Here is a 55,826-nt window from a genome sequence, read left to right as displayed (position 1 = left end):
CTCGCCGCGCCGGGTCTGCTGCGCCCGGCCCGCCATCAGGAGCTCCACCTGCAGCGCGAGCGACTCCAGCGTCTTCACCGACACGCGCACCGTGCGGTCCGCCGTGCCGCCCCCCGTCTGCGAGGCCCCGGCCGCGGCCTGCACGCCCGAGCCCTCCGCCGACGAGGGCGCCGGCACCGAGCGCAGCGCCTCCACGGCGCGCTCCACCGCGCCCGCCCCGCCCGAGGCCTCCAGCGCGGCCCGCAGGTCCACCAGCGTGCCCGCCACGTCGGAGGCGGCCATGCCCGCGGCGTCGCCGCCGGGCTCCATGCGCGTGAAGGCCAGCGCCGCGGCCTCCGCCAGCGAGGCCACCTTCTCCGCCCCGGACTCCTCGGCCGTGCTCCTCAGCGCGCGCGCCCGCTCCACCGCCGTGCGCACCACCGCCGCGCGGTCCGGCACGTCCGGCGAGCACAGCGCCCCCAGCGCCGCTTCCAGCGACTCCAGCGCGTCCAGCCCCTTCGCCACGCCGCTCGCGCCGCCCGGGGGCGCCGTCACCGCGCCCTCGCGTCCCAGCGCCGACAGCACCGCGCCCAGCCCGTCCACCACGGGGGACTGGCCCGCATCGCCGCGGCCCATGGCCGTTTCGATGGCGGACAGGCCGCGCAGCATGGACTCCACCGCGGTGCGTGGCAGTCGCTCCTGCGGATTGAAGGTGGAGAGCCCGTCTTCAATCGCGTGCACCACCTGCTCGATGTCGTCCAGCCCCAGGCTGGCCGCCGAGCCCTTGAGGCTGTGCACCAGGCGCTTGAGGGACGGCAGCAGGTCCGGCTCACGCTCCTGCGCGGGGCCCTCCAGGCCCAGCACCTTCGACCCGATGGCCTGGATCTGCTCGCGCGTCTCCGCGGAGAACACCGGCCAGATGCTGCGCAAGAGCTGTGCGTCCATGGCGCGCCTCTATTCCCCCTCTGGCAGCGCGCCCGAGGGCCCCCCGAGCTGCTCCAGGTCCAGCACCGTCAACCGGTCCTGCGTGAGGAACAGGAAGGGCCCCGGCGGCGGCTGCGACAGCTCCGTCCTCGGCAGCTCCTTGCGCCCCTCCACACCTTCCGCCGCGAGCCCGAAGCACTCCTCGCCCAGTTCCACCACCACCACCTTGCCCAGGTCCGACATGCCGCCGCCCTCCAGCCCCAGCAACTGGCGCAGGTCCAGCACCGGCACCACGCGCGAGCGGCTCACCAGCGCGCCCAGCACGTGCCCCGGCGCCCCCGGCAGGGCCGCGATTCCGCGCGCCTCCAGCACGTGGTCCACGTGCTCGATGCGGACGGCGTAGCGCTCGCCTCCCACCTGGAAGGCCAGCACGGAGAGCACCTCCTGTCGCTCCTCGTGGCGCGACTCGGCCAGCGCCCGCGCGCGCGCGCCGAGCACCTCGCGCCGCCGCTCCGGGCTCACCTTCTGCGTGCCCTCGAGCAGGGCGTTCGCCTCGTCGAGCTGCCGCCGCAGCGCGGAATAGTCTATCTCCACCTTCGCGTCGTCGCCGGGCATGGGCCTAGTACCGGGTGGCGGGCAGCTTCAGGATGTCGCGCACCTTCGAGCGCAGGTCATCCACGGACACCGGCTTGTTGAGGAAGGCGCTGGCCCCCACCAGCTTGCCCTTCTGCCGGCTCGCGTCGTCCTTCAGCGAGGTGAGCATCATGAAGGGCGTGCCGTGGAGGCTCGGGTCCGCCCGCACCGCCGCGCAGAGGGCGAAGCCGTCCATCTCCGGCATCTGCACGTCGGAGATGATGAGGTCCGGCTTCAAGTCACGCGCCCGCGTGAGCCCCAGCGCGCCGTTGGGTGCGTCGAAGAACTCCAGGCCCCACCCCATCAGGTACACCTGGAGCAGGTTGGTGATGGTCTTCGTGTCCTCGACGATGAGCACCTTCATGGCTCGCCGTCCTGCCGCCACCGTATTCGTCATAACTGGTACCTACCCACCAGGTCCGAGAACCGCCTGGAAAGATTCGTCAGGTTGCCTGCCACCTGCTCGATGCGCCGGGTCTGCTCCACCGCGTCGCCCATGGCGGAGGTCAGCTCGCCCATGGCCGCGGAGATCTGCTCCACGCCAATGGTCTGCTGGCGCGTGTTGCCGGCAATCTGCCGCGCCGCGCCCGAAGACTCCCGGATGACCTCCGACAGGCCGAGGATGGTGTTGCCCGCGCCGCGCGCCAGCTCCATGGCCGCCTGCGCCCGCCGGCTGCCCTCCTCGGTGGCGCTGACGGCCGCGCGGGTGCCCTTCTGCACCTCGTTGAGCAGCCCGCGCACCTGGTCCGCGGCGATGCGTGACTGCTCGGCCAGCGTGCGCATCTCCGTGGCCACCACCGCGAAGCCGCGGCCGTGCTCGCCCGCCTTGGCCGCCTCGATGGAGGCGTTGAGCGCCAGCAGGTTCGACTGCTCGGCCACGTCCTTCACCGTGCTGATGATGTCGCCAATCTGCAGCGTGCGCTCGCTCAGGTCCGTAATCGACAGGGCGATGGCCTTCACCTGGTCGCCCAGCTTCTCCATGCCGGACACGCTCTCCGCGACGACCTTCTGGCCCTCCGTGCTGAGCGACTCCGACTTCTGCGTCTGGGAGATGACCGAGTCCGCGTACGCGGTGGCCTGCTTGGACGTCTGGGCAATCTCCGCCACCGTGGTGCTGGTCTCGTTGATGGCGGAGGCCTGCTGGTGCGCCATGGCCGACTGCTGGGTGGACGTGGACAGCACGCCCGCCGCCTCGCGCTCCATCTCCGCCGCGGCGCCGCGCAAGTCCTGGAGCAGGTGCGAGAGCGCCTCCGCCATGACGGCGAAGCTGCGCGCCACGTCGCCAATCTCGTCCCGGCCCCGGGTGTCGACCTCCTGGCGCAGGTTGCCCGCGGCGATGCCGGCGGCCGCGTGCGCCAGCCGCTCCAGCGGGACGACGAGCAGGCCCGACATCAGCCAGGACGCCAGCAGACAGCCCGCGAGGATGAGCACGCCAATCACCAGCGTGAAGCGCGTGGTGTCGCGCAGCGCGTCGGACAGCGCCTCTTCGTGGAGCGCCACCTGCACGCTGCCCACCCGCTGGGGCGTGGCGCCCGCCGTGGCGGACGCGGTGAGGATGGGCGTCGTGGACTCCACCACGTTCTGCCCGTTGACGAGCAGCCGGCGGTCCACCGGCGCGTCGCCCTCGGGCGCCGCCGTGTCCTCGCCCGCGAAGCGCTCCGCGGCCACCTCGGCCACCAGCTCGCCCCGCCCGTCGCGCACCAGCACGTAGGCCACGTCCGGCACGTGGCGCAGCACGCCGTGCGCCGAGGCCTGGAGCTTGCCCGGGTCGGTGCTCGTCACCAGCATGGGCGTGAGCGTCTTCGCCAGCTCCTCGCTCACCATGTGGGAGCGGCGGGACAGGTCATCACGCTGCGCGGCGCCCATCTGCACCCAGAACGCCAGGATGAGGATGCCGGCCACCAGCAGCCCCGTCATTCCAGTGACGGCGAGGATCTTGACCCTCAGGCTGAGCCGTCCCACCGCGCCCTGTCCCGGCAGTGTCAGCTTCGTCCCTTTGACGTCCACGTTGCCTCCCACCTACACGCGGGCGCGAGCCACCTCAGCGCGCGCCCTGCCATCCAACCTGCGTCCTCGGCACCAGGGCCTGTCGCAGGCCTCCGGCGGTCATCGTCTCCACCCCGCGCAGCGGCTGCTCGTCGTCCAGCCCGTCCAGCGCGCGCAGGGCATTCTGCCTCGCCCGCTCCGCGTCCTCGCGGCGGTCCATGCGCCCGTACAGCGCCACCAGCGTCGCGTGCCCGAGCGCCAGTTGCGGCTCCAGGTACAGCGCCTTGCGCACCGCCTCCACCGCCCCGTTCAGGTCGCCCCGCCCCTCCGCCACCATCGCCAGCAGCAGGTACGCCTCGGGCACCAGCCCCTTCGCCGCCTCGCGCGCCAGCACCTCGGCCTCCTCGAAGCGGCCCGCGCGAGCGGCGTCCAGCGCGCGCTCCAGCGGCTCCGGCGAGGCGGGCGCCGCCTCCACGCGCGCGACGGGCGGCGCGGGCGCGGGCTCCGGCGGGGGCAGCCTCGGCGCGGGCACGAGCCGCCGCGGCGGCATTGGCACGGGGCGGGGGCGCTCCAGCCGGGCGACGGCCGCGGCGGCGGGGCGCATCCCCCCCTGCGTCGGCACGCGCAGCGCCACGCTGCCCTCGGCGTCCACCGTCTCCAGGCCCAGGCCGTTGGCGAGGGGCACCTCGGCGGGCGACACGAAGAGCAGCCCGCCCGGGGCGAGCGCCTCGATGAAGCGCGTCAGCACCTCGCGCACCAGCTCCGGCGGGAAGTAGATGAGGACGTTGCGGCAGAAGATGGCGGCGAGCCCCTGCACGGGCGGCACGTCCACCGCGAGGTTGTGGCGCCGGAAGTCCACGGTGCGACGCACCAGCGGCACCACGGAGAGCTGATCGCCCCGTGCCACGAGGAAGCGCTTCTCCAGCTCCGGCTCGATCCTGCGCAGGGACCACGTCCCGTAGGCGCCCTCGCGCGCACGCTGCAGTGCCCGGCCGGACACGTCGGTGGCCAGCACGCGGAAGCGCCCCTCGGGCATGCCCGACGCCAGCAGCGCCATGGCGATGCTGTAGGGCTCCTCGCCGCTCGCGCAGCCCGCGCTCCACACGTGGAAGAAGGGGCCGGCGTGCGCCTGCGCCAGCCGCGCCAGGGCGCGCAGGTGCTCGGGGTGACGGAAGAAGTACGTCTCGCCGATGACGGCGTGCTCGATGAAGCTCTCCACCGCCGTGGACTCGCGCAGCAGGAGCTGTCGCAGGAAGGCGTCCGGCTCCAGCCCGCGCGACTCGGAGGCCCGCGTCAGCGCCGTCTCCAGCGAGCGGCGCAGGCTGCGCGCCAGCGTCAGGCCACAGGCCGCCCGGAGCACCTCCTCGACGCGGACGAGCGTCGCATCGTCGAGCACCGCCTCGCTCACGACCCCTCCGACCCCACCAGCACCGCCGAGGTGCGCAGCAGCGGGCGCACTCCCTCCGGCGTGCGGCACAGCCCCGCCATCAGCCCCGTGGCATCCCAGGGCAGGGCCTGCGTCCCATCGGGCGTCCCGTCCACCAGGACGGGCGCCTCCACCAGGTCCCTCACCCGGTCCACCAGCACCGCCACCGTGCGCGCGCCCTTGCAGATGACCAGGTGCGCGTCCATGTCCGGCACCCGGCGCACGCCCAAGAGCGCCGCCAGGTCCACCACCACCGCCGGGCTGCCCCGGTAGACGAACGTCCCCGCGATGTGCGGCGGCGCGCCCGGCAACGGCTCCATCTCCACCAGCCGCACCACCTCCTGCACCGAGTCCGCGGCCAGCAGCGCGCTGGTGCTCGCCGCGTCGATGGTGAGGTACATGCCCGGCAGGCGCAGCTCGCCCGCGAGCGACACGAGCTCCCGGCGCAGCAGGGCCTGCTCGGCCTCCAGCTCACTCAGCCGTTCCTGGACCGAGAGCCGGCGCACCTGGGCGTTCATGGGATGATTGGGGGTATCGGACATCTGCGCTTCCGGCGTGCTTCAGCCCTGAAGCGCCGGACGCAACACGCTAGTCCGGAGGGCAAAGAAGCGTCAAAGGGGGCCGCGCCCTCCATCCGCCCACACCGCCCTCCAGGGTTGGGCGGGGCTTCGCGAGCAACCAGACGTGCTCAAGAGGACATCGCAGGGCTGCGTCTCGTCGGGAATTTGTGGTTTGATGCCGAGTCGCCACACTCCTGGAGAATCCATGTTGCTTGCTGTCAGGGGCTACGAATGATCAAGGGCGACGCGTCGAACCCCGAGGCACCAGCTGGCACGGGCGCTGATCCGCTCATCGGACGGACCCTCAACGGCCGCTTCAGCATCCTGGAGCCGCTTGGCGTCGGAGGCATGGGCAAGGTGTACCGCGCCCTGCAGGCTCCGCTGGAGCGCGTGGTGGCGCTCAAGGTGCTCAACCCCAGCTTCCAGAGCAGCAAGGACCCGGGGTTCCAGAAGCGCTTCCTGCGTGAGGCCTCGCTCACCTCCAAGCTGCGCCACCCCAATACCGTCACCGTCATCGACTACGGGCAGACGGACGACGGCATCTACTACATCGCCATGGAGTACCTGGACGGCCGCACGCTGGCCCAGGTGCTCGGTCAGGCGGGGCCGCTGACATGGCAGCGCTCCATCTCCGTGGCGCAGCAGATCTGCCGCTCGCTGCGCGAGGCGCACAGCCTGGGCATCGTCCACCGGGACTTGAAGCCCGCCAACATCATGCTCCTGAACGAGTCGGATCAGGACCTGGTGAAGGTGCTGGACTTCGGCCTCGTGAAGTCGGTGGCGGCGCCGCAGGAGGGGCAGATCTCCCCGGAGATCACCCAGAACGGCACCTTCCTCGGCTCGCCGCAGTACATGGCGCCCGAGCAGGCGCGCAACGTCACCGACGCGCGCAGCGACGTGTACTCGCTGGGCATCGTCCTCTTCCAGATGCTGATGGGCCGCCCGCCGTTCATCGCGAGGGACCACATCGAGCTCATCTTCGCCCATTACAAGGAAGCCCCGCCCACCTTCCAGCAGGTGCGGCCGGACCTCCACGTGCCGCCGGAAATCGAGGCGGTGGTGCGGCGCTGCCTGGAGAAGGACCCGGCCAAGCGCTTCCAGACCATGGACGAGGTGCTGGAGGGGCTGCGCGACGCCAGCATGGCCGCGGGCGGCAACAGCGGCATCTTCAAGCGCCCGGGTGGCGCGACGACGACGGGCCCCTACCCGTCTCCGGCGCTGTTCGCGAGCTCGGGCAACACCGCGGAGTCCTCTGGCGACACGCTGGCGGTGGACATCAGCGTGGAGGTGCCCCAGGAGGTGAAGCGCGCGCGGCAGCGCACGCTGCTCACCGGAGGCCTGGTCGGCATCGTGGTGGCGGGCCTCATCGCCGGCGGCGCGGTGCTCTTCATGATGAAGGGCAAGGGTGACGAGCCGAAGCCGGAGCCGGTGGCCCAGGCGCCCGCCGCTCCGACCGCGCCCGCCGCCGCCGCGCAGGAGCCGGCCGCGGCGGTTGGCAACGGCAAGGTGCGCTTCAAGCTGATGAGCCAGCCGAGCGGCGCGCGCGTCTTCTACCGGGGCAAGGAGCGGGGCACCACGCCCTTCACCCTGGAGATTCCCCAGGGCCAGGACGGCTCCGTCACGGTGGAGCTGACCTTCGCGCTGGAGGGCTACCAGATGGAGACCGTCGTCGCGGGCGGCTCCGGCGAGGTGGTGCTGTCCCAGAAGCTGCAGAAGCGCCGGGGCGGTGGTGGCGGCCGCAACATGGAGGTGGCCTCGGCCTCCTCCGCCACGGACGAGGTGGAGGCCGCCGAGCCGGTGGCCACGCCCGGCGGCATGTCCGCCCCGGTGATGCTGGCCCCCTCGTCCCCGCCTCCTCCCGAGCCGGCGGCCGCGAGCGCGGTGGGCTCCACCGCGGCGGCCACTCCGGCCAAGGGCGTGGCCGGCGGCCTGGCGGTGCCGGTGCTGCCCACGGCGGCCCTGGCCTCCGCGCGGGGCGACGTGCTGCCCTACAGCGATGAGATGCCCCGCCTGGAGATGCTCGACCAGACGAAGGACATCATCTACACGCGCGAGGCGATGGCCGCGAAGGCCGAGGGCGCGATGATTGTCCGCTGCACCATCACCCAGAAGGGCCGCGTGGAGAGGTGCCGCACCATCAAGGCGGTGCCCTACATGGAGAAGCCGGTGCTGGAGGCGCTGCAGTCGCGCACCTACAAGCCCATCGTCTACCAGGGCCACCCGGTGAACGTGGACTACACCTTCACCATGCGGCTCGTGGCGCCCCGCCGCTAGACGCAGCACCCGCCGCGCCGAGAGGTCAGGGCCCCGTGGAGGGGACCACCGGCGGCGCGGGCGGTGCGACCGGGGTGCCGCCCGGGGGCACGCCCCAGCTCACCACCGGCCAGCCGCGCCTTCGGGCCTCGCGCTTGAGCCGGTGGTCCGGGTGCACGGCCACTGGCCGCCCCACCACCTCCATCACCGGCAGGTCCGAGTACGAGTCCGTGTAGAAGGCGCACGTGGACAGCGCCACGCCGGCCTCGCGCGCGTAGGCCTCGGCGACGGTGCGCTTGCCCTCGCCGAAGCAGATGACGCCCAGCGGCCGCCCGGTGTGCCGGCCCGCGTCGTCCACCTCGAAGCGGTTGCACAACACCGCGTCCAGTCCCAGCTCCCGCGCCACCAGCTCCGACAGGTAGCCCGAGGACGACGTGAGCAGCACCCGCCGGTCTCCCGCCCGGCGGTGCTCCTCCAGCGCCAGCAGGCCGCCGGGCCGGTAGAGGGGGCGCACCTGCTCCTCGTAGAAGACGGCGGTGCGCTCCTGGATGGGCCGGGCCTCCGAGCCCGCGAGCTGGGCGATGGCGCGCGCCACCGCGTCCTGCATGGAGACGAAGCCCAGGTGGTAGCGGGCAATCCACAGGCTGGCGCGCAGCGCCTGCAGGCGGGTGATGTGCCCCAGCTCCAGCTCGCGGCGCACCCACAGCGAGCCGGAGTTGGCCGCGATGAGCGTCTTGTCCAGGTCGAAGAAGGCGACGGCCACGTTCTGGACCTCTAACCCCGCCCGCGCGGGGCCGCAGCGCCGTCCCGCGTCCCCGGCCGCCCGGCCGCCCTGCGCCGCGCCAGCACCAGGGCGGCCAGCACCGCGCCCAGCGCCAGCGGACCGGGCGCCGCCGCGCAGCCGGTGCCGCGGCCCTCGGCCTGCAGCGTGAGGCCCGCGCCCGGACGGGAGGAGCACTGGTTGGGCGGCAGGCCGCGCGGGTAGATGGAGCAGAAGCCGGCGCCGGAGCCGGGGTCGATGACGCGCTTGCCCGTCTCCCCATCCGGCGCGGTGGCCTCCATGGTGGAGCCCGGGACGAAGACGTGGTCCAGCCCCACCACGTGGCCAATCTCGTGCGTCATGGTGTTCTGGAGGTCCGTGGCCACGCAGTCCGTCGCCGGCACGCCCTCGCACACCGGGGAGTCCACCGTGGTGAAGAGGAAGCCGACGCGGCCGCCGGGCCGCGAGCCGTTCAGCTCGATGTCCGCGTCCAGCACCCGGCCGTCACGGAAGCTGAAGGTGGAGGTGGTGAGGCCGATGGTGCCCTCGCCGTGCTCCCAGCACGCGTACACGTTACCGCACGTCTCCTCCGCCCAGCACGGGTCCTCCACGGGGACCACGTCCGGGCACGACTTCTCCCGGAAGGTGACGATGTTGTAGTTGTTATACGGTTGCCCCTGGTCGTAGCCCACCTTCACCGGCAGGCTCCAGTCCTCGCCGCGGCGGAAGTTGTAGTCGCTGCACGTCTTCGACTGCGTGCGCCAGGAGTCGAAGGAGGCCTCGATGGCGGCCACCTCGGTGTCGCCCGGGGTGCGCGCGCTGCCGGCCGCGTCCAGGTGGTAGACGTAGTCGCGCCCCGGCCACAGCAGGCACAACGGCCGTCCCGGCACCACGGTGCGCCGGAAGGGCGCGTCCTCGTCCTGCGCCAGCGCGGGAGCGGCCGAAAGCAGCGCGGCCGCGAGCACCAGGAGCGCCCTGCTCACCGGGAGGCCTCCTCGCGGCGGCGGCGGGCCAGCCACAGCGCCCACGCGGCCAGCGCGGGCAGGAGCGCGCCGGGGCCGGTAGCGGCGCAGCCGGTGCTCGCCCTGGGGCCCAGCTCCTGTTCGACCGCGGGGTGGAGGCAGGCCTGGCTCGCCTGCCCCCTGGGGTACACCGCGCAGACGAAGTCGTGCGAGCCGGTGTCGATGGTGCGCTTGGACACCTCACCCGGCGGAGCGCTCGGGTTCATGGTGGAGCCCGTCGCGCGCGTGTGGTCCAGGCCGATGAAGTGGCCAATCTCGTGCGTGGCCGTGTTCTGCACGTCCGTGGCCACGCAGTTGGTCGTCACCGGCGGGAAGCAGGTGTTCCCATCCGCGGTGGTGAACGCGAAGCGCGCCGCGTTGAAGGAGATGTCCGAGTCGTAGATGATGCCCGAGCGCTCGTCGTACGTGGTGAGGGTGATGGCGATGGTGTTGTCGTCGTCCTCCCAGCAGTCGAACTTGTTGGCGCAGGTGTCGTCGTCCCAGCACGCGTCCGTCGAGGCCACCACCGCGTTGCAGTCCCTGTCGCGGAAGAGCACCAGGTTGCGGTTGGCCCCCTCGCGCTTGTAGCCGACCTCGCGGTCCGCGACGCGGGGGCCTTCTTCCAGGGCGAGGTTGCCGCACTGGGCGAAGATGTCCTGCCAGCTCTGGAAGGAGCGGCGCATCGCATCGAACTCCGACTCCCCTGGCGTGGCCGGGTTGCCGTAGGTGCTCTGGTGCCAGGTGACGCGTGTGGCCGTCCAGTAGAGGCACTGGGTGCGCGTGTCGCCCGCGTCCACGCGGCTGCGCACGTACGGGTCCGTCTGGCCCAGCGCCAGGGCCAGCATCAAGGGTGCGAGCGGAATCACGGCGTCTGTCCCTTCGGCGCGGAGTCCACCGCGGCGCGCACGGCGGCCTTGAGCGCCTCCAGCGTCAGCGGCTGGAGCGCGCTCGCGGTGGGCTTGCGGGTGACGGGGTCCAGCAGCAGGGCCTCCGAGGGCTCCGGCACCGCGAGGGCCGTCTTCCCGTCGGCGTCGCGCTTCACCTGGTACTTGCCCTGGGCCATCGAGGACACGCGGAAGGCGCGCGCGCCGCGCTTCTCCAGGAACACCACCACCTCCTCGCCCGCGGCGAAGGAGGCCAGGCCGTGCACCACCTGCCCCACGTCGCCCACGCGGCCACCGGGCTGGGTGACGAGCACCGTTCCGCCCGGCTGCCCCTTGAGGGACTCCGTCACCTGGATTTCCACGTCGGTGACGATGCGCATCTTGTCCCCGCTCCAGCGGCTCTCCACCCGCCGGACGACGCCGTGGACGACGGCGTCCGCGCCGCGCGCGAGCTCGGGCAGCTCCACCTTGAGCTGGGTGGTGGCGCTCGCCGGAAGGGCGCCCAGGAAGGCCGCCAGCAGCAACGTGCGAAATACCTGACGAATCGACATACGTGTTCTCCCTGGCGCACGAGCTTACCCCAGCGGCCCGGGGCCGTACGGCTTCCGAAACGGCCGTGCGCGTTGACCCCCTACCCTCCTCCTGCTAATCCGCGCGCCCGTATGCCTTCCGCCCCTCGCGTCCGCTTCGCTCCCTCGCCTACCGGCTACCTCCACATCGGCGGTGCCCGCACGGCGCTGATGAACTACCTCCAGGCCCGGCGCCAGGGCGGCACCTTCATCCTCCGCGTCGAGGACACGGACCAGGGCCGCTCCACGCCCGAGTCGGTGCAGGCCATCCTCGACGGGCTCAACTGGCTGGGCCTGGAGTGGGACGAAGGCCCCGGCAAGGAGGGCCCCTACGCGCCCTACTTCCAGATGCAGCGGCTGGACACCTACCGCGAGCACGCGGACAAGCTCATCGCCGACGGCAAGGCCTACCGCTGCTACTGCACCCGCGAGGAGCTGGACGTGCAGCGCCAGGCCGCGGAGAAGACGGGCGGCGCCTTCAAGTACCCGGGCACCTGCCGCGAGCTGAAGGCCCCGCCGGCGGGCAAGCGCGCGGAGGACGCGGTCCTCCGCTTCAAGATGCCGTCGGGCGAGGGCTCCGTGTCCTTCGACGACAAGGCGCTGGGCGTCATCACCAAGCCGTACTCGGACCTGGATGACTGGGTCATGATGCGCGCGGACGGCATCCCCCTCTACAACTACGGCTGCGTCATCGACGACCACCTGATGGACATCACCCTGGTGGCGCGCGGGCAGGAGCACGTCAACTCCACCTTCCCGCAGCTGATGCTCTACAAGGCGCTGGGCTGGCAGCCGCCGGACTTCGCCCACCTGCCGCTCATCCTCGGGCCGGACCGCGAGAAGCTGTCCAAGCGCAAGCACCCGGAAGCGGACGTGATGTTGCACAAGCGCAACGGCATCCTCCCGGAGGCGCTGCTCAACTTCGTCATCCGCCTGGGCTGGAGCCACGGCAACGACGAGGTCATCTCCCGCGAGCAGATGCTCCAGTGGTTCGACTTCTCCGACGTGGGCACCACCTCCGGCGTGTGGAACCCGGAGAAGCTGCTGTGGCTCAACCAGCAGTGGATGAAGCTGCTCCCGGAGTCCGACATCGCCGAGCGGCTCCTGCCCTTCCTCGAGGCCAAGGGCGTCCACGCGAAGGGCGACGCGCGCCTGGAGCCGCTGGTGCGCGCCCTGCGCGAGCGCTCCAACACGCTGGAGGAGATGGCCACCACGGCGGCCAACGTCTACTTCCGCACCGGCGTCACCCTGGACGAGAAGGCCGCGGCCAAGCACCTCGCCGGTGAGTCGCTCAACCTGCTGCGCAAGGCGCGCGAGGCGCTCGCCGCCCTGCCCGAGTGGAAGGTGGAGGCGCTGGACGGCGTGGTGAAGACGGTGAGCGAGGCGGCGAGCGTGGGCATGGGCAAGATTGCGCAGCCCATCCGCGTGGCCGTCACCGGCAACACCACCAGCCCCGGCATCGGCGAGACGCTGCTCCTGGTGGGCCGTGACGAGGCCCTGCGCCGCATCGACGCGGCGCTCGCTCGCGGCTGAACGTCAGGACCTGGAATCGGTAGACGTCTGCGGAGGCGGAACCTAATCTTGGGCCCATGTTCATGACGCGAGCGCTTGACAGCCTGAAACGCCATTTCTATAAGGCGCGCCCGCTCGGGACGGCGCTGTTCGCCCTCTGGGCAACCGTGGCGGGCGCCGAGGTGGTCAGCGGCGCGCAGCTCCCGGACGGCTCGCAGAAGGTCGGCGAGAACCGCTACCGGGCGCCCAGGGACTTCGAGGCGACGGTCGACTACTACAAGAACGTGTATTCGACCTCGAACTACCCTCGCCGGCAGATCGTCAACCAGCCGGGCGTGAAGGCGGTCCACATCATCAATCCCTCGGGGAAGAACTTCGCGGGCTTGAACATTTACGAGGCGAACGACGAGGTTCGCATCTACATCGTCCCGACGCAGCAGGCAGCCAGGACGGTGAAGAAGCCGGAGAATCCGAAGCCGGCGAAGAAGAAGTAGCAGCAGGCAGGCAGCAGCAAACACCGCCTCTAAGTTGTTGCAGTCGAGAGGCGGTGTTGGTAGAGAAGCGCCGCAGTTGGTCCTTGGGGAATCGTCTAACGGCAGGACAGCAGACTCTGACTCTGCTTATCTAGGTTCGAATCCTAGTTCCCCAGCTCGCAGCACCCGGCAGTCCGAAGCAACCAGCAGCACGAAGGAATGGTTGACGAGGGCGGACGGAAAATGTAGGAAGCACCAGCAGTTAGCACCGGTTGAAACAGTGTCTGGCCCTGTCGTCTAGTGGTTAGGACGGAGCCCTCTCACGGCTCAAACTCGGGTTCGAATCCCGGCAGGGTCACTAAGACGCCCACCTTCTGAAAAGAAGGTGGGCGTTTTGCTTTTGCGGGCCACGGCGACGCGGCGCCCCCAGGCAGGGAGCGCCGCCCCGGGCCTTCAGGCCCGCGGCGGGGTGATGCTCTGGCGGAAGGCCGCGAGCGCGGTGGCGAGCCGGTCCTGCGCCCGCTCGACGCCCCGGCGCAGCAGCAGCATCCGCACCTTCTCCGGCAGCGCGCTGGCGCCGTGGGTGCTGCCGAAGCCCACCAGGTCCATGCGGAGGGTAATCGCCTCCAGCAGGTCTCCCAGGTCGGCCTGGGGGCTGGCCAGCAGCAGCACGTCCGGCGGCCGGCGCTGGAGCCGCTCGGCCAGCGTGCGCCACTGCGGGTCGCCCGTCTCCACGACGACGACGTCCACCTTCTGCAGCTCCGGCGCGTAGGGCGCCAGCTCCAGCGTCTCGAAGCCGTGCTCCTTCAGCACGGCCACCGCCTCGGCGCTGCCCACCACCGCCACCCGGCCGTTGAGGCCCACGCGCACCGCCTCTTCGTAGGCGCGCAGCTCCTCCTCCAGCGCCTCGTGGGCGGGCTCGGGCGCGTCCTGCCCGGCGGCCAGCAGCACGGCGGCCTCGCGGGCGACTTCGCGCGACTGCTCGCGCACGCGCCCGCCGGAGCTGCCGCGCTCCAGGGCGGCGCGCACCTTGGCGCGCAGCACGCGCAAGTCATCGAAGGGCTTGAGGATGTAGTCGCTGGCACCGGCCGCGAAGGCGGCGACGACGGACTCGGAGCTGGCGTAGGCGGTAATCATCAGCGCCTCCAGCGAGGGCTGCAGGCGCCGCGCCTCGGCGATGAGCTCCACCCCACCCATGCCGGGCAGGTTCTTGTCCGTCACCAGCACGTCGAAGCGCTGCTCCGCCAGCAGCGGCAGCGCCTCCTCGGCGCTCTGCGCCAGCGTCACCGCCAGGTCAGGCTCGCGCTCCAAGAGGCGCGCGCAGATGTCCAGGACGACGGGCTCGTCGTCCACCACCAACACCGTCGAAGCGAGTGTTCCCCCCTCGCCACCCTCGCCGTCCCCGGTCTCGAACGGGAGTTCCATATCCGCGGAGATTCTCACAGCTCCCTTCCAACTTCGAGGCTCCGCTTCGGGGCCCGCTATGCTGCCTGCGTGGCGAGCTTCGAGGACGCATTGCTGGACAACCGGGTGCCCTCCCTGCTGGGTGACGTGAGGCTGCGCTACGACGGCGGCCGCCTGGTGGGCGAGTCCCTGCCTCCCCCATGGGACAGGCGCATCCTGCCGGGATTGTGCGTGGGGGTGGCACTGGGGTGCACCGTGGGCGCGGCCGTCATGGTGGGGCTGGAGGGTGGCACGCTGCCCGTGGCGGCCGTCGCCCTGGCCCTGACGGCGGCGGTGCTGGTGGGACTGGCGCTGCGGCTGGAGTCGCGGCTGGGCCGGCGGCGCTTCGTGCTGCACTTCCGCTCGGAGTCCCTGCGCGTGGAGCACCTGGCGTGGACGCCCGGGGGCACGCGCGCGGAGCTGGTGCCCTTCGACGCGGTGAAGGCCGTGCACATGGTGGAGCGGCCGGGCCCGCGCTACGCGCTGGTGGTGGAGTACGTGCTGGAGGACGAGGCGCCGCGCCGCGCGGTGCTGGTGGAGGGCGTGCGTCCCGCCGAGGGCGAGACGCTGCACCGCGTGTGGCGCATGCTGAGCAACGCCTTCGGGCTCAGGGGTGCGGGGCTCGCCGGAGGGTGATTTCGATTTCCGTCCCCTCGCCCGGCGTGGAGGACAGGCGCAGGTTGCCGCCGAACTGCGTCACCAGCTCCTTGCAGATGGACAGCCCCAGCCCGGTGCCGATGCCCACCGGCTTGGTGGTGAAGAGCGGCTGGAAGACGCGCTCCTGCAGCTCCAGGGGGATGCCGCAGCCGTTGTCCGCCACGGTGAGCACCACCTCTTCGGGGCGCGCCGTCCACCGCACCTCGATGCGGCCCTGCCGGCCCGTGCCCGTCATGGCCTGCGACGCGTTGACGATGAGGTTGAGCACCACCTGGCACAGCTTCACCGGCCCGAAGGTGACGCGCACCGGCTCGCCGTTGCTCGTCAGCCGGGCCTTGTCCCGCACCTCCGCGCGCGCCAGCTTCACCGCGAAGGATACGACTTCCGCCACGTCCGCCGTCGCCTCGTGGTCCTCGCCGCGCGCCTGCGCGCGCAGGCCCAGCGCCACCTGCCGCAGGTGCTCGGCGCCGTCCGCCAGGTCCTTGATGAGCGCGGGCAAATCTTCCACCGTCTCCGCCACCTGCGCGTTCGGGTCCGTCTGCAGGTGCCGCGACACGTACTGGATGACGCTCGCGAGGTCTCTCTGCAGCGACACCACGTTCTGCGAGAGGTAGCCCACCGGCCCCATCAGCTCGTGGGCGATGCCCGCCGTCACCTGCCCCAGCGTGGCCAGACGCTCGGACTTGAGCATCCGCCCTTCCACCTCGCGGATGCGCAGCTCCAGCCGCGCAATCTTCAGCGCGTCGTCCAGCGCGGACTGCAGCTCCGCGCGGTCCCACGGCTTGACGAAGTAGCGCGTCACCTGGCCGCGGTTCACCGCGTCGATGACGGCCTGCATGTCCGCGTACGCCGTGACGAGCATGCGCTTGGCGTCGGGCGCAATCGTGCGCGCACGCTCCAGCAGCTCCACGCCCGTCATGCCCGGCATGCGCTGGTCGGAGAGGATGACGCCAATCTCGCCCCGCCGCTGCTCCAGCAGCGCCAGCGCCTCGTTGGGCGAGGAGCTGCGGAAGATGCGGAAGCGCTGCCCGAAGTTCGCGTCGAAGACCCGCAGGTTCAGGGCGTCGTCATCGACGTACAGCACCGCGGGGAGTTCAGACGGATTCATGACGCTCCTCCTGGCCGGGGTTCCCGAAGGGGGCCAGGCTGGTAGGGCCTAGGATAGCGCCTCCTCCCGCTTGCGTTCTCCGGGTGCGGCGCGCACCAGGCAGCATACGAGGAGACCCTGACACGTCATATCCCCCCAGGCCCTCTTCCCGCTCCGGGGAGTTCCCGAGGAAATCCTGCAGTGACAGTGAAGGCGGCGGCAATCGCGGGGATTGCGTGCCTGTCCGCCTCACTTCACGTGCAGCGTGGATCAGCGCGTGGACGTAACAGGAGGCTGTGAGTCGGAGGCCTCGTCTCCGGACAGCGTGCCCTCCAGCGCCACGGCCACCGCGTCCGCGGAGGCGAAGCGGCCGCGGGGAAGTCCTCCCAGCAGCGAGAGCACCGTGGGCGGGGCCTCGTTCTCCCGGGCCACCAGGGTCAGCTCCTCGGCGGTGAGCGGGAACACCGCGCCGAGGAGGGCCTCGTGCAGCGCTCGAGCAAGTGGCAGCGGCTGTCCCACGCGTGCCTCCAACTCCGACACACCCTGGGCAAGCCGTTCGCGTGTCATGTCGTCGTTCATTGGAGCGAAGTTAAGCAGCGAACGTGCCCGGCTGCCGTCCTTTTTTCCATGCCTGCCCAGCAGGCGGGGGAGCGAGCCGTCCCGCCTGCTCGCGGGTGGTCAGCCCGCCCGAGGCGTCCCACCGTTACCGCCACGGAGCACGGCGGATTCATTCCAACGAGGGAGGACAGCGCCATGGCGAAGAAGGACAAGCCGGACGAGAACAAGCGCAATGCGGGCGGCGAGAAGGGTTACGCCGAGCACATCGAGCATGTGCAGGCCACGCGGCCGGAGCCCTGGCCCGGAATCGAGGGCCGCTCCAAGGGGGAGGAGCATGAGCTGCCCACCGGCACCTCACGCGAGCAGCAGGCGAGCGTGACGGACGCCCAGCGCAAGCTCGAGGAGGACATGGAGGACTCGAAGGAGCCGACGCGCGAGTAGCCAGGCCGGCCCCGCCCCGCCTCCGTGCGCCCCGGTGAGGGAGCACGGGGCGGGCGCGCTGCCCGCGGCCTAGAAGAGCAGCCGCGTGGGGTGCTCCAGGAGGCCGCGCAGCTCGCGCAGGAACTCCGCGCCGATGGCGCCGTCGATGACGCGGTGGTCACACGACAGCGTGGCCGTCATCATCTTGCGCACCGCGAGTTGGCCGTTGATGACCACGGCCTTGTCGGCCACCGCGCCCACCGCGAGGATGGACGCCTGCGGCGGGTTGATGACGGCGACGAACTGGTCGATGCCGTACATGCCCAGGTTGCTGACGGTGATGGAGCCGCCGGTGTACTCGTCCGGCTTGAGGGCGCGCTTGCGGGCGCGCTCCGCCAACTCCCGCACCTCGGTGGCGATGGCCTGCAGGCCCTTCTGGTCCGCGTCGCGGAGGATGGGCGTAATCAGCCCCTCCTCCAGTGCCACGGCGATGCCCACGTCCACGGTGTTGAACTGGACCACCTGGTCGCCCTGGAGCGACACGTTGATGCGCGGGTAGCGGCGCACCGCCATGGCCACGGCCTTCACGATGAGGTCGTTGACGGAGACCTTGAGCTCCATCGCCTTCGCCTCTTCGCGGACCTTCACCGCGGCGTCCATGTCCACCTCGATGGTGAGGTAGAAGTGCGGGACGCCGGGCTTCACCTCCGTCATCCGCTGCGCGATGACCTTGCGCATGGACGTGAGGGGCACCACGGTCGGCTCGGGCCGGACACCCGCCGCCGGACGCGCGCCGGGCGCCGGGGCCTTCTTCGCCGCGGCCGCCGGAGCCGCCACGCCCTTCGCGAGCGCCTCCTCGATGTCGCGCTTCACGATGCGACCCGAGGGACCGGAGCCCTGCACCTGGTGGATGTCCAGGCCGCGCTCGCGGGCAATCTTCTTCGCCAGGGGGCTGGCGCGCAGGCGCCGTCCACCGGCCGGGGCCGGCTCCTCGCGGCGCAGCGGCACCACCTGGCCCCCGGCCGGAGCCTGGGGCGCGGCGGAAGCCGGAGCCGAGGGCGCGGACGCCGCCGGCTTCGGAGCCGGAGCGGCCGGGGCCGCCTTGGCACCCTTGCCGGTGAGGTACGCGATGGGCGCGCCCACGGCGGCCATCTGGTTCTCACCCACCACGATTTCGGCCAGCGTGCCGTCGTCGTAGGCCTCGATTTCGAGGTTGGACTTGTCCGTCTCCAGCTCAGCGATGGCGTCGCCGGAGGAGACCTTGTCGCCCACCTTCTTGAGCCACTTGACGATCTTCCCCTCCTTCATCGTCGGGGAGAGGCTCGGCATCGCCACGGCGATGCGATTGCCACCACCACCGCCACCACCGCCGCTGGCGGCGGGCGCGGAGGGAGGCGGCGGCGCGGCGGGGGCCTGGGGCGCCGGAGCCTTCGCGGCGGCCGGGGCCTCCGCGGGCCTGGCGGCGGGAGCGGCGGCGGCCTTGCCGGCCTCCACCTTCTCGCCCTTGGCGCCGAGGAACGCGATGGGCGCGCCCACGGCGGCCGTCTGGTCCTCGCCGACGACAATCTGCAGGAGGTAGCCGTCGTCGAAGGCTTCAATCTCGAGGTTGGACTTGTCCGTCTCCACCTCGGCGACAGCCTCGCCGGAGGAGACCTTGTCGCCCACCTTCTTGAGCCACTTGACGATCTTCCCCTCCTTCATCGTCGGGGAAAGGCTGGGCATCTGGATGGGAGTGGCCATACGCGTTCAGGCTCCCTCGCGGTACAGCACCTTCTTCACCGCGTCGATGATCTTGGGCGCGTCCGGCTGGGTCGCGTTCTCGAGATTCGCCGCGTAGGACATGTTCACGTCGAGCCCCGTCACGCGCGCCACCGGCGCGTCCAGGTCGTCGAACGCCTTCGACTGGATGATGTCCACCACCGAGGCGCCCACGCCCGCCAGGGCCCAGCCCTCCTCGACGATGACCACCCGGTTCGTCTTGCGCACGCTGGCGAGGATGGCTTCCTCGTCCAGGGGCCGCAGCGTGCGCAGGTCCAGCACCTCCGCGGAGATGCCCTCCTTCGCCAGCTGCTCGGCCGCCTCCATGCAGAAGTAGTACATGCGCGACCAGGTGATGATGGTGACGTCGGTGCCCTCGCGCTTGATGTCCGCCTTGCCCAGCGGCACCACGTGCTCGCCCTCGGGCACCTCACCCTTGAGGGCGTACAGGCGCTCGCCCTCGAACATGATGACCGGGTTCTCGTCCCGGATGGCCGCCTTGAGCATGCCCTTGGCGTCCGCGGGCGTCGCCGGGGCAATCACCTTCAGACCCGGGAAGTGCGCGTAGTTGGCCTCGAGCGCCTGGCTGTGCTGGCTGGACAGCCGGCCGCCGGCGCCACCGGGGCCGCGGAAGACAATCGGGCAGCGCAGCTGGCCGCCGGACATGTGCCGCAGCTTGGCCGCGTTGTTGACGATCTGGTCCATCGCGAGAATCGCGAAGTTCCAGGTCATCATCTCCACCACGGGGCGCAGGCCCACCATGGCGGCGCCCACGCTCATGCCGGTGAAGCCCAGCTCGGAGATGGGCGCGTCGATGATGCGCGCGCTCCCGAACTTGTCCAGCAGGCCCTGCGACACCTTGAAGGCGCCGTTGTAGCGGCCGACCTCCTCGCCAATCAGGAAGACGTTGGCGTCGCGCTCCATCTCCTCGGCGAGCGCCTGGTTCAGCGCCTCGCGGTACATCAACTCGGGCATCGTCAGCTCCGAAGGGAATCGAAAAAGGGTTGGGTGGAGGGGCTCGTCGCTTTGGCTAGCGGCTCAGGCCCGCCTTCTTGTCAGCCTGCTCGGCCTGCTCGCGGGGCTCGAGGTCCCACGTCACCTTCAGCTCCTGGCCGCTCGGGTACTTCGGCCAGTTGGTCACCTTCACGCCCAGCACGCGCTCGCGGGGGCGCACGTCCTCCTCGCCCTCCTCGACAATGGTGTCCCGCCACAGCTCTTCCAGGCTGGGCTCCGGGGACTCGTCCGCGAACTTCACCGCCGCGTCCACCTGCGCCTTCACTTCCTCTTCGATGGCCTCGAAGTCGGCGTCGGCGGCGAGCTTCTCCTTGAGGGCAAGGGCCCGCAGCTTGGGGATGGGGTCGTTCTTGCTGCGCTCCTCCTCCACCTCCGTCTTGCTGCGGTAGGTGGCGGGGTCCGCCATGGAGTGGCCGCGGAAGCGGTAGGTGTTGGCCTCCAGCAGCACCGGGCCCTTGCCGGCGCGGCAGTACGCGGCGGCGTCCTTCACCGCCTCGTACATCTTCAGGCAGTCCATGCCGTCCACCGGCTCGCCGCGCATCCCGTAGGCCGCCGCGCGCTTGTAGATTTCAGGCACCGCGGACGTGCGGGCAATGGCCGTGCCCATGCCGTAGCGGTTGTTCTCGCAGATGTAGATGACCGGCAGCTTCCACTTGGACGCCATGTTGAACGTCTCGTGGAAGGCGCCCTGGTTGGCCGCCGCGTCGCCGAAGTAGCAGACCGTGACGCGGTCCTCGTTCCGGTAGCGGCTGGCGAAGGCCATGCCCGCCGCGAGCGGAATCTGCCCGCCGACGATGCCGTAGCCTCCGTAGAAGTGGTGCTCGATGTCGAAGATGTGCATCGAGCCGCCCTTGCCCTTGCTGTAGCCGGTGCCGCGGCCGAACAGCTCCGCCATCACCATGCCCGCGTCGGAGCCACGCGCCAGCGGCTGGCCATGGTCCCGGTACGCGCTGAGCATGTAGTCGTCCGGACGGATGGCTTCGATGGGGCCCACCGCCACGGCCTCCTGGCCGATGTAGAGGTGGCAGAAGCCGGCGATCTTCCCCAGCGTGTACTGCTGACCCGCGCGCTCCTCGAAGCGACGGATGAGGTACATCTTCCGGTACATCGTCAACAGCTGTTCCTTCGAGTACGGGCTGGCCACCGCGGGTGCCTCCATGCAGGCCGTCCCCGGCTCTTGCGGGACGGCGGACGCCGAGCGCCTCATAGCGCGCGGCAGGGGGACTTCAAAGCCCAACGAACCGTCGGGCACCTCGACTGTCTTTCAGCCGCGCTGCGTCAGGATTCGAGCGCGAAGTGCGGGACGGAGATGACGCCCTCCAACAACTCCACCGGGCGGCCCGAATGGTCCGTGGCCAGATGGATGACGGTGGCCTCGGGGAACTTGCGCCGGTAGTCATTGGCGTGGGTGGGCTCGTTGTCGAAGGCGGCCACCACGCTGCCCAGCCGGCCCAGCTTCGCGTGGGCCTCCCGCTTGAAGGCGTCATCGTCCTCCTGGAGCGTGGGCTTCATGAAGAGGTGCACCTGAGTGTCGTCCGGGATGGCCAGCTCATGCCGGCGCATGCACGAGACGGAGCCCTCGCGCATGCCCTCGTGCCGGCCGGTGACGTAGACGAGCAGCGCGCCCGTCGCCACCACGGCGTGGGTGAAGGCGGCCGCGCCCTCGATCGCCACGTCGTCCGCGCAGTAGTCGCTGGTGAAGAAGCGCTCCCCCCAGAAGCGGCGGGCGTCCGGGAAGTGAGCCTCCACCTGGGCGTCCTCCAGGCCGCAGGCCTTCATGGCCTCGCGCATGTCCCAGCCCGTCACCCAATGGTGGGGCGCGCAGGCGGCCAGGGCGGCGAGCGAGCGCGCGGCGCCGAACTCGCGGAGGATGCGGGCCTGCCGGGGGCGGTTGTCGAAGAGGGTGGAGTCCAGGTCGAACGCCAGCACCGCCCGGGGGCCGAGCGAGCGGGCGCGGGTCAGGATGCCCCGCAGGGTGTCCCGCCAGTCGTCTCGGATGCGTTTCTTGAAGTCGTCGTAGGCCATGAGCGCGGGGCAGATTACCCGCGCTCGCGCCAGGGCGCCGCCGAAACCGTGCCGCTCAGGCGGCTGACTGCCAGGGAACGGTGCCGGGAGGCGACCCGGGAGACGAGGGCTCCGGGAAGTGCTGCATGCGCTGGATGCCGTTGCGGTCCAGCACCAGCCGGACGAACTGCGTCGTCTCCTGGCGCCGGTCCGTCTCCTCCTCCTCCACGGTGAAGCGGAACACCACGTCCACCGGGTAGCGCTTGGCGCCGCGGATGTGCCCCACGGACAGGTCCGCCAGGTCCACGTACTCCAGCGCCAGCTCCGGCTCGTCCATGTCGCGCAGGAAGCGCTCCACGTTGAGCCGGAGGATGTCGGTGACGCCCGTCAGGCCCCGCTCCGTGCGCGGCATCAGGCGCGCGTCCAGGTCGATGTGCTTGCGGTAGCGGATGACCGTCTCGGACAGCTCGCCCTGGGACGCGGTGAGGAAGTCGTCGCGGTGGCGCAGCGCGGACACCGCTGGCGGCACCTTCAGGGCCGGGCCGTAGTCCACCCGCTCCTCGCACGTGCCAATGGCCCGGCCGGTGACGGGGTCCACCAGGTCCGCCGTCCGGTCCGCCAGGTGCGTGGCCGCAACCCGGCTGAGCATCTTGCGCAGGCCTTCCTTGATGCGGTCCTTCACCATGTAGCCGACGACGAGGATGAGGAAGAAGTTGAGGCTCGCCTGCGCGAAGCGCGCCTGCGCCCAGAAGGCCACCGCGGTGGCGAACGTCATCGCCACGCCCGCCGCCAGCGCGAAGAGCATCTCCTCGAAGCCCTGCCGCTTCTGCTTCCGCTTCGAGGACAGGAAGAGCACGTTCATGCAGAACTTCTTCAGGAAGCCCAGCCGCTGGATGTACTCCTCGTTGTCCCCGGTGGGGCTCAGCACGCTGCGCAGCCGGTGCTCCTTGCGGTACGCCTCCTCGCGCAGCACCGCCTCCATCAGCCCCTTGCGCAGCCCCACCCACGGCTCCGTGCGCGGCAGCGCCTTCATGTCCGCCACCGAGCGCCGGAAGCCGCCCTCCACGAGGAGGCTGACGTACTCGTCCACCAGCCGCAGCGCCGCCCGCGGCCGCTCCTGCAGCCGCAGCTCCCCCGCCGAGCGCAGCCACGCGCGGAAGCGCTCCAGCACCCGCGTCACGCCGGCCTGCATGGCCAGGATGTCCGCCTCCAGCCCCGCGCAGGCGTCCTGGGGCAGCCCGCCCGTGCCCTCGCAGCGCGCCTCCACGCCGATGGCGAAGCGGCGCAGCGCCCCGCGCAGCACGCAGGACAGCAGCTTCGCCTGGTAGACGATGTCGCTCTCGGTGCCCATCCCCGTGCGCAGCCACGCCTCCAGCCGCACCAGCGGCGAGGCATCCGACGACAGCAGCTCCTCCACCGCCATCACCGGCGTCTTGAAGCGCACGTAGTTGTGGATGTCCGCGTAGAAGTCGGCGCGGGGGTACGTCTCGGCGTCGATGTTCAGGCTTCCGGGCAGGAAGAGGTACGCCTCCACGAGGTAGCGCGTCTCCTCCGTACCGGTGGGCTGGTACTCGAGCTTTATCTCGAACTGCTTCCGGTCATGGACCTCGAAGCGGCTATGCAGCGGTGCGGGTGCCTGGGACACACCCGCACTCTACGTTACCTCCCTGTCACGCGGGAGTGACCCGGGCGTGACACGTCCGTTGAAGCACGAACGAGCTACCCTCCGGTACCAGTCCGGGAGGCCGGGGCGGCCGGGGGCACGGGCAGGGTGGCGGGCACCGGCGTGGACTTCGGCTGGGGCTTCGCGTTCCACACCCGGGTGGCCAGCACCAGCCCCAGGAACGACAGCGGGAGCATGGCCAGCGGCCAGTTGCCCCAGTTGCCCGGCGTCTTCGCCAGGTCGCCCGCGGGGAGGATGGAGCCCAGCAGAATCGACTGGAGGGCGGTGCCCGCGTACACGGCGCCGTCGATGATGCCCACCGCGAGGCCCGCGTTCTTCTTGCCGCCGAAGTCCATGCTGGCCGTGCCGGACAGCATGCCGTGCACGCCGATGACGCACAGGGACATGAAGATGACCGTCCACCCCAGGGCGATGCTGTCCAGGAGGAACAGGGTGGCCACCGCGCCCAGGGACATGCCCGCGTAGAGCACCGCGGAGACGGGGCCCCGGCGCGAGTCGAAGACGCGGTCGCTGATGACGCCGGCGAACATGCCGCCGGTGATGCCGGCCACGCACAGCAGCATGCCCCAGTTGGCCGCCACGAAGGCCTCACCGATGCCGGTGGACTTCGCGAACTTGGGGTACCACTGCATGATGGCGTTGCGCATGAAGCCGCTGCAGAACTCGATGCAGAGGATGACGATGATGGTGCGGTTGCTCATCATCCGCTTGAAGACGGGCCACACGCCCAGCGGGGCGCCGGTGTCCCCGGAGGACGCGTCCGCGGTGTCGAAGTCCGGGTGGCCCGTGTGGCCGGGCGTGTCGCGGATGACGAAGAAGTCCAGCACCAGGAAGGCCGCGAGGATGGCGGCGGGCACGAAGAACGCCCAGTACACCGGCGCCGCCTTCACGATGAGCCGGCTCCAGTCGTAGGCGAAGTAGACGCCCAGCGAGATGAGGATGCCGAAGACGCCGCCCAGCTGGCCGCGCTCGCGCACGTGGAACCAGGACGCGTTCACCTTGACGATGGAGACCGCGCCGAAGCTCTGGAAGTACATGTTGACGGCGTAGAGGAACGACAGCGTCGCGACGAGGCCGCCGGGCGGCTGCCAGTCCTGCGTCACCACCGCGTACACCACCGCGCCCATGGCGACGTTGGCCAGCGACGAGCCGGCCGCCGATATCAGGATGGTCTTCCGTCCCCCGAGCCGGTCCGTCAGCGGGCCGTTGAGGAGGAAGGCGAAGCCGTAGACCAGCGTGCCCCAGAAGAAGATGGTGCCGAAGTCCGCGTTGGTGGTGCGGCTGCCCAGCGCGCTGGTGGCCACGTTGACGTTGTAGCGCCCCATGTAGAGGAACGCGTACGTCATGCCCAGCGGGAACCAGTTGAAGAAGCGGCGGCGCCGGAACGCGTCCGTGTGCCCCAGCTCCACCTTGGGCAGGCGCGCCAGGACGAGGGCGATGGCCCCCAGCAGGATGAGGATGGGCAGCAGCTGGGCCAGCCAGGGGGGCAGCGACGACATGCAGCGACCTCGGCAGTGGGTGACTCGACGCCGCGCACCCTACCCCGGTCCGCGCCCCGGAGGAACCGGGGCGCCGCGTTTCGCCCCCCACCCGCGCGGTCAGGGCTGGCGGGCAAGCAGCCGCGTCAGCGCCACCTCCGTCTTCGCATCCGGGATGTCCCCGCGGCGGCACGCCTCCAGCACCTCCGCGAGCGGCCGCCAGTGCAGCTGCGTGCCCTCTTCCAGCGGCGTGCCGTCCCCTTCCGGCTCCACCGGCTCCAGGCCCGTCACGTCCACGGCCGCGGGGAACACCTTCTCCGAGAGGATGCCCGGCGCGAGGAAGAAGGCGCCGCCCAAAAGCTGGATGTCCTCGGGCTTCACCGCGTAGCCCGCCTCCTCGCGCACCTCCTCCGCCGCGCGCCGCTTCAGGCCCTCCTCGCCCTTGTCCTCCGGCTCCAGGAGCCCCGCGACGATTTCCTCCACGCGCAGGTAGCCGGCCGCCGGGTCCGGCACCGTCATGGCCCCCCGGTTGTCCTTCCGGAAGTACGCCGCGGGCCGCAGGTTCATCCGCGTCAGCACCTCGATGGAGCCGGGGGAGCCCGACGCGCCGCGTCGGAAGACGAGCACCGCGACGGCGTCCAGCCGGGGCCGGTCCACCACGTCCACCCGGTACACGGACGAGGACGAGCCGTCCGAGCGCCGGTTGCGGCAGCGCAGCCGCCGCACCCGCAGGAAGCCTTCGTCACAGCGCGCCGTGGACGAGAAATCCTCGATGATCTCGATGTCAGTCACACTGGAATGACCGGGCTTCATGTCTGCCTGCTCTCCTGGGGAGTAGGACCGCAAGGGTGATGGAGTAGGAATGTGATGCCTGCGTTGCTTGCCGGACAGGGCCTGATCCCGTACGGTGCGCCGGCTTTACCGTCGTCCTCCCCCTGAAACACGGAATCTCTCTTGATGCGTCGCGTCCTGCTCGGCCTCTCCTGCGCCCTGGCCACTGCTTCGTGCATGCCGGTGGTGGAAGGCCAGGATTACAACCTCGCGGGGCAGGAGGTGCGCCTCACGCTCCTGCATACCTCGGACATCCACTCGCGCCTCATCCCCTATGACTTCGCACCGCTGAAGACGGACCAGGACCTGGGGCTCATCCCGGAGGCCGGTCCTTTCGGTGGCGCGACGCGCATGGCGGCGCTCCTCAAGCGCGAGCGGGAGAAGGGCGACCGGGTCATCCACGTGGACTCGGGTGACTGCTTCCAGGGCGCGCCCATCTTCAACATCAACACCGGCGAGGTGGAATTCAAGTTCCTCTCGCAGAGCCGCCTGGACGCGGCCGTGGTGGGCAACCACGAGTTCGACGCGGGGGCGCTCAACTTCGTCCAGCGCGCGCGGGACAACGCGACCTTCCCGCTGCTGGCCGCCAACTACCTGTGGAACGACTGGCGCCAGGTGGGCAGCAACCAGGCCGCGCTGGAGACCGAGCCGTACACCATCCGCAACGTCAAGGGCGTGCGGGTGGGCATCATCGGCATGGCCAACATCTCCTCGCTCAACTCCATCGTCGAGGGTGGCAACAGCCTGCAGGTCACCCCGATGGAGCAGAACGAGGTGGTGCGCGCCTACGTGGAGCTGCTGCGCCCGGTGACGGACCTGCTCGTCATCGTCAGCCACCTGGGCCTCACCGAGGACCAGGACGTCATCCAGGGCTACGAGGCCTACTACGAGTACGGCCGCGCGAAGTCCTTCATCCAGCGCGTCAAGAACCCGTGGCAGGTGCTGGAGTGGTTCGGCCCCGAGGGTGACGAGAAGTCGGTGGTGCGCGTGCTCATCCCCGGCGTGTCCGGACTGGACGCGGTGATGGGCGGCCACCTGCACGTGGTGCTCAACCCGCCGCAGCTGCTCTCGGACCCCAGCGGCCGCAAGGTGGTGCTCGCGCACTCGGGCGCTTTCGCCAAGTACGTGGGCCGGCTGGAGCTGGTGGTGAAGATGCCGGAGGTGTCCGGCGAGGGCGAGGGCGCCGAAATCCTCAGCCAGGACTACCGCGCCTTCCCCCTGGACGCGCTCTGGTGCAACGACGCCATGCGCCGCTACCGGTATGACCCGGACATCTTCTGGACGGAGGGCCAGTTCATCCAGAACCCGGACGTGCGCGCGGCCATCCAGGACTGCCGCAACAAGGAGGACCGGGACACGACGCAGCTGCTCCAGCCCTACATCCTGGGCATGGACTTCAAGCTGCAGCTGACCAACATCTTCTCCTACGCCCCGCGCGACGTGCAGCGCCGCAACAACTCCACCGGCGGTGACTCGCCGCTGGGCAACGTGGCCGCCGAGTCCATGCGCAAGCGCCGCCGCGTCGAGGCGGAGATGGCGCTCACCAACTCGCTGGGCATCCGCGACAACCTCTACGCGGGCGTGGTGACGCAGGAGTCGATGTTCAACGTGTTCCCCTTCGAGAACACCATCAACATCATGTACCTCTCCGGCAAGGAGATGCAGGAGATGTTCAACTTCGTGGCCGAGCGCTCCGCGGAGCGCGGCTGCGTCAGCCAGGCCCAGATTTCCGGCGCGCGCTTCACCATGGACTGCGCCCAGGTGCAGCTCAACGACCTGCGCATCCCCTGCGAGCGGGCGAAGAACGCCACGGACTGCCCCACGGAGAACCGCGCGGGCCATGCCCCCTGGCAGTGCCTCGAGGACGAGGCCTCGGCCGCCGGAGAGGGCCGCTGCTACGCGAACCCCGGCACGGACATCCAGATCAACAGCAAGCCGCTGGACCCCAACGGCACGTACAAGATCGCCGTCAACGACTACATCGCCAAGGGCGGCTCGGGCTTCAACGTGCTCAAGCGCAACACCACGCGCATCGAGACGGGCATCTCCCTGCGCGACTCGCTCATCGGCTACATGCAGGGCTTCTGCACCTGCGACGACATCCTCGAAGGCAGGCCGACGTCCAAGTCGGGCGCCCGCTGCGGCACCCTCATCAACGGCCAGTGGACGGTGGACGAGCAGGTGGTGGGCTTCTGCCGCTCGGCGAAGGACTTCAAGACGGCGCTGGACCGCACGGTGGGCAGCTGCAAGTGCCAGGACCTGCTCTCCTTCCCCACGGACGCCGCGGCGCGCTGCGGCGTGGCGGACCTGACGCCGGACACCATCCAGGCGCAGTGCCAGGTTCCGGCGGGCCCCTACACGGGCCGCTGCAGCTGCCGCGACGTGCTGGCGGGCGGCAACCCCATCTGCGGCACCGTGACTCCGGAGCTGCGCTCCTTCTGTGAGAACCCCACGTCCATGTCCGTCGCGGACGCGGTGGAAGACGGCCGCATCGGCCGGAGGGTGAAGTGATGAAGCGACTCATGCTCCTGTCGGCCTTCGCCCTGGCCGGCTGCTACACCGAGGACGCCGTGCAGCCCCAGGGCGTCGGCACCTTCGACGTGCAGGTCAAGGGCCTCTACGTCGCCAACAGCAACCCCCGCACGGCGCTGGCGGTGGTGAACGAGTGCGCCGCCCGCTACGGCTCGCAGGCGCAGGTGCCCGCGGAGGTCCGCGGCGGCAAGGACTGCCGCTACGCAATCCCGCGCACCGCGGTGGACATCGACCTGGACATCACCGCCATCGACGTGAGGGGCCAGCCGCTGGAGTCCTTCAACGGCCCGGTGTCCTTCCGCGTCGTCCCGGGCAACCTCTCCGGCGCGTATACCTACCGCTGGTCGAACCTGACCAACGGCAAGGGCACCGGCACCGTGCGCGCCTCGCAGCTGTACGGCGAGCTGCACGTGTGGGTGGAGGACGAGCCGCCCGAGGTGGACTACTCCGAGGGCCAGGTGGCCGAGGGGGACCTGCCCGAGGAGCCCGCGACGCGCAGCTACGCCACGGGCCTGTCCAAGGCGCTCCTGTTCGAGGAGCCCACGCTGTCCACGGTGCAGATTCCGCAGAACAGCGACCAGCTCACCGCGTACAACGGCACGTACATGCGCATCGGCAGCACCCCCGAGTCCGGGGCCGTGCTGCGCCAGAACTGCCCCGAGGGCGACCCGAACAACGGCCAGCCGGTGACGCTGCTGGTGACGGGCACGGACCCGGGCGGCTTCTTCGTGACGGACCTGACGGCCTGCCGCGTGAAGGAGGGCAGCATCCAGGGTGCCAACACCCAGACGGCCGAGCCGAGCGGCTACTACCCGGGCCGCTTCAACTCCATCTACATCTACAACTACTCCTTCCCCGAGGGGCTGGACCCGGGCGACCTGCTCTGGACGGTGGCCGGCTCGGTGCAGGAGTTCACCGCCACCACGCAGCTCACCTTCCCGTCGTGGACCGTGCGCGAGCACGTCCGCCTGCTGCCGCAGAGCGAGTGGAACAAGTACCTGGACCTGGCCCCGCCGGTGGAGATCAACGGCCGGCTGTGCGGCTACAGCGCCTCGCTGTACATGACCGACCCGCTGTGCGGTTACAGCTACGGCAACTACAAGATGGAGGGCCTGGAGTCCTCGCTGGTGAAGATCCGCCGCGTGCGCTTCCCCGAGGTCATCCACAGCTGCGACGCCAACGGCAACGGCACGGTGCCCTTCTTCTGCCCCGACACGCGCGCGGGCACGTGGGGCTCCTGCGGCGGCACGGACAACCCGGCGGACCCGGACCTGCCGGAGCGCCAGTGCAACATCAACTGCACCCTGGGCATGGGGCCGTTCGCCGGGAAGATCTGCAGCGAGAAGAACACGTACGACACCTTCGGTCAGTTCGTGGTGGAGATGAACCCCTCCGGCGCGCCCGAGGCGGGCCTGGACGGCTCCGTTCCCGGCCGCATCGAGCGCGTCAGCGCGCAGGTGGACGCAGACCCGGAGACCACCACCTGGGCCAGCACCCGGGAGCTCACCCCGGGCCGCAAGGTGCACGTCTGGTGTGACAAGGCCGCGTTCCTGCGCTTCGGCGGGGCCACCCTGCCCGGCGGCGACAGCACGCCGGTGGAGGCGGGCACCCTGCTCACGCGGACGCTGTCGAACGCCGAGTTCGTGATGTGGGCCAGCGCGCAGGACGAGTCCAAGGGCACCGTGACGTGCCAGGTGGGCACGAATGCGCACACCCGCATCAACCTGGTGACGAAGGACGCGGTTCCGGACCTCGTGGTGAACTGCCGCGAGGACGACCCGGACACCAACCGCGCGCAGCAGTGCCGCTTCCTGCACGCGGCCACCTTCGACATCGTCGGTCACCTGCGCCAGGTGAGCGCCGCGCGGCCCCGGTGGATGGTGCTGCCGCGCGACCAGGACGACCTCTGCTGCTACCCGGGCCCGGACATGCAGTGCCCGAAGCCCATCAAGCCTTGCGCCAATCCGTAGTCGTTTGACGAAGTTCGCGCCCTGGTGAAAGCCGGGGCGCGGGGAGGAGCGGCTCCCCCCGGGCCGCTTCGTGGAGAGGGACATTGAAAACGCTGCAGACGCTGGCCCTGACCGGGCTGCTATCCCTGAGTGTGCCCGCCTGGGCCGGTGATTTCGTGGACACGCGCCTGTCGTTCGTCTTCGCGGACGACAACGTGCTGGCGGGCGCGGGTGAAACGACGCCCAACAGCCCGAACGCGCGCTTTGGCGCGGGCAACCAGAACACCCAGTTCTACGACAACTTCAACACCCGGTTCTCCGGCTTCGAGTCGCTGTCGAACGTGGTGCTCTACAAGCGCGCGCCCGCGTTCTTCGAGGGGCTCACCACGGAAGCGGCGCTGACGCTGCTGGTGCTGGAGCGCCCCGCGGGCGGCGTCGACATCCGCGACAACTCCAGCTACATCCGGCTCAACTACCAGCCGCCGGGCTGGAGCGAGAAGGAGGGCATCTCCCTCGTCGGCTTCCCGGTGTCCGCGGACCGCTTCCGCCTGGGCTATGCGTACCGCATCTCCTGGGGCGGCAGCGGCGTGTTCACCACCCGCTCCCAGGCCAACGGCGTGCCGGGCGCCAAGCTGCAGATTACGCGCGACAACTGGTACGCGTACGTCGGCGGCAAGACGGCGCTCGTGCAGAACGAGCTCATCCTCGAGGAGGAGACGCTCTACGGCGCGATGGCCGGCGCGGGCTGGGACATCCTGGAGACGCTGCGCGTCGAGGCCGGCGTGGGCTACTTCCAGAAGGGCCTGGTGCCGGGCCTCGCGACGCTGGGTGTGGAGGCGCCGGTGAATGCCGCGGGCGTGTCCGGCCAGGTCGTCTACCACGTGGGCGTGCCGGTGGGCACGAGCGTGGACTTCCGGCTCTACAAGAACGACCCGGACATCTACCAGCGCTTCTTCGCGCCGGAGCAGTACCCGGGCGGCCTGTCCTACTCCGTGTCGCTCGAGGGCAGCTACCTCTCGCAGACGCTGGAGAAGCCGGACGAGTTCGGCGCCACGCAGCCCCAGGGCGCCACCGCGCTGGCGCTCCAGGCGCGCGCGAAGATCGACTACCTGCGCCTCAGCGTGCTGGGCCTGTACCGCAGCCTCTCGTACATCCAGTTCGACGTGCCGGGCTTCCCCCCGTTCCAGGACTTCCCCGAGGGCACGGACCTGAACCCGGAGATGTTCCTGGCGGTGGGCGCGGACTACCACTTCCCCGCGATGCACTTCACGCCGGGCTTCATCCTCGGCGTGCAGCAGCCGGCCTCGTTCCGCAGCCCCACCCCGCTGCTGGGTGGCAACAACCCGCCGGAGAACCTCATCAGCACGCGCACCGTGGTGGTGCGTGACGTGAATCAGCTGAGCATCCTCCCCGAGGTGTGCGGCCAGTCGAACGCGGTCTGCAAGGCGGAGCCCATCTACTCGGCCAAGGCCACCTTCCGGTGGGACCTCTCCGACTCCGTCGCCGCCGTGGGCGAGCTGTACTACACGTACGACAACAACCGGACCACGTTCCGGGACGACATCACCGGCGTGGCCCAGCCCACGTTCGAGGACCCGCACGCGCTGGGCTTCAACACCCTGCTGCAGGCGCGCTTCTAGCCCCGGCCGGGACGCCCGTGAAACACCGCGGCCCGACTCCTCCTCGTGGGGAGCCGGGCCGTGTCATGTCCGGGGCCTGCCGGGCGCGGCTTCAGGCGGACGTCATCCGCACCACCTCGTCGAAGGCGGTGAGGCCCTGGGCCAGCTTGCGCACGGCGGCCTCGCGCAGGGTGCGCATGCCCGAGCGGCGGGCCGCCTCCACCAGCGCGTCATAGGGCGCCTCGCGGGAGACCAGGTCCCTCAACTCACCGCCGCAGGTGACGATTTCGAAGACGCCGGTGCGCCCCACGAAGCCGGTGCCCCGGCAGCGCACGCAGCCGGCGCCCTTGAGCAGCCGCACCCCGCCCGGCAGGAGCGGAAGCGGCGCCTGGAGCGCCAGCACCTCGTCCGGGGTGAGCGTCGTCTCCTCCGCGCAGTGGCTGCACACCCGCCGCAAGAGGCGCTGGGCCATGACGCCCAGGAGGCTCTGCGCGAGGAGGAAGGAGGGCACGCCCAAGTCCCGCATGCGCGCCACCGCGCCCAGCGCGTCGTTGGTGTGCAGCGTGGAGAGCACGAGGTGGCCGGTGAGCGCGGCCTGAATCGCGTTCTCCGCCGTCTCCGCATCGCGGATTTCGCCCACCATGATGACGTCCGGGTCCTGGCGGAGGATGTGGCGCAGCGCCCCGGCGAAGTCGAGCCCCACCTTGGGCTGCACCTGCACCTGGTTGAAGGCGTCCCACACCATTTCAATGGGGTCTTCAATGGTGGTGACGTTGACGTCCGGCCCGGCCAGCGCCTTGAGCGCGGAGTAGAGCGTCGTCGTCTTGCCGCTGCCCGTGGGGCCGGTGACGAGGATGAGGCCGTGGGGCCTGTCAATCCACGACTCGAAGGCGCCCTTCTCGTCCTGCTCGAAGCCGAGCTGGGCGATGTCCTGCACCAGCGTCTCCGGGTCGAAGATGCGGATGACCACCTTCTCGCCGAAGGCGGTGGGCAGCGTGGACACGCGAAGCTCCACCTCGCGGCCGTCGCGCTCCGTCTTGATGCGGCCGTCCTGCGGCTTGCGCTTCTCGGAGATGTCGATGCGCGCCAGCATCTTCACGCGCGAGACGATGGGCGCGTGCACCTGCGCCGGCAGCGTGTACACGGGGTGCAGCACACCGTCGATGCGCAGGCGCACCAGGCTGGTGCCGCGCTTGGGCTCCAGGTGGATGTCCGACGCGCGGTTGTCGAAGGCGTAGCGCAAGAGGTAGTCCACCGCCTGCACCACCGGCTTGTCGGACGCCTCCAGCTCCTGCGTGCCGCTGAGCGACACCAGCTGCTCGAAGTTGGAGACCTGCGCCCCCACGGTGGCGCCGAAGTCGTCGGCGGCGCGCGCCAGCGTCTTGTTGAAGCCGTAGATGTGGGCAATGGACTTGAGGATGTCCGACTTGGCGCACAGCACCGGCTCCACCGACATCCCGGTGAGGCGGTGGAGGTTCTCGAAGAGCTCGCCGTCGAAGGGGTTGGCCACGGCCACCAGCAGCCGGCCCTGCTCGGTGCGCTCCAGCGGCAGCAGCACGTGCTTCTGCGCGTAGGGCCGGGACACGGTGCGCGTGGCCATGGCCATGTCCAGCTTCAGCGGGTCTATCTTCCGGTAGGCGCAGCCCGCGGCGCGCGCGGCGACCTCGGTGACGCGGTCCTCGTCCAGCACGCCGCGGCCGTTGGCCAGGGGCACCTGGAAGACGGCCACCACCTCCACCGGCGACACGTCATAGCGCGCGGCTTCCTTGCCATTGCCGCCCTGCGCCTTGAGGACGCGGGCCCGCGCGGCCGTCTCCCGGGCGAGGATTTCCTGCGCCTGCTGGGGGGCCAGCAGCCCCTGGGCCACCAGCGCCTCCAGCACGAAGAGCGTGGTGAAGTCATCGCGTCCCCTGGAGGGGATGCCGCCCGCGCCGCTCAGTGCCTGTGCCAAGCCCGTCTCCTTCCCTTCAGCCGCCGCAGTACACCACCCTCCGTACCGGAGCGCGCGCCGGGGGAGAGCAGCCTAGCCGCGAACCGCCCGGACGGCGGCATCCACCAGCGCCTCCGGCGTGGGGCGCTCCGCGACGGCGGCCGGGGGCACGCCCAGGCGCTCCAGGGCGGCGGCCGTGGTGGGGCCAATCGCCACCACGCGCGCGGTGCCCAGCTTCTCGCGGCCCACCTCCTCCACGAACACCTCCGCGGTGCGCGGCGAGGCGAAGAGCGCCACCTGCAGCGGCGCTTCCTCCAGCAGCGCCAGGGCCTCGGGAGGCAGCGGCGCGGGCGTGGAGCGGTAGGCCGTCACGCGGGTGACGAGCACGCCCATCTCCCGCAGCCCGTCCTCCAGCTCGCGCCGGCCCTCCTCGGCGGCGGGCAGCAGCACCTCGTCACCGGGCTGGAGCCCCTCCTTGATGGCGTGGAAGAGGGCCTCGCCGGTGCCCTCCTCCGGCTCCGCCGCCACCTCCAGGCCGAAGCCCTCGCAGGTGCGCGCGGTGCGGGGGCCCACCGCGGCCACCTTCACGCGGCGCAGCCGCTCCACCGTCCCGGCCTCGCGCAGCGCCTCCATCAGCGCCTCCACCGCGGACGGGCTGGCGAACACCACCCAGCGGTAGCGCTGAATCTGCTCCGCCGCGGACGCCAGCGGACGCGGGTCCTCCGGGGGCCGCAGCTCCAGCAGGGGCACGCTGAGCACCTCCGCGCCCTCGTCCTCGAGGAGGAAGCACAGCTCCTCGGCCCGCTCACGCGGGCGCGTCACCAACACTCGGATGCCTTCCAGTCGCCGTTCCACGCGCGCGGCAGTCTAGGACTCCCGGGCCTCCGCGCGGCGAGCGAAATCACGCAGGATGTCCGCCGCGCCACGCGACAGCAGGTCGTCCGCCAGGGACTCGCCCAGCTCGCGGGCGCGCTCCACCGGCCCCCGCACCTCGCCGCGCACCACGTGGGTGCCGTCCGGCCGGCCCACCAGCCCGCGCAGGTGCACGGCGCCGCCGGACACGGTGGCGTGCCCGGCCAGCGGCACGGTGCAGCCGCCCTCCAGCTTCGCCAGCAGCGCGCGCTCGGCCGTCACCGCGATGCGCGTGGTGGCGTCCTCCAGTGGCGAGAGCAGCTCGCGCACGCGCGCGTCATCCGTGCGGCATTGGATGGCCAGCACCCCCTGCCCCACCGCGGGCAGGCTCACCTCGGTGGGCAGCACCTGGGTGACGACGCCCTCCAGGCCCAGCCGCTTCAGTCCCGCGTACGCGAGCACCGCGCCCGCGAGCCCCAGCTCCTTCGTCTTCGCCAGGCGCGTCTGCACGTTGCCGCGCAGGCTGACGATGTCCAGGTCCGGCCGTCCCGAGCGAAGCACACAGCTGCGGCGCAGCGACGACGTGCCCACGCGCGCGCCCTGGGGCAGCGTGTCCAGCGTCAGCCCGCCCAGGCCGCAGAAGGCGTCGCGCGGGTCCTCACGCACCGGCACCGCCGCGAGCATCAGCCCCTCCGGCAGCACGGACGTCATGTCCTTCAGGCTGTGCACGGCCAGGTCCGCGCGGCCGTCGAGCAGGGCCTGCTCGATTTCCTTCACGAACAGCCCCTTGCCGCCGACGGCGGACAGCGGCGCGCCCAGGAAGCGGTCGCCCTCGGTGGTCATCTCCACCAGGGACACCTCGAGCCCGGGGTGGCGCGCCGTCAGGAGCGCGCCCACGTGGCGGGCCTGCCAGAGCGCCAGCGGGCTCTGGCGGGTGGCGATGCGCACGGCCTTCATCGCTTGGCCCCCGTGGCGGCCACCTGGGGAGACTGCGCCACGACGGGAGCGGCGGCCGCGTCGTCGGGCGCCTCGCCCTCCAGCAGGCCGAACAGCTCGGCGGCGGCGCCGGCCAGCCGGTTGCCCTCGCCCTCCGGGCCCACGGCGCGCAGGCGCGAGGTGGGCTCATGCAGCAGCTTGTTGACGATGGCGCGTCCCATGGCCTCGATGCTCTTGCGTTGCTTGTCGTTGAGGCCGTCGCCCAACGCGCCCAGCGTGCGCTCCACCTCGGCGCGGGCAATGGCCTCCGCGCGCTGGCGCAGGCGGGCCAGTACCGGCGTGCCCTCGCGCAGGGCGCGCTCCTTGACGAAGCGGGCCACCTCCTGCGCCACCAGCACGCCCGCCTTCTGCGCCTCCTCGGCGCGCGCCGCGGCGTTGTCCGCGACGAACTTCTGGATGTCGTCCACGTCGTACGCGTGCACGAAGTCCAGCTGGCCCACGGCCGGGTCGATGTCGCGAGGCACCGCCAGGTCCACCATGAACAGCGGCCGGTGCTTGCGCGCCTTGCCCACCGCTCCGACGTTCTCCTTCGTGAAGAGGGGCACCGGCGACGCCGTGCTGCACACCACCACGTCCGCCGCGGCGAGCAGGGCGAACAGCTCCTCGAAGGGCCGCGCCGTGCCGCCCACCTCCAAAGCCAGCGCCTCCGCGCGGGCCAGGGTGCGGTTGGTGATGAACAGCTTCGTGGCGCCCGCGCCCTTCAGGTGGCGCGCGGCCAGCTCGCCCATCTCCCCCGCCCCCACCACCAGCACCGTCTTGCCGGCCAGGCCGTCGAACACCTTGCTCGCCAGCTGCACCGCCGCGGCCGCCATGGACGTGGACGCGCGGCCAATGGCCGTCTCCGTGCGCACGCGCTTGGCGCAGCTGAAGGCCGCCGCGCACGCGCGCGTCAGCTCGCCGCGCACCGCGCCCGCGCCCTGGCCGCGCTCGAAGGCATCCTTCACCTGGCCGAGGATCTGCGCCTCGCCCAGCACCATGGAGTCCAGGCTGCCGGCGACGCGGAACAGGTGCACCAGCGCGTTCTCCCCGCGGTGCTCGTACAGGTGCTCCAGCGCCTCCGGGCCGCCCAGCGCCTGCAGCTCCGCCACCACGCGCTGGTGCGCGAGCGCGACGTCCGGCGCGGAGAGGTACACCTCCACGCGGTTGCAGGTGGACACCCAGAGCGCCTCCACGGGCGCCTGGGCCAGCCGTTGGACGACCTCCACCTGCCGGGACTCGGACAGGGCCAGCCGCTCACGGACCGCCAGGGGCGCCGTGCGGTGGGACAGGCCGATGCAGATGAGCTCCATACTCAGGGCAACCTCATGGCCGCGGCCGTCGGCGCCGCCAGGTCATAGGAGGACAGGAAGGACACCAGCACCAGGCAGAAGCCCGCCATGGTGAGCAGCGCCACGCGGCGCCCGCGCCACCCCGCGAAGATGCGCGCATTCACCAGCGCGGCGAACACGCCCCACGCCACCACCGTCGCAATCGACTTGCCGTCCCAGTGCCAGCCCAGGTCCGTGGTGGTGACGAAGAAGGCCCCCGTGGCCAGCGTCACCGACAGCGCGATGAAGCCCCAGACGACGAGGCGCCGGTTGAGCGTGTCCAGGAACTCCAGCGAGGGCAGGCGCGAGAAGAGCAGCCCGAAGCGCTTGGCCTTCACCTGCCGCTCCATGAGGATGTACATGACGCCCACGCCCGCGGCCACGGCGAACGCCGCCAGCCCCAGCAGCGCCAGGGTGATGTGCAGCGGCAGCAGCGGCTGGCGGACGCCCGGCGGCAGCGGTGACTGGCCGCCCTGGAGCAACAGGCCCGGTATCAACACCGTCACCGCGAGCGGCGTGAGGAACGCGCCGATGACGGGCCGCTTGTAGCGCACGTCCAGCGCCAGGAAGATGGCGAGCAGCAGGAAGGCGAGCGCGGAGAAGCCCTGGGCCAGTCCCACCGGCCGGCCCTCCTGGACGCCGAGCAGCTCGAAGAGGGCCACGCCGTGCAGCGCCAGCCCGCCGCCCACCAGCACGCGGCCGACGGTGGCCAGCACCTCCTTCTGGCGGACCAGATAGGCGAGGTAGACCACGGCGGCGATGCCATAGGCGTGGCAGGCGAGCGAGACGAGCGTATGGCTCATGGGCACAGGCTCTTAACCACCGGAGCCGGGGAATTCAGCCCGGCTTCTCGTGTCTGGAGACGGGCGGTATCAGCCCATCTTGTTGAGGATGAAGGCGGCGAGCAGATCCGCCTCGGAGTCGGGCTTCTTCGCTCCTCCTTCCGGACGGGGCGCCGAGGCGACCTCCGTGACATACCCCGGGACGACCTCGTAGGCGTTGTCCCCCACCAGCACCGAGTCGGCCATCTGCTCGGCCCCCAGGCGGGCGAGCTGCTCCTCGGTCTTCACCCGGGCCACCAGCCCCTGGCTGTCCTCACCCGACACGAGCTGGACGAAGTGCACCGCGGGGGTGACGGGGAAGGTCACACCTCCCTCCGCCATCACCACCAGCTTGCCCTCGCGCAGGTCTGCTTTGTCCGCCAGTGCCCACTCCTCGAGCTGGGTCTGGGGCAGGAAGAGCTTCGTCACGCCCGCCATCTTACACCACCTCCCCTGTCGCGGGGGGCCGTTCGGGGAATTGGGTTGAAACGCCCCTGTTCCATCCGCATCTGTCCGGCCAGATGGGCTGATGCCCGGCCCGTTCTTGCAGGGCCAACGGGCGCGTACTAGACGACGCGCCGAATGGCCGGAAGTGGGCCCGGAGGAGACATCATGGCAGGCGACAATGTGACGAACGTCGGGGACGGTGACTTCACGAAGCAGGTGCTGGAATCCCAGCAGCCCGTGCTGGTGGACTTCTGGGCCACCTGGTGCGCGCCGTGCCGGGCCATTGCCCCGGCCATCGACGCCCTGGCCACCCAGTTCCAGGGGCAGGTGAAGTTCACCAAGCTCAACATCGACGACAACCAGGACACCCCGCAGCAGTACGGCGTCCGCTCCATCCCCACCCTGCTCATCTTCAAGGGCGGCAAGGTGGTGGACCAGATTGTCGGCGCGGTGCCCAAGGCCCGCATCGAGGCGGCCCTCCAGAAGGCGCTGTAGTCGGCGCCCGGGAACGTGCGCGCGGGAGGGCCCCTGCCCGCCCGCGCGCCGCCCCTACTCCTCCAGCAACTCCACGCAGCGGCGCAGCACCTCCAGCCGCGCGAAGCGCTTGTCGTTGCCGGGCACCACGTGCCACGGCGCGTCCGGCCGGTGGGTGTGGTCCAGCATGTCCTGGATGGCGCCCTGGTACTTCCCCCACCTCGAGCGGTTGCGCCAGTCGTCCGGGCCCAGCTTGTAGCGCCGCGTGGGGTCCTTCTCCCGAGCGCGAAAGCGCTTGAGCTGCGTCTGCTTGTCGATGTGGATGAAGAACTTCGCCATGCGCACGCCGTCGTCGGTGAGCATCCGCTCGAAGGCATTGATTTCCGCGTAGGCGCGCCGCCACTCGGCCGGCCGGGCGAAGCCCTCCACCCGCTCCACCAGCACCCGGCCGTACCAGCTCCGGTCGAACACGCAGACCTCGCCCGCCCCCGGCGTCTTCGCCCAGAAGCGCCAGAGGTAGTGGTGCCGCTTCTCCTCTTCCGACGGCGCACCGATGGGCCACACCTTGTAGCCGCGCGGGTCCATCAGCGACGTCAGCCGGCGGATGGCGCCCCCCTTGCCCGAGGCGTCCCAGCCCTCGAAGACGAGCACCGCCCGCCGCTTCGCCAGGTACGTCTGGATCTGCAGCTGGAAGGCGCGCTGCTGGAGCACCGCCAGCTCCTTCTCGTAGGACTCGTCGTCCTCCACCGAGACGCCCAAATCCACCGCGCTCAGTGACAACGTGCCCGGCGGACTTACGGGAAATACGTATCCGTGTTCAGTCTTGTCATCAATTTTTTGAAAACGTTTACGAGTCACGACAGACCCCTCCAAGGTTGTATTGACAGCGATGACCTCAACCGCCAAATAGGCACATAGCAGTGTTTGTCTTCACCAACTGTTTTCACTTGGAGTATTCATGGCACGTCCACGCAAAGAATTGTCCAACGTCCCGCTGACGCCAGCCATGGTGAACTGGGCGGAGGCGCTGGGAGACGCCATCGGCCGGGGCATGCTGCGCGCGCTGAACACCGGCATGCCGTCACTGGGTGGCAATGGCGCAAGCCACAACACGATGACGGCAAGCCGCCGTCGCGGCCGTCCGCCCAAGGTGCTGGCGGGCGGAAACATGGTTCCGGCGGACCGCCGCTGCACCGTGGATGGTTGCACGCGGGAGCAGCGCTCGAAGGGGCTGTGCTCGGCGCACTACCAGGCGGAGCGTCGCAAGCAGCTGTCGGGTGGCAAGTCGGCCTGATTCATGACGCGAGCGGTTCACGCCCACGGCCCTGGGCGAGCCGCATGTGTCACGCCCCCGGCGCTCCCCACACCCCTTGTGTGCGCCAGGGAATCACAGACGCCAATACCTGTATCACTGTCCGTTTCCACGCTCACCGGAGTGATGCGCTCGGCGCTACCCGCCCTGCCAGGGGTCCACGGCGGAAGTGGTGGCCTTGAGCAATTCCCAGGCGGCGAGCACATCCACCACGCGTTCCAATTCATTGGGAAGTGAGCGAGCCCGCTGAGACTTCAGATATTCCTCGGCGAAGGCGCGCAGCCGCATGCCCACGAAGAGGCGGGCCAGCGCCACCTCCGTCTGCCCGCTGAAGTCCATGAAGCGGATGCCGAAGCCGGTGCGGCCGTCCGGCCCGTCGTCGCGCTCCTCGCGGACGATTTCCGCCCGCGCCAGCACCGGCGGGGCGCCCGGCTCCAGTGAGAAGCGCACCCCCAGCACCGTGCCCAGCGGCAGGTAGAAGGTGCTCTCCAGGAAGGCCCCGCTGACGCTCACGTTGATGGACGTGAAGCTCGCGGCGAAGCGCCGCCCGCCCTCCCCGTCCACCCAGACCTCGAAGCGCGTGGCCAACTGGGCGCGGGGGAACTGCCGGTGCTCGGCCTCCCCCTGGTTCATTTCAATGAGGGGCGCGGCCGAGCCGCGCGCGTCCGGGGCGCCCGCCACGGGGCGCCCCGCCTTCGCCACTTCCGGCGCCTCGGCCACCGGCGCGCGAACCGTCACACTGCTCTTCTGGGCGGCTTTCCGCTGCATGCACGACCTCCACCTGCCCCGGAACGCTACCCCCATCCCGCCGGGAAGTTGAATTTCAGGCGGGCCATGCACCGGCCGCGGCAAGCCGCGGCCGCACGGCTCAGAACATGTGTCGGCGCATGCTGATGTTCACCAGCAGGCCGATGCTGAGCATCACGGACATCATGGAGGAGCCGCCGTAGCTCATCAGCGGGAGGGTGATTCCCGTCACCGGCAACAGGCCAATCACCATGCCGATGTTCTCGAAGACCTGCCAGAACAGCATGGCCACCACGCCCACCGCCACGAAGGCTCCGAACCTGTCGCGGGCGCTGAACCCCACGCCCAGGCCGAAGATGAAGATGGCGCCATAGAGCAGCAGGAGCAACACGCACATCACGAAGCCGTGCTCCTCCGCCCACACGGAGAAGATGAAGTCCGTGTGCTGCTCGGGCAGGAAGCGCAGGCCCGTCTGGGTGCCCTCGCGCCAGCCCTTGCCGGAGACGCCGCCGGAGCCCACCGCGATTTTCGACTGCGCCGCGTGGTAGCCGCTGCCGCGCAGGTCCGCCTCCGGGTCCAACCACCCGGAGATGCGCTGGCTCTGGTGCTTCTTCAGGTAGTGCCGGACGATGGTGGGCCGCGGCTCCGGCACCTCGCGGATGTAGTCGTTCCAGATGACGATGGCGCCCGCGAGGATGCCCGCCACCAGCGTGGCCACGAGGTACCAGCGCACCTTCCCGAACAGGATGACGGTGAGCGAGGACAGGCCAATCATCAGCGCGGTGCCCAGGTCCGGCTGCACCAGCACCAGCACGAAGGGCACGGCGACGACGAGCAGCGGCTTCCACAGCCGCACCAGTCCATAGGACGGCTCGTTGGGCCGGAAGTCGTCGTGGTAGACCTTGGCCAGCATCAGCACCACGCCAATCTTCATGAACTCCGCGGGCTGGATGCGCAACGAGCCAATGGCGAACCAGCTCTCGGCGCCCTTGGCGGTGTGGCCGATGACGCGCAGGGCGAGCAGCGCCACGATGTTGGCGACGTAGATGGGCAGCGCCATGCGCTGAATCCAGCGGTAGTCCACCAGGCACACCACCAGCACCGCCACCATGCCCAGGCCCAGGAACAGCGTCTGGGCGGACCAGACGGGCGCGTGCGGCGGGCGCGAGGCCGAGGCCAGGTTCCAGATGCCCAGCAGGCACACCCCCAGCACGCAGATGATGAGGCCCCAGGGGATGTGGGGCACCATCCGCCGCTCAATCCGCAGTTGCACGTGTCTCGTCCTCGTCGTCACCCGGCAGGTCGGCCGGCGGTCGCACGCCCCGCGTCAGCGCCGCTTCGTCAGGACTCGGCGCGCGCGACAGGGACGGGGTGTAGGGCTGGTTGGGACGCGGCGGCGGCGCCGTCGCGTCCTGCTTCTTCAACTCGAAGTACTTCTGGATGACGGCCATGGCCGTGGGCGCCGCGTCCGCGCCGCCGTGGCCGCCGTGCTCGTTGAGGACGACAATCGCCAGCTCGGGCTTGTCCGCCGGAGCGAAGCCCGCGAACCAGGCGTGGTCGCGCTCGAAGAAGCTCATCTGATGCGTCTTCAGGCGCACCGTCCCCAGCCGGGCCACCTGCGCGGTGCCCGTCTTGGCCGCCACCTGCATGTCCTTGTCCTGGATGCCCGCCATGCGCGCGCGGTACGCGGTGCCGCCCGGCTCCTGGGCCACCTTCACCAGGCCCTCAATCACGGCCTTGCGGTGCGCGGCCGGGATGTCCACCCGGCGCACCACCTCGGGCTTGAACTCCTCGACGACTTCACCGTCCAGGTTCTCCAGCCGCTGCACCATCTGCGGCTTGAACAGCGTGCCGCCGTTGGCGATGGCCGCGTACACGAGCGCCAGCTGCAGCGGCGTGACGTTGTCGTCGCCCTGGCCGATGGCGCTGTTGAGCGCCATGCCCTTGGTGTAGCCGCCGGGCGACGCCTTGTCGTGGTACGCGCTGGTCGGCATGATGCCCGGCACCTCGGCCACCACGTCGATGCCCGTGGGCGCGCCCAGGCCCAGCGCCTTGCCCATCTCTCCGATGGGGTCCAGGCCGATGGTGTCCGCCACCTTGTAGAACCAGGTGTCGCAGGACGTCTTCATCGCGTTGTAGCCGTCCATGTGCCCGTGGCCGCTGTCCTTGTGGCAGCGCCACACGCGCGCGCCCAGCCGGTAGCCGCCGGGGCAGGACACGGACGTCTCCGGGCGGAACGCGCCCGACTTGTAGGCGGCCAGCTGGGTGACGACCTTGAAGGTGGAGCCCGGGCTGTAGTGCTCGGCCGCCACGCGGTTGATCATCGGCTCCAGCGGGTCCCTGGACAGCAGGGCCATCTGCGCCGGCGTCACGCGGCCGGTGAGCAGGTTGGGGTCGAAGCCCGGGCGGGACACCAGCGCCTTGATGAAGCCGGTGTTGACGTCGATGGCCACCACCGCGCCCGTCACGCCCGGGAAGGCCCGCTCCGCCTCCTCCTGGAGGCGCATGTCGATGGAGAGCACCAGGTTGCTGCCCGCGCGGGGCTGCACCACGGCGTTGTCGCCGAGCTTGATGTTGAGCTCTTCAATCGTCTGGCCGCGCGCGTTCACCACTTCCTTGCGCACGCCGTCCGTGCCGCGCAGCCGCTTCTCGAAGTAGCGCTCCAGGCCGCGCCGGCCGATGTAGTCCCCCAGGGCGTACTTCACGCCGTCGGCGCCCAGCCGCTCCAGCTCCTCCTGGGTGATTTCGTTCATGTAGCCCAGCACGTGCGACAGCACCGTGTTGGTCCGGTAGAAGCGGTGCGGGACGGGCGCCACCTCGACGCCGTCGAGGATGTCCCGGCGGGCGGCGAGCCGGTCGTACTCGTCACGCGTGAGGTCCACGCGCACCGGCACCGGCTGGAAGGGCGCGTTGCGCCGCCCCATGCGCACCATGTCCTCCACCTTCTTGCGCTGGTCGGCGTCCCACTGGAGCAACTCCGCGAGGCGCGGAATCACCTGCTCGAAGCAGTCCGTGCAGAAGGCCGGCGTGACGAAGGCGTCGAAGGACGGACGGCTGTCCACGAGGATGGTGCCGCGCGCGTCCTTGATGACGCCGCGGTCGGCGCGCAGCCGCACCTCCTTCACGAAGTTGGCCACGCTCTTGGCGGAGTACTCCTCGCCCCGGGTGATCTGCAGCCGGTAGAGCTGGATGGACAGCAGGACCAGGCCCGCGGACATGGCGAGGCCCAGCCACAGGAAGCGCCGCTTCAGCTCGCGGCCCGGCGTCGTATTGCCCAGCGTGGGAGGCGTCACCGCAGCAACCCCATCTGACGGTCCTGGCTCGCCTCGAAGCGACGCAGCAGGGGGAAGAGCGCCAGCGCCGCGGCCCCCGTCAGCACCACCTGGAGCGGCAGGCCCGACAAGAGCGAGCCCGTGCTGCCGTCCTTCACCGTCAGCCACGTGAAGAAGGTGGACAGCAGCGAGTGCCCCACGTCCGCGCCCATGGCGAACAGGGCGAAGGACAGGGCGCCGCGCACGTCCACGAAGGTGGAGACCAGCCGGCCCACCAGGAAGGTGAACACGGCGAGGAACGTGAAGAGGCCCGTGGGCTGGCCGCTCATGAGGTCCAGCAGGTAGCCCACCGCGAACGCGGAGAAGGCCCCCTCCAGCAGCGTGGCGCGCAGGGCCAGGAACGCCACCAGCACCACGGTGACGTCAATGCGGCCGAGCACCAGGCCCGCCTGCTTCACCACCACCGACTCCAACGTGAGCAACGCCAGCGCGAGGCCCACCGTCACCAGGAACTTCATTTCGACGCGCCCTCCGCGGTGCTGCCCGGCGCCATGGCGCTGTAGGGACTGCCCACCACCAACACCTCTTCCAGCTTGCTCGTATCCACCGCCGGGACGATGTCCGCGCCCTGGAACATGCCGTGCTCCTTCTTCTCCAGGTTCGTCACCTTGCCCACCACCACGCCCGGAGGATAGATGCCATCCGTGCCCGCGGTGATGATGAGGTCACCGTCCTCGACGTCCTCGGTGCGCAGCATGTTCTCCAGCTTGAGCGGACCCGCGCCCGTGCCCGACGCCGTGCCCCGCGCCCGCGAGCGCTGCACCCGCACCGCCACCCGGCTCTGCGGGTCCGTCACCAGCGCCACGTCCGCGTAGCCGCCCGTGGCGCGGATGACCTGCCCCACGATTCCGTCCGGCGTCACCACGGACATGCCGCGGAACACGCCGTCCTTCTCACCGCTGCTGATACGCACCGACAGGAGCTTCGCCACCGGATTGACTCCCACCACCCGCGCCGGAATCTCCGGCCCGGACTCCGCCTCCGCGTAGCCGAGCAGCTTGCGCAGCCGCTCGTTCTCCGCGCGCGACTCGCCCAACGACTGCACCGCCGCCCGCAACTGGAGGTTCTCCAACCGCAGCGCGTCATTCTCCTGCCGCACCCCGCGCAAGTCGAGGTACCCGCGCACCGCCGCCACCGAGCCCTCGATGGAGGTGGTGAGCACCTGCTGCACGGGTGACGACAGGGCGATGACGGCCCGGTCGATGGGATTGGGGTCCCTGCCCTTCCGCCCGCTCAGCAGGAAGGCGAGGAGCGGGTAGAGCAGCAGGACGCCCACGATGAGGGGGCGGCGGTACCGCTTGAGGAGCGACAGCAAGGGGCAGTAATCCCTGGGTGGGAGGGTGGGGCTGGTGGGGTCGGGGGTGGGCTAAACTCTCTAAATCGCTTGCATTTTCCGGTGCGTTGTCCTAGGCAGTCAAGGCCTTGCGTCGGGGGTGATTGAAGCTCCACCACCCACCGGCCGGGCTACCAACAACACCGCGTCGCGAGTCCTTCCGCACGGCTTTTCTCGGCGCGTTTGCCCCTGAAGTGACGACAATGGACGGTCTGAATCCCCGGAAGGTCTTCTCCCTGGTGTTCATCATCGGCATCGCGGTGGTGTTCACGCTGTCGTTCGGGCCGGGCAGCAGCGGCTTCGGCGGCACCGGCGCGGCGACGACGGCCCCCGGCTCGGTGGCCACGGTGAACGGCAAGGAAATCCCCATGCGCGACTTCGCCACCGCGTGGGCCCGGCAGATGAACTTCCTGCGCTCGCAGGGCAGCCCCATCCCGGAATCCGTCGCCCGCCAGTTCGGCATGCACAACCAGGTGCTCGACCGCCTGGTGAACACCGAGCTGCTCGCCCAGGCGGCCGAGCGCCACGGCATCACCGCCTCCGACGACGAGCTGCGCAAGCTCATCCATCAGAACCCGGACTTCCAGAAGGACGGCGTGTTCGACATGGAGCGCTACAAGCAGGTGCTGCGCGACTTCTACCGGAAGACGGCGCCGGACTTCGAGGGTGAGCTGCGCCGCCAGATGGCCGCGCAGAAGATGGTGGACGTGGTGCGCGCCAATGCGGTGGTGTCGGACGACGAGGTCCGCGCCCGCTTCGAGAAGCAGGGCAACCAGGCGAAGGTCGTCTTCGCGCGCTTCCTGCCCACCATGTACGCGGAGAAGGTGCCCGCCCCCACGGCCGCCCAGCTGGCGGAGTGGAAGAAGGCGCACGAGAAGGAGATCAAGGACTACTTCGAGGCCAACCGCTTCGTGTACCAGCAGCCCGAGCGCATCCACGCCCGCCAGGTCCTGGTGAAGCTGGCCCCGGACGCCACCGCCGAGCAGAAGGCCCAGGCGAAGGCGAAGGCCGAGGCGCTGCGCAAGGAGATTGAGGGCGGCAAGGACTTCGCCGCCGTGGCGAAGGAGAGCAGCGAGGACCCGGGCAGCAAGGCGCGCGGGGGAGACCTCGGCTGGGTGGAGCGCGGCAGCTGGGAGCCGTCGCTGGCGGACGCGGCCTTCGCGCTGAAGGCGGGCGAGGTGACGCAGCCGGTGGAGACGAAGTTCGGCGTGCACCTGGTGAAGGTGGAGGAGAAGCAGGCGGCCCAGGACAAGAAGCTCGAGGACGTCCAGGACGAGATTGCCACCACGCTCTACAAGCAGGACCGCGCCAAGGAGCAGGCCCGCGCCGAGGCCGAGAAGGCGCTGGCCTCCGTCAAGGGCGGCAAGACGCTCAAGGAGCTCTTCCCCGCGGAGAAGGAGCAGCCGGCGCTGCTGCGCTTCGAGACGGAGACGCGTCCGGAGGCGGTGGAGACGGACAGCTTCACGGCCGAGGGTGAGGCCGTGCCGCACCTGGGCCCCGCGCCCGAGCTGGTGAAGGCCGTGTTCGCGGCCAGCGCCCCGCAGCCGCTGGACCGGGTCTTCCCGGTGGGCGAGGGCTTCGTGGTGACGCAGGTGGTGGAGCGCCAGAAGCCGGACACCGCCGGCTTCGAGAAGCGCAAGGACGAGCTGCGCGCCCAGGCCCAGCAGGCCAAGCAGATCGAGCTGACCGAGTCCTTCCTCAAGTCCCTGAAGAAGACGGGCACGGTGGTGACGAACACCGAGGCCATCGACTCGGTGGTGGGCGCGGGCTAGCCGCCCGTCGCCTTCACCTGGAAGTCCCCACGAGGGCCGGCTGGAGGGAGCTTCCCTCCCCGGCCCTCTGGCTTTTTCAGCGCGCGGGGAAGTCCGAGGAGCCGGTGTCCGGCGTGGTGGGCACGGCGATGCAGACGCCGTCGCGGCCGCGGGCCTTGGCCGCGTACATGGCGAAGTCCGCGGCGCGGATGAGGTCCAGCGCGGACATGGCGTGGTCCGGGAAGGTGGCCACGCCGACGCTGGCGGTGAGGCGCGCGTCCAGGCCGTGCTCCTGGAGGAAGGGGCGGCCGCGGAAGGCCTCGCAGATGCGCTGGCCGATGTGGGTGGCCCCGTCCAGGTCGGTCTCCACCAGCAGCATGGCGAACTCGTCGCCGCCGTAGCGGAAGACGGAGTCCACGTTCTGCCGGCCCAGGGCGATGAGCATGTCGCCCACCTCCTTGAGGGCGGCGCTGCCCATCAGGTGGCCGTGGCTGTCGTTGATGCTCTTGAAGTGGTCCAGGTCCAGGAAGACGAGCGACAGCGGATGGCGGAAGCGCGCGGCGCGCTTCACCTCGTGGTCCAGCAGCGCGCGCAGGTGCCGGGCGTTGTAGCAGCCGGTGTGCTCGTCGGTAATCGTGAGCTCCTGCACCCGGCGGAAGTTGCGCGCGTTCTCGATGGCAATCGCCGCGTAGTCCGCGATGGCGGTGAGGGTGGTGAGGTCCTCGTTGGTAAAGGGCGGGTCCGTGGGGCCGTTGACGAGCTCGATGATGCCCAGCACCCGGCCGCGGGCGAGCAGCGGCACCGCGAGGATGGAGCGGGTGTGGAAGGCGGAGGCCTCGTCGAAGCGGGGGGAGAAGCTGGGGTCTCCCCCCACGTCGTGGACGAGCCGGGCGACGCCGGAGCTGAAGACGGCGCCGGCGATGCCCTCGCCGGGGTTGAGCTGGAGGCCCTTGAGGACCTCGGCGCCGTCACCCACCGCGATTTCGAAGTAGAGCTTCCCGGTGCGTTCGTCTTGAAGGATGAGAGACCAGTTGCGGGGCAGCAGCAGGCTGCTGACCTTCTGCATGACGAGCGCGAGCACCTCGCGCAGCTCCAGCGTGGAGGTCAACGCCTTGGCCATCTCGTTGAAGGCGGCCAGTTGCTCCACCGTCCGCTTCATGGCCGACAGGAGGTCTGCGGGCTTCATCCGTAGAGTCCACTCCGAGGCGCAAGTCTGGTAAGGCCGACCCGAGCCGTAACATGCACTCGAACGCGGAGCAAACGTTGCTAATCCTGGCCTCTGCCTCGCCCCGGCGCAGGGAGCTGCTGTCACAACTGGGACTCAGCTTCACCGTGTCGGCGGCGGATATCGACGAAACACCCCGCCCGGGCGAGCCCCCCGAGGCCTACGTGCTGCGTCTGGCCCGGGAGAAGGCCGGGGCGGTGGCCACCCGGCACCCCGGGGCCTGGGTGCTGGCCGCGGACACCACCGTGGTGCTGGGCCCGGAGCTGTTGGGCAAGCCCCGGGACGCCGAGGAGGCGAAGGCCATGCTCGGCCGCCTCTCCGGCCGCACCCACGAGGTGCACACCGGCGTGGCGCTGGCCGGCCGGCACGCGGAAGCACTCGTCGTGCGCACCCGCGTCACCTTCCGGGCCCTCACCCCGGGGGAGATTGCCTGGTACGCGGGCACCGGCGAGCCGCTGGACAAGGCGGGCGCCTACGCCGTCCAGGGCAAGGGAGGCTTCCTCGTGGCGGCGGTGGACGGCAGCCCCACCAACGTCATCGGCCTGCCGCTGGGCGAGACGTTGGCGCTGCTGGAGCGCGCCGGGGTGCCGCTGCCGTGGAGGGCCGCGCCGTGAGCGACAGCGTGGCGCAGCGGCTGGCGGCGGTGCGCGAGCGGGTGGCGGCGGCGTGCGCGCGCGCCGGGAGGCCGGTGGAGTCGGTGACGCTGGTGGCGGTGTCCAAGCTGAAGCCGGCGGCGCTCATCCGCGAGGCCTGGGCCGCGGGCCAGCGCGACTTCGGGGAGAACTACGCGCAGGAGCTGCGGGACAAGGCCGCGGAGCTGGCGGACCTGGAGGGCCTGCGGTGGCACGCCATTGGCGCGCTGCAGACGAACAAGGTGAAGTACGTGGCGCGCGTGGCCGGCGCCTTCCACGCGCTGGACAGGCTGGAGGTGGCGCGCGAGCTGTCCAAGCGCCGCGAGGGCGCGCCTGCCCTGCCCTGCTACGTGGAGGTCAACGTGGGCGGCGAGGCCACCAAGAGCGGGCTCGAGCCCGCGGCGCTGGGGACGTTCCTCGCGGAAGCGCGCGCCCTGCCCGGGCTCCAGCTGGTGGGGCTGATGTCGCTGCCACCCCCCACGGACGACGAGGCGCAAGCGCGCGGCTACTTCCAGGCGCTGCGCGAGCTGGCGCGGACGCACGGCCTGCCGGGCCTGTCCATGGGCACCACGCACGACTTCGAGCTGGCCATCCAGGAGGGGGCCAGCGTGGTCCGCGTGGGCACCGCCATCTTCGGCGAGCGGGCGTGACGCCGGCGGGGCGCCGGCCTCACAGCTCCTTGAACTTCACCCGGCCCTCGCCGCTGACGGTGACGCGGAACTCGGTGCCGCAGTAGTTGCAGCGCACCTCGTCCTGATCGCCGAACGTGTCATGCACGGGGTTGTTGGCGTTGCAGTCCGGACAGTCGAACTCCTTGAACTTGCCGCCGGCGGACGCCTTCAGGTCCTTGTCGTCATCGTCGAAGTCGTAGTTGCTGGCCATGGTGCCTCCTGGCGCCGCGGGCGCCGCCCTGGGCGAAGGCTACCAGAGCGGTGTCGGCGGGTGGACACCGCAAGCCGCATGGAGGGCGACCGGGCTCAAGGGCGGAAGAGGCGCCCCGTGGGCCGGGCATGAGAGAGTGTGCCCCCCGTGAGGTTTCCGCAGGCCCCCTGTGGAGCGAGCGAGCACCCGTTGAATGCCTGGCCTCCAGGCACGTCAGTGGAAATGCGGCACGGCGGGGACGGTTGGGGGCGGGTCTGGCGGATAGGGTCCAGGCTACTTAACTTCCAAGCGAGGGAGCTCACTCGATGCGTGCGCAGTCCAGATGGGGATTCGCGGCGGTGCTGGCGGGACTGGTGTGGTCGGCGACGGCCACGGCCCAGGACACTTCCGCCAACCCGGCCTTCGGCCCCGGTGAGCAGTCCCAGTATCGGGTGAAGTACCTCGGCGTGACGGCCGGCACCGCGCAGGTGACGGTGGGCGCGCCCATGAAGCAGTTCGGCGAAGAGGTGTGGCCCATCATCGCCCTGGCGCGCTCGCAGGACGTCATCGGCGTGTGGCCCATCAAGGACAAGTTCGTCTCGTACTGGCAGGCCGGCGGGCAGCGCGTGCTGGGCAGTGACCTGCACGCGGACGAGAACGGCAAGCGCCGCCGCATGCGCATCAAGATGCATGCGGACGGCAAGGGCGCCCTCGTCGTGAAGCAGAAGGAGGGCGAGCAGCCGCGCGAGTCCACGCGGGAGCTGGAGCAGGGCACGCTGGACGTCACGGGTGCCACCTTCGCGCTGCGCAACCGCGAGCTGGAGGTGGGCAGGGAGTACGCCTACCCCGTCTTCACGGGCAGCAAGACCTTCACCATGCGCGCGAAGGTGGAAGCGCGAGAGATGATGAACACGGAGCTGGGACCCAGGGAGGTCTTCAAGCTGCGCGTGCAGGCGGAGTTCGGCGGCAGCCTGACGTCGAAGCGGGACATGTTCGTGTACCTCACCACCGACCCCAACCACGTGCCGGTGCGCGTGGAGGCGGAGTTCGCGCTGGGGACGATGGTGGCTGAAATCACCGACTACAAGCCGGGCCGCAACATGGAGCTGGCCCGGGCCGGGAACGACGGGTAGCACCCGACGACCAGCGGCGAAGGGGGCGGATGGGCGGGGCATGGACGTGGGCGGTGATGGCGGCGGTGGCCGCGACGCCGGGGGCGCAGGTGGTGTCGCCCCTGGTGAAGGTTCGTCCGGGTGAAGCGGTGCAGGGTCGCCGCGACGCCCGGCTCAGCGTGGCCCGCGGCGAGTGCGAGGCCACGCAGGTGGTGCTGCCCGCGCACGCGGCGCGCCCGAAGGTGGAGGCGCTGTCGCTGTCGGGGCCCGGCGCCGCGCTGAAGGCCGCCGTATGGCGCCAGGTCTTCGTGGACGTGAAGACGCCGTCCAACGGAGAGGGCAAGCCCGGTCCCTGGCCGGACGCGCTGGTGCCCGTGGAAGCGCCGCTCCAGTCAGCCGACGCGAAGCTGCCCACCGTCCTCTACGTGGAGGTGTGCGCGCCGGAGAAGCAGGCGCCGGGCACGTACAAGGGCGAGCTGCGCGTGAAGACGGAGGGCGCGGCTCCCGCGCCGGTGCCCTTCACCGTGGAGGTGCAGCCCTTCGCGCTGCCGGCCACGTCGTCACTGCCCACCAGCTTCGGCGTGTCGCTGTACAGCATCGCCCGCGGGCACGGCGTGTCGCCGGAGTCCCCCGAGGCGAAGGAATTGCTGCGCGCGTACGGCCGCGCCCTGCTGGAGCACCGGGTGAGCGCGCATGGCATGAGCATGTCGCCGCCGCCGGTGCGCTTCGAAGGTGGCAAGCCGGTGGTGGACTGGCGCGCGTACGACGCGGAGATGGGGCCCTTCCTCGACGGCAGCCTGCTGCCCTCGGGGGCGCGCTTCACCACCGCCGAGGTGCGCGACAACAAGCAGGCCAGCACCGACGCGGAGAAGGCGGCGTACTACCGCACCTTCGTCGAGCACTTCCGGCAGAAGGGCTGGCCGGCGCAGCTCTTCTTCTACGCCAAGGACGAGCCGAAGCCGGAGGACGTGCCGCTGGTGCACGCCCAGGCGAAGCGCGTGCGCGCCGCCGGGGGCATCCCCGTGCTCGTCACCAGCCCGCTGGATGACGCGCTGCGCGGCGCGACGGACATCCTCACGCCCACCCTCAACTGCTTCTATCCGCGCCCCGGGCCGCAGACGTGCCGCAACGTGGTGGCGTCCCGCACGCTGCGCGGCCGCCTGCCGAAGGGCGCGAAGGTGTGGTGGTACCAGAGCTGCAACTCGCACGGCTGCAACGGCGGCCCGCCCGAGGACAAGGCTGTGGATGCTGCCTACAGCGGCTGGGCCTCCTACATGGTGGACCACCCGGCCCCGCTCAACCGGGCCATGGGCGTGCTCGCCTGGTCCTCCGGGGTGGACGGCGAGCTCTATTTCGACACCGTCTTCGCCTACAACACGAAGAAGGACCCGTGGACGGACGTCTTCGAGTTCGGCGGCAACGGCGACGGCACCCTCTTCTACCCGGGCACGCCGGCCCGCCTCGGCACGCCGGGCCACCAGCCCGTCGTCAGTTTGCGCCTCAAGCATCTGCGGGACGGGCTGGAGGACTACGAGTACCTCCGGCTGCTGACGGCGCTCGGCGAGGGTGACTTCGCCCAGGCGGCCGCGCGGAGGCTGGCCCGCTCGGGTTGGGACATCACCCGGGATGCGGGAGAATGGGAAGCGGTCCGTCAGGAAGTCACGGCCCGGCTGCGCAAGCGGTGGGCGGGTTCCGAATATGCGAAGCGCTCGGGCCGTCAAACGCCCGACAGCACCCCGTAGTCTCTCTGGAAGGAAAAGGATGAGCTCCATGCGCACCCTCCTCGCGGCCTGGCTGACGCTGTCCACCGCCACCGCCTGGGCCCAGCTGCCGGACGCGGACGCCGACAAGCCCGAGGCCGAGAAGGCCGAAGCAGCGGACAAGGACAAGAAGGTCCCCATCACCGTGGCGCCGTGCGCGGAGGCGCTGCCCGCGCTGCGCACGCCCATGGCCTTCATGCCCGGCGAGGTGCTCGAGTTCGACCTGGACGCCATGGGCGCCCAGGCCGGGAAGATGACGATGCGCGTCCAGAAGCAGAAGGACGGGCACCTGCCGGTGGAGGTGGAGGCGCAGACGAACTCCTTCTTCTCCAAGGTGCGGCGCGTGAAGGGCAGCGCCACCACGTACCTGCACCCGCGCACGCTGCGCCCCAAGCGCTACATCGAGGACACCACGGAGAACGAGCAGCGCCGCAAGGTGGAGGTGGCCTTCGGCGCGAAGGACCGCTCCGTGAAGGTGGACTACCAGGTGGGCAAGCGCCCCAAGGGCCAGTTCAACTACACCTACGACAAGGACGGCCTGGACGTGGCCGGCTCCATCTACCTGCTGCGCCAGCTGCCGCTGCAGGAGAACCTCCAGGTGTGCTTCGACGTGTACGGCGTGCGCCGGCTGTGGCGCATGCAGGGCGCGGTGGTGAAGCGCGAGCAGGTGACGACGCCGCTGGGCCAGTTCAACGCCTGGCACATGCAGGGCATGGCCATCCGCCTCGACAGGCCCTCGCAGAAGCGCGAGGTCCACGTGTGGATTTCCGACGATGCCCGCCGCCTGCCCCTGGCCGCCGTGGGCACCCTGGACCTGGGCGCCGTGCGCGCCACCCTCACCTCCGTCTCCCGCCCCGGCGAGAAGCGCCAGGAGGCCGGCGGCGAGGAGGACATGAAGTGGTGAGCCGCTGACGCGCGGTGGCTGAAGGACTCGCGGGGGGCGCGCGGCCGGAAAATTGACGGGGTGCTACCGGCCTGTAGCGTCCCGGGCATGCCCCCTCCGGCCCTCGCCCTCGCCGCCTCCGCGCAACCGCGCCGCGCCGACCCGGTCCGCGTGGCCATGGAGCGCCTCGCCCACTCCCTTCCTGCCCGCACGGACGCCAAGGTCCTCGTGGACCTGCTGGAGGATGACCTGCGCGAGGGGCTCGACGCGCTCGGGGACGTGGGCGCTCACTTCAACGAGCTGCTGGACACGCTGCGCACCGAGGAGCTGTCCCCGGTGACGTTGCTGGACGCGGGCGAGGACCTCCGCGTCCTCCAGCGGGTGGACCACCTGCACCACGTCATCGTCCAGCTGCGCAAGCGCCTGTCCCAGGCCGCGGCCATGCAGCGCCAGGGCTACGTGCCCACCCGCCTGCGCTGAAAGCCGCCGCGGACACGCGCTCGCAGCCAACCCGCTCGACCTGACGCGCCTCCCGAGAAGCAACGGCCCCGCATCGCCTCGAGGCGATGGGGGCCGTGGCATTTTGGGGCGTCCGCGAACGAAGGGCGGCGCCCTTTTCGTCAGATGCTGGGCGGAACCCCCGTCCCGCCGGGCGAGGTCGCCGGCGCCGCGGGGGCCGCCGGGCTTGCCGGGGTGGTGCTCGGCCCGGGTGTCACGTTGGCCGGCGAAGGCGTGGCCGGAAGGGGCGTGGCCGGGGCGGCGGTGAGCGGCGCGGGCGTGCCCAGCAGCGGTGGCGCCTGGCCCGCGGTGAGCGGCGCGGGCGAGCCCAGGAGCGCGGACGGAGGCGTCGCCGTGTCCGAGTTCAGCGGCGGCGGCGTCGCGAGGATGCCCGTGCTCGACTGGGCCGTCCCGAGGAACGCGTCGAAGGTGCCCGGCGTCGTCCCCTGTACCGAGAAGGTGCCCAGGGTGGACACGCCGCCCGGGGCGGTGGTGAACGCGCTCGTCGCCGGCCCGAAGCCCGACGCCGTCCCCGGCGGCGCCGTCCCCGGCACCACCGCGCCGTTGGCGGCCGACTGCGAGCCCGGCGCGGGCGTGCCCGGCAGGGAGCCGGAGATGTTCACCGGCGGATTCGGCGCCCCCGTGACGGGGAACGTGCCGCTCGTCACGTCTGGCGTCACCGGAAGCCCCGGGACTTCGGAGCCCGGCAGCGACGGCCCCACCGTGGAGCCGGGCGGCGTCACCAGCGCGCCACCCGCCACGCCCGCCACCGACGGCTGCCCCGTCCCGCCCAGCGCCCCGGAGCCCGCCGCGGGCGCCGACGTCGTCGACGTCAACGGTCCACCTACCACCCCGGTGTCCGCGTTCGGCAGGGGTGCCCCCGTCGTCGTCGAGCCGCCGCCGGCCACGCTCGTCCCCAGGGCCGACCCCGTGCCCACGGAGTCACCTTCCAGCGTCCCGGTGCCGTCTCCAGTCCCCGTCCCCGAGCCCCCGGTGCCGGTGGTGGACCCGCCCACGGCCACGATGCCGCCGCCCTCGGTGGCGACGATGTCCCGGCCCCCACCCGCCACGCCCACGTCCGTCGAGGCCCCGGGCGTCGTCTCCGGGCTGCCGCCGCGAGCGGTGGCCAGGTCCGTCGAAGAGGTGCCGCTGCCACCCACGCCCGTCGCGGGCGCGGGCTCGGGCGAGCCGGTGAGCGGCGCCCCGAGGATGGTGGTGGGCGGCGTGGGCGTCAGCGTGCGCCAGTCCGCCGGCGGGTTGCCCGTGTTCTCCACCACGGCCTGCGAAGGCACGGACGTGCCGTCCACGGTGATGGCCACGTCCTCGAGCACGAACTGGATGAAGCCGCGCGGCTCCACCGACGTGGGCAGGTTCCACGCCACCACCACGAGCTCCGTGTCCCCGAAGCGCGCCTGGCGCAGCAGCCGGTGCGTGTCGTCGTCCGAGTACGTGCCCGCGTCCAGCGCCGCCGCGTGCACGAGGGCCGCGTCGGTGAGCAATTGCCCGTTGCGCCACACGCTGCCCACGCCCCACACGGCCGCCGCCGCATGCGTGCGCGT

General features: G+C 70.8%; 52 protein-coding genes and 2 tRNA genes (2 of these 54 only partly in view). 19 read left to right on the top strand and 35 right to left on the bottom strand.

Annotated features, from left to right (window positions below; translation table 11 throughout):
- The 6 genes in view from ACX9TP_RS15210 to ACX9TP_RS15185 are tightly spaced (at most 34 nt apart) and all read right to left on the bottom strand, a layout consistent with a single transcriptional unit that may run on beyond the window.
- A protein-coding gene (locus ACX9TP_RS15210) for a hybrid sensor histidine kinase/response regulator (RefSeq protein WP_482980447.1) crosses the window boundary here: on the bottom strand, positions 1 to 924 show its 5' portion. It extends 1,617 nt beyond the left edge of the window; only the first 924 of its 2,541 coding nucleotides appear in the window; its start codon is at positions 922 to 924; its stop codon lies beyond the left edge, outside the window.
- 9 nt (positions 925 to 933) lie between these two features.
- Positions 934 to 1,518, bottom strand: coding sequence for a chemotaxis protein CheW (locus ACX9TP_RS15205; protein ID WP_267855019.1), 585 nt, complete (start codon positions 1,516 to 1,518; stop codon positions 934 to 936).
- Positions 1,519 to 1,522: 4 nt separating this feature from the next.
- Positions 1,523 to 1,900, bottom strand: coding sequence for a response regulator (locus ACX9TP_RS15200; protein WP_482980446.1), 378 nt, complete (start codon positions 1,898 to 1,900; stop codon positions 1,523 to 1,525).
- A 29-nt stretch (positions 1,901 to 1,929) separates the two neighbouring features.
- Positions 1,930 to 3,543, bottom strand: coding sequence for a methyl-accepting chemotaxis protein (locus ACX9TP_RS15195; RefSeq protein WP_482980445.1), 1,614 nt, complete (start codon positions 3,541 to 3,543; stop codon positions 1,930 to 1,932).
- Between the two features lie 34 nt (positions 3,544 to 3,577).
- Positions 3,578 to 4,930 carry a CheR family methyltransferase gene (locus ACX9TP_RS15190; RefSeq protein WP_482980444.1) on the bottom strand — a complete coding sequence of 451 codons (1,353 nt, stop codon included), beginning with the start codon at positions 4,928 to 4,930 and terminating at the stop codon, positions 3,578 to 3,580.
- Positions 4,927 to 5,490 (bottom strand): chemotaxis protein CheW, encoded by a 564-nt coding sequence (locus ACX9TP_RS15185; RefSeq protein WP_482980443.1) that lies wholly within the window; start codon positions 5,488 to 5,490, stop codon positions 4,927 to 4,929. Before ACX9TP_RS15185 ends, ACX9TP_RS15190 begins: the two co-directional genes overlap by 4 nt.
- Before the next feature lie 249 nt (positions 5,491 to 5,739).
- On the opposite strand from ACX9TP_RS15185, the gene ACX9TP_RS15180 reads away from it, so the two are divergent.
- A complete protein-coding gene (locus ACX9TP_RS15180) occupies positions 5,740 to 7,782 on the top strand; it encodes a TonB family protein (RefSeq protein ID WP_482980442.1) in 2,043 nt (680 codons plus the stop codon).
- A 25-nt stretch (positions 7,783 to 7,807) separates the two neighbouring features.
- On the opposite strand, the gene ACX9TP_RS15175 is transcribed toward ACX9TP_RS15180, so the two are convergent.
- The 4 genes from ACX9TP_RS15175 to ACX9TP_RS15160 are packed head-to-tail and all read right to left on the bottom strand — an operon-like array spanning position 7,808 to position 10,957.
- Positions 7,808 to 8,524: an HAD family hydrolase gene (locus ACX9TP_RS15175; RefSeq protein WP_482980441.1), complete on the bottom strand. Its 717-nt coding sequence runs from the start codon at positions 8,522 to 8,524 to the stop codon at positions 7,808 to 7,810.
- An 11-nt stretch (positions 8,525 to 8,535) separates the two neighbouring features.
- Positions 8,536 to 9,504: a myxosortase-dependent metalloprotease, MXAN_2677/MXAN_2678 family gene (locus ACX9TP_RS15170; RefSeq protein WP_482980440.1), complete on the bottom strand. Its 969-nt coding sequence runs from the start codon at positions 9,502 to 9,504 to the stop codon at positions 8,536 to 8,538.
- Entirely contained in the window at positions 9,501 to 10,388 is an 888-nt protein-coding gene (locus ACX9TP_RS15165) for a myxosortase-dependent metalloprotease, MXAN_2677/MXAN_2678 family (protein WP_482980439.1), read from the bottom strand. Before ACX9TP_RS15165 ends, ACX9TP_RS15170 begins: the two co-directional genes overlap by 4 nt.
- The gene (locus ACX9TP_RS15160; protein WP_482980438.1) at positions 10,385 to 10,957 is read right to left on the bottom strand and encodes a hypothetical protein; all 573 of its coding nucleotides are present in this window, start codon (positions 10,955 to 10,957) and stop codon (positions 10,385 to 10,387) included. Before ACX9TP_RS15160 ends, ACX9TP_RS15165 begins: the two co-directional genes overlap by 4 nt.
- 111 nt (positions 10,958 to 11,068) lie before the next feature.
- Here ACX9TP_RS15160 and gltX point away from each other — a divergent pair, with 111 nt between their 5' ends.
- From gltX to ACX9TP_RS15140, 4 genes are all read left to right on the top strand, one after another.
- Positions 11,069 to 12,508 carry a glutamate--tRNA ligase gene (gene gltX / locus ACX9TP_RS15155; RefSeq protein WP_482980437.1) on the top strand — a complete coding sequence of 480 codons (1,440 nt, stop codon included), beginning with the start codon at positions 11,069 to 11,071 and terminating at the stop codon, positions 12,506 to 12,508.
- A 62-nt stretch (positions 12,509 to 12,570) separates the two neighbouring features.
- Positions 12,571 to 12,981 carry a hypothetical protein gene (locus ACX9TP_RS15150; protein WP_482982173.1) on the top strand — a complete coding sequence of 137 codons (411 nt, stop codon included), beginning with the start codon at positions 12,571 to 12,573 and terminating at the stop codon, positions 12,979 to 12,981.
- Between the two features lie 84 nt (positions 12,982 to 13,065).
- Positions 13,066 to 13,136, top strand: a tRNA-Gln gene (locus ACX9TP_RS15145).
- Positions 13,137 to 13,246: 110 nt separating this feature from the next.
- Positions 13,247 to 13,318, top strand: a tRNA-Glu gene (locus ACX9TP_RS15140).
- A gap of 95 nt (positions 13,319 to 13,413) precedes the next feature.
- Here the strand turns inward: ACX9TP_RS15140 and ACX9TP_RS15135 are convergent.
- Positions 13,414 to 14,385, bottom strand: coding sequence for a response regulator (locus ACX9TP_RS15135; protein ID WP_482980436.1), 972 nt, complete (start codon positions 14,383 to 14,385; stop codon positions 13,414 to 13,416).
- Positions 14,386 to 14,454: 69 nt separating this feature from the next.
- Here ACX9TP_RS15135 and ACX9TP_RS15130 point away from each other — a divergent pair, with 69 nt between their 5' ends.
- Positions 14,455 to 15,039, top strand: coding sequence for a hypothetical protein (locus tag ACX9TP_RS15130; RefSeq protein ID WP_482980435.1), 585 nt, complete (start codon positions 14,455 to 14,457; stop codon positions 15,037 to 15,039).
- On the opposite strand, the gene ACX9TP_RS15125 is transcribed toward ACX9TP_RS15130, so the two are convergent.
- Positions 15,011 to 16,168, bottom strand: a complete 1,158-nt coding sequence (locus ACX9TP_RS15125) for a sensor histidine kinase (protein WP_482980434.1) — start codon at positions 16,166 to 16,168, stop codon at positions 15,011 to 15,013. The two genes, ACX9TP_RS15130 and ACX9TP_RS15125, sit on opposite strands and share 29 nt — an antisense overlap.
- Before the next feature lie 249 nt (positions 16,169 to 16,417).
- Entirely contained in the window at positions 16,418 to 16,714 is a 297-nt protein-coding gene (locus ACX9TP_RS15120; protein ID WP_482980433.1) for a DUF2795 domain-containing protein, read from the bottom strand.
- 186 nt (positions 16,715 to 16,900) lie between these two features.
- On the opposite strand from ACX9TP_RS15120, the gene ACX9TP_RS15115 reads away from it, so the two are divergent.
- The gene (locus ACX9TP_RS15115; RefSeq protein WP_482980432.1) at positions 16,901 to 17,146 is read left to right on the top strand and encodes a hypothetical protein; all 246 of its coding nucleotides are present in this window, start codon (positions 16,901 to 16,903) and stop codon (positions 17,144 to 17,146) included.
- A 69-nt stretch (positions 17,147 to 17,215) separates the two neighbouring features.
- On the opposite strand, the gene ACX9TP_RS15110 is transcribed toward ACX9TP_RS15115, so the two are convergent.
- From ACX9TP_RS15110 to ACX9TP_RS15080, 7 genes are all read right to left on the bottom strand, one after another.
- Positions 17,216 to 18,865, bottom strand: a complete 1,650-nt coding sequence (locus tag ACX9TP_RS15110) for a pyruvate dehydrogenase complex dihydrolipoamide acetyltransferase (RefSeq protein WP_482980431.1) — start codon at positions 18,863 to 18,865, stop codon at positions 17,216 to 17,218.
- A 6-nt stretch (positions 18,866 to 18,871) separates the two neighbouring features.
- Positions 18,872 to 19,858 (bottom strand): pyruvate dehydrogenase complex E1 component subunit beta, encoded by a 987-nt coding sequence (locus ACX9TP_RS15105; protein WP_482980430.1) that lies wholly within the window; start codon positions 19,856 to 19,858, stop codon positions 18,872 to 18,874.
- A gap of 55 nt (positions 19,859 to 19,913) precedes the next feature.
- Positions 19,914 to 21,041: a pyruvate dehydrogenase (acetyl-transferring) E1 component subunit alpha gene (gene pdhA / locus ACX9TP_RS15100; protein ID WP_482982172.1), complete on the bottom strand. Its 1,128-nt coding sequence runs from the start codon at positions 21,039 to 21,041 to the stop codon at positions 19,914 to 19,916.
- 134 nt (positions 21,042 to 21,175) lie between these two features.
- Entirely contained in the window at positions 21,176 to 21,922 is a 747-nt protein-coding gene (locus ACX9TP_RS15095) for a hypothetical protein (protein WP_482980429.1), read from the bottom strand.
- Between the two features lie 55 nt (positions 21,923 to 21,977).
- A complete protein-coding gene (locus ACX9TP_RS15090; protein WP_482980428.1) occupies positions 21,978 to 23,546 on the bottom strand; it encodes a hypothetical protein in 1,569 nt (522 codons plus the stop codon).
- A 74-nt stretch (positions 23,547 to 23,620) separates the two neighbouring features.
- Positions 23,621 to 25,084, bottom strand: coding sequence for an MFS transporter (locus ACX9TP_RS15085; RefSeq protein WP_482980427.1), 1,464 nt, complete (start codon positions 25,082 to 25,084; stop codon positions 23,621 to 23,623).
- 99 nt (positions 25,085 to 25,183) lie between these two features.
- Positions 25,184 to 25,876: an NUDIX hydrolase gene (locus ACX9TP_RS15080; RefSeq protein WP_482980426.1), complete on the bottom strand. Its 693-nt coding sequence runs from the start codon at positions 25,874 to 25,876 to the stop codon at positions 25,184 to 25,186.
- 144 nt (positions 25,877 to 26,020) lie between these two features.
- On the opposite strand from ACX9TP_RS15080, the gene ACX9TP_RS15075 reads away from it, so the two are divergent.
- The 3 genes from ACX9TP_RS15075 (at position 26,021) to ACX9TP_RS15065 (ending at position 32,015) form a co-directional block, all read left to right on the top strand.
- Positions 26,021 to 28,405 (top strand): bifunctional metallophosphatase/5'-nucleotidase, encoded by a 2,385-nt coding sequence (locus tag ACX9TP_RS15075; RefSeq protein WP_482980425.1) that lies wholly within the window; start codon positions 26,021 to 26,023, stop codon positions 28,403 to 28,405.
- Positions 28,405 to 30,396: a single stranded DNA-binding domain-containing protein gene (locus ACX9TP_RS15070; RefSeq protein ID WP_482980424.1), complete on the top strand. Its 1,992-nt coding sequence runs from the start codon at positions 28,405 to 28,407 to the stop codon at positions 30,394 to 30,396. The genes ACX9TP_RS15075 and ACX9TP_RS15070 overlap by 1 nt, the downstream gene beginning before the upstream one ends.
- An 83-nt stretch (positions 30,397 to 30,479) precedes the next feature.
- Positions 30,480 to 32,015, top strand: a complete 1,536-nt coding sequence (locus ACX9TP_RS15065; protein WP_482980423.1) for a hypothetical protein — start codon at positions 30,480 to 30,482, stop codon at positions 32,013 to 32,015.
- Positions 32,016 to 32,106: 91 nt separating this feature from the next.
- Here ACX9TP_RS15065 and ACX9TP_RS15060 read toward each other — a convergent pair whose 3' ends face one another.
- The 6 genes from ACX9TP_RS15060 to ACX9TP_RS15035 all read right to left on the bottom strand — a co-directional run bounded on the left by ACX9TP_RS15060 (position 32,107) and on the right by ACX9TP_RS15035 (position 38,338).
- Complete coding sequence (locus ACX9TP_RS15060) at positions 32,107 to 33,945, bottom strand: GspE/PulE family protein (RefSeq protein WP_482980422.1); 1,839 nt, start codon at positions 33,943 to 33,945, stop codon at positions 32,107 to 32,109.
- Between the two features lie 72 nt (positions 33,946 to 34,017).
- Positions 34,018 to 34,779 carry a uroporphyrinogen-III synthase gene (locus tag ACX9TP_RS15055; protein ID WP_482980421.1) on the bottom strand — a complete coding sequence of 254 codons (762 nt, stop codon included), beginning with the start codon at positions 34,777 to 34,779 and terminating at the stop codon, positions 34,018 to 34,020.
- A gap of 12 nt (positions 34,780 to 34,791) precedes the next feature.
- A complete protein-coding gene (hemC, locus tag ACX9TP_RS15050; protein WP_482980420.1) occupies positions 34,792 to 35,733 on the bottom strand; it encodes a hydroxymethylbilane synthase in 942 nt (313 codons plus the stop codon).
- Complete coding sequence (hemA, locus tag ACX9TP_RS15045) at positions 35,730 to 37,061, bottom strand: glutamyl-tRNA reductase (RefSeq protein ID WP_482980419.1); 1,332 nt, start codon at positions 37,059 to 37,061, stop codon at positions 35,730 to 35,732. Before hemA ends, hemC begins: the two co-directional genes overlap by 4 nt.
- A gap of 2 nt (positions 37,062 to 37,063) precedes the next feature.
- Positions 37,064 to 37,882 (bottom strand): cytochrome C assembly family protein, encoded by an 819-nt coding sequence (locus ACX9TP_RS15040; protein WP_482980418.1) that lies wholly within the window; start codon positions 37,880 to 37,882, stop codon positions 37,064 to 37,066.
- 69 nt (positions 37,883 to 37,951) lie between these two features.
- On the bottom strand, positions 37,952 to 38,338 hold the full coding sequence (locus ACX9TP_RS15035; RefSeq protein ID WP_482980417.1) for a hypothetical protein: 387 nt from the start codon (positions 38,336 to 38,338) through the stop codon (positions 37,952 to 37,954).
- Between the two features lie 174 nt (positions 38,339 to 38,512).
- Between ACX9TP_RS15035 and trxA the strand changes: the two genes are divergently transcribed.
- Positions 38,513 to 38,842 (top strand): thioredoxin, encoded by a 330-nt coding sequence (gene trxA, locus ACX9TP_RS15030; RefSeq protein WP_482980416.1) that lies wholly within the window; start codon positions 38,513 to 38,515, stop codon positions 38,840 to 38,842.
- 54 nt (positions 38,843 to 38,896) lie between these two features.
- On the opposite strand, the gene ACX9TP_RS15025 is transcribed toward trxA, so the two are convergent.
- A complete protein-coding gene (locus ACX9TP_RS15025) occupies positions 38,897 to 39,601 on the bottom strand; it encodes a polyphosphate kinase 2 family protein (protein WP_482980415.1) in 705 nt (234 codons plus the stop codon).
- Positions 39,602 to 39,779: 178 nt separating this feature from the next.
- Here ACX9TP_RS15025 and ACX9TP_RS15020 point away from each other — a divergent pair, with 178 nt between their 5' ends.
- Positions 39,780 to 40,115 carry a hypothetical protein gene (locus tag ACX9TP_RS15020; RefSeq protein WP_482980414.1) on the top strand — a complete coding sequence of 112 codons (336 nt, stop codon included), beginning with the start codon at positions 39,780 to 39,782 and terminating at the stop codon, positions 40,113 to 40,115.
- A gap of 156 nt (positions 40,116 to 40,271) precedes the next feature.
- Here the strand turns inward: ACX9TP_RS15020 and ACX9TP_RS15015 are convergent, their stop codons facing one another.
- From ACX9TP_RS15015 to mreC, 5 genes are all read right to left on the bottom strand, one after another.
- On the bottom strand, positions 40,272 to 40,901 hold the full coding sequence (locus ACX9TP_RS15015) for a PilZ domain-containing protein (protein WP_482980413.1): 630 nt from the start codon (positions 40,899 to 40,901) through the stop codon (positions 40,272 to 40,274).
- 100 nt (positions 40,902 to 41,001) lie between these two features.
- On the bottom strand, positions 41,002 to 42,129 hold the full coding sequence (gene rodA / locus ACX9TP_RS15010) for a rod shape-determining protein RodA (protein WP_482982171.1): 1,128 nt from the start codon (positions 42,127 to 42,129) through the stop codon (positions 41,002 to 41,004).
- 7 nt (positions 42,130 to 42,136) lie between these two features.
- Positions 42,137 to 44,173, bottom strand: a complete 2,037-nt coding sequence (mrdA, locus tag ACX9TP_RS15005; RefSeq protein ID WP_482980412.1) for a penicillin-binding protein 2 — start codon at positions 44,171 to 44,173, stop codon at positions 42,137 to 42,139.
- Entirely contained in the window at positions 44,170 to 44,670 is a 501-nt protein-coding gene (locus ACX9TP_RS15000) for a hypothetical protein (protein ID WP_482980411.1), read from the bottom strand. Before ACX9TP_RS15000 ends, mrdA begins: the two co-directional genes overlap by 4 nt.
- Positions 44,667 to 45,527: a rod shape-determining protein MreC gene (gene mreC / locus ACX9TP_RS14995; protein ID WP_482980410.1), complete on the bottom strand. Its 861-nt coding sequence runs from the start codon at positions 45,525 to 45,527 to the stop codon at positions 44,667 to 44,669. The genes ACX9TP_RS15000 and mreC overlap by 4 nt, the downstream gene beginning before the upstream one ends.
- Positions 45,528 to 45,748: 221 nt before the next feature.
- On the opposite strand from mreC, the gene ACX9TP_RS14990 reads away from it, so the two are divergent.
- Complete coding sequence (locus ACX9TP_RS14990) at positions 45,749 to 47,317, top strand: peptidylprolyl isomerase (protein ID WP_482980409.1); 1,569 nt, start codon at positions 45,749 to 45,751, stop codon at positions 47,315 to 47,317.
- 76 nt (positions 47,318 to 47,393) lie between these two features.
- On the opposite strand, the gene ACX9TP_RS14985 is transcribed toward ACX9TP_RS14990, so the two are convergent.
- Entirely contained in the window at positions 47,394 to 48,482 is a 1,089-nt protein-coding gene (locus tag ACX9TP_RS14985) for a GGDEF domain-containing protein (RefSeq protein WP_482980408.1), read from the bottom strand.
- Positions 48,483 to 48,535: 53 nt separating this feature from the next.
- Here ACX9TP_RS14985 and ACX9TP_RS14980 point away from each other — a divergent pair, with 53 nt between their 5' ends.
- Entirely contained in the window at positions 48,536 to 49,135 is a 600-nt protein-coding gene (locus ACX9TP_RS14980; protein WP_482980407.1) for a Maf family protein, read from the top strand.
- Positions 49,132 to 49,803, top strand: a complete 672-nt coding sequence (locus ACX9TP_RS14975; protein WP_482980406.1) for a YggS family pyridoxal phosphate-dependent enzyme — start codon at positions 49,132 to 49,134, stop codon at positions 49,801 to 49,803. Before ACX9TP_RS14980 ends, ACX9TP_RS14975 begins: the two co-directional genes overlap by 4 nt.
- 19 nt (positions 49,804 to 49,822) lie before the next feature.
- Here the strand turns inward: ACX9TP_RS14975 and ACX9TP_RS14970 are convergent, their stop codons facing one another.
- Entirely contained in the window at positions 49,823 to 50,035 is a 213-nt protein-coding gene (locus ACX9TP_RS14970) for a hypothetical protein (protein WP_482980405.1), read from the bottom strand.
- 305 nt (positions 50,036 to 50,340) lie between these two features.
- On the opposite strand from ACX9TP_RS14970, the gene ACX9TP_RS14965 reads away from it, so the two are divergent.
- From ACX9TP_RS14965 to ACX9TP_RS14950, 4 genes are all read left to right on the top strand, one after another.
- Complete coding sequence (locus ACX9TP_RS14965) at positions 50,341 to 51,147, top strand: DUF3108 domain-containing protein (protein ID WP_482980404.1); 807 nt, start codon at positions 50,341 to 50,343, stop codon at positions 51,145 to 51,147.
- Positions 51,148 to 51,176: 29 nt separating this feature from the next.
- Positions 51,177 to 52,868 carry a DUF4091 domain-containing protein gene (locus tag ACX9TP_RS14960; protein WP_482980403.1) on the top strand — a complete coding sequence of 564 codons (1,692 nt, stop codon included), beginning with the start codon at positions 51,177 to 51,179 and terminating at the stop codon, positions 52,866 to 52,868.
- 19 nt (positions 52,869 to 52,887) lie between these two features.
- The gene (locus ACX9TP_RS14955; RefSeq protein WP_482980402.1) at positions 52,888 to 53,790 is read left to right on the top strand and encodes a DUF3108 domain-containing protein; all 903 of its coding nucleotides are present in this window, start codon (positions 52,888 to 52,890) and stop codon (positions 53,788 to 53,790) included.
- A gap of 87 nt (positions 53,791 to 53,877) precedes the next feature.
- Complete coding sequence (locus ACX9TP_RS14950) at positions 53,878 to 54,249, top strand: hypothetical protein (protein WP_482980401.1); 372 nt, start codon at positions 53,878 to 53,880, stop codon at positions 54,247 to 54,249.
- Between the two features lie 140 nt (positions 54,250 to 54,389).
- Here the strand turns inward: ACX9TP_RS14950 and ACX9TP_RS14945 are convergent, their stop codons facing one another.
- Positions 54,390 to 55,826, bottom strand: partial view of a hypothetical protein gene (locus ACX9TP_RS14945; protein WP_482980400.1) — the 3' portion only. Its footprint extends 423 nt past the window's final position; the window shows 1,437 of its 1,860 coding nt (coding positions 424-1,860); the start codon falls outside the window, past its right edge — the gene reads right to left on this strand; its stop codon occupies positions 54,390 to 54,392.

The organism is Pyxidicoccus sp. M15 (assembly GCF_056858435.1).
Note: the sequence above shows the minus strand (reverse complement) of the source record. Positions and strands in the feature narration are given on the sequence as shown.

Excerpts from the sequence above, each read along its gene's own strand:
- ACX9TP_RS15205 (WP_267855019.1), bottom strand. The coding sequence starts at position 1,518 with ATGCCCGGCGACGACGCGAAGGTGGAGATAGACTATTCCGCGCTGCGG.
- ACX9TP_RS15200 (WP_482980446.1), bottom strand. The coding sequence starts at position 1,900 with ATGAAGGTGCTCATCGTCGAGGACACGAAGACCATCACCAACCTGCTC.
- ACX9TP_RS15185 (WP_482980443.1), bottom strand. The coding sequence starts at position 5,490 with ATGTCCGATACCCCCAATCATCCCATGAACGCCCAGGTGCGCCGGCTC.
- ACX9TP_RS15180 (WP_482980442.1), top strand. The coding sequence starts at position 5,740 with ATGATCAAGGGCGACGCGTCGAACCCCGAGGCACCAGCTGGCACGGGC.
- ACX9TP_RS15160 (WP_482980438.1), bottom strand. The coding sequence starts at position 10,957 with ATGTCGATTCGTCAGGTATTTCGCACGTTGCTGCTGGCGGCCTTCCTG.
- gltX (WP_482980437.1), top strand. The coding sequence starts at position 11,069 with ATGCCTTCCGCCCCTCGCGTCCGCTTCGCTCCCTCGCCTACCGGCTAC.
- ACX9TP_RS15150 (WP_482982173.1), top strand. The coding sequence starts at position 12,571 with ATGACGCGAGCGCTTGACAGCCTGAAACGCCATTTCTATAAGGCGCGC.
- ACX9TP_RS15135 (WP_482980436.1), bottom strand. The coding sequence starts at position 14,385 with ATGGAACTCCCGTTCGAGACCGGGGACGGCGAGGGTGGCGAGGGGGGA.
- ACX9TP_RS15125 (WP_482980434.1), bottom strand. The coding sequence starts at position 16,168 with ATGAATCCGTCTGAACTCCCCGCGGTGCTGTACGTCGATGACGACGCC.
- ACX9TP_RS15120 (WP_482980433.1), bottom strand. The coding sequence starts at position 16,714 with ATGACACGCGAACGGCTTGCCCAGGGTGTGTCGGAGTTGGAGGCACGC.
- ACX9TP_RS15115 (WP_482980432.1), top strand. The coding sequence starts at position 16,901 with ATGGCGAAGAAGGACAAGCCGGACGAGAACAAGCGCAATGCGGGCGGC.
- ACX9TP_RS15110 (WP_482980431.1), bottom strand. The coding sequence starts at position 18,865 with ATGGCCACTCCCATCCAGATGCCCAGCCTTTCCCCGACGATGAAGGAG.
- ACX9TP_RS15105 (WP_482980430.1), bottom strand. The coding sequence starts at position 19,858 with ATGCCCGAGTTGATGTACCGCGAGGCGCTGAACCAGGCGCTCGCCGAG.
- ACX9TP_RS15095 (WP_482980429.1), bottom strand. The coding sequence starts at position 21,922 with ATGGCCTACGACGACTTCAAGAAACGCATCCGAGACGACTGGCGGGAC.
- ACX9TP_RS15085 (WP_482980427.1), bottom strand. The coding sequence starts at position 25,084 with ATGTCGTCGCTGCCCCCCTGGCTGGCCCAGCTGCTGCCCATCCTCATC.
- ACX9TP_RS15080 (WP_482980426.1), bottom strand. The coding sequence starts at position 25,876 with ATGAAGCCCGGTCATTCCAGTGTGACTGACATCGAGATCATCGAGGAT.
- ACX9TP_RS15075 (WP_482980425.1), top strand. The coding sequence starts at position 26,021 with ATGCGTCGCGTCCTGCTCGGCCTCTCCTGCGCCCTGGCCACTGCTTCG.
- ACX9TP_RS15070 (WP_482980424.1), top strand. The coding sequence starts at position 28,405 with ATGAAGCGACTCATGCTCCTGTCGGCCTTCGCCCTGGCCGGCTGCTAC.
- hemC (WP_482980420.1), bottom strand. The coding sequence starts at position 35,733 with ATGAAGGCCGTGCGCATCGCCACCCGCCAGAGCCCGCTGGCGCTCTGG.
- hemA (WP_482980419.1), bottom strand. The coding sequence starts at position 37,061 with ATGGAGCTCATCTGCATCGGCCTGTCCCACCGCACGGCGCCCCTGGCG.
- ACX9TP_RS15040 (WP_482980418.1), bottom strand. The coding sequence starts at position 37,882 with ATGAGCCATACGCTCGTCTCGCTCGCCTGCCACGCCTATGGCATCGCC.
- ACX9TP_RS15035 (WP_482980417.1), bottom strand. The coding sequence starts at position 38,338 with ATGGCGGGCGTGACGAAGCTCTTCCTGCCCCAGACCCAGCTCGAGGAG.
- trxA (WP_482980416.1), top strand. The coding sequence starts at position 38,513 with ATGGCAGGCGACAATGTGACGAACGTCGGGGACGGTGACTTCACGAAG.
- ACX9TP_RS15020 (WP_482980414.1), top strand. The coding sequence starts at position 39,780 with ATGGCACGTCCACGCAAAGAATTGTCCAACGTCCCGCTGACGCCAGCC.
- ACX9TP_RS15015 (WP_482980413.1), bottom strand. The coding sequence starts at position 40,901 with ATGCAGCGGAAAGCCGCCCAGAAGAGCAGTGTGACGGTTCGCGCGCCG.
- rodA (WP_482982171.1), bottom strand. The coding sequence starts at position 42,129 with ATGGTGCCCCACATCCCCTGGGGCCTCATCATCTGCGTGCTGGGGGTG.
- ACX9TP_RS15000 (WP_482980411.1), bottom strand. The coding sequence starts at position 44,670 with ATGAAGTTCCTGGTGACGGTGGGCCTCGCGCTGGCGTTGCTCACGTTG.
- ACX9TP_RS14990 (WP_482980409.1), top strand. The coding sequence starts at position 45,749 with ATGGACGGTCTGAATCCCCGGAAGGTCTTCTCCCTGGTGTTCATCATC.
- ACX9TP_RS14985 (WP_482980408.1), bottom strand. The coding sequence starts at position 48,482 with ATGAAGCCCGCAGACCTCCTGTCGGCCATGAAGCGGACGGTGGAGCAA.
- ACX9TP_RS14980 (WP_482980407.1), top strand. The coding sequence starts at position 48,536 with ATGCACTCGAACGCGGAGCAAACGTTGCTAATCCTGGCCTCTGCCTCG.
- ACX9TP_RS14970 (WP_482980405.1), bottom strand. The coding sequence starts at position 50,035 with ATGGCCAGCAACTACGACTTCGACGATGACGACAAGGACCTGAAGGCG.
- ACX9TP_RS14965 (WP_482980404.1), top strand. The coding sequence starts at position 50,341 with ATGCGTGCGCAGTCCAGATGGGGATTCGCGGCGGTGCTGGCGGGACTG.
- ACX9TP_RS14960 (WP_482980403.1), top strand. The coding sequence starts at position 51,177 with ATGGGCGGGGCATGGACGTGGGCGGTGATGGCGGCGGTGGCCGCGACG.
- ACX9TP_RS14955 (WP_482980402.1), top strand. The coding sequence starts at position 52,888 with ATGAGCTCCATGCGCACCCTCCTCGCGGCCTGGCTGACGCTGTCCACC.
- ACX9TP_RS14950 (WP_482980401.1), top strand. The coding sequence starts at position 53,878 with ATGCCCCCTCCGGCCCTCGCCCTCGCCGCCTCCGCGCAACCGCGCCGC.